Raw genomic sequence first — 53,744 nt, forward strand, 5'->3', positions numbered from 1 at the left:
TGTAATCGCGTTCTTGATAGAGGCTGTCCCAATCAATATTGACACCGTCCAAATATGCTTGGGTCAGGTCGGTGAAATCCGGTGTTTGCAGTGGTCCTGTTTTCAGTTTGACCTTAACAGGCGTATCTTTTGCAGATTTTAGCGTTTCAATAGCTTCTTTTAAGGTCGAAACAGGGCAAGCAAAACGATATTCAAAATGATCACGCGCGATATTGCTGCTGTAACAAATGTTTTTTAGGGCCGTTTCAGGTTGGTTTTGCAAAAAAACGATGTAATGTTCAATCTGTTGAGCAAATGCCGCTTTTGTTTTGGCGGATATCGCCAGCGTATGCGGTGCGTCAAACGGTGCTTTTTTCGCTATATGTTCAGTTTTTTGGGCTTCACCCAAAATAATATGGGCGTTTGTGCCACTAAATCCGAAGGAACTGATTGCACCAATGCGTTTGTTTTCGTTTGCGGGCCAGTTTTGTGATTGTGTCGGTACGTTTAAGGCCAGCTTGTCCCAGTCAATATGCGGGTTTGGGGTGGTGAAAGAGGTATGGCCGGGGATTATACCGTGATGCAGGGACAGGGCGGTTTTGATCAATCCGGCAATGCCAGCGGCCCCTTCCAGATGGCCGATATTGGCTTTGACGGAGGCAACGATCAACGGGTTGTCCTGATTGCGCGTGCGGGCATAAACACGATTTAACCCTTCGATCTCAATCGGATCACCAAGGGGTGTGCCTGTTCCGTGGGCTTCCACATAAGAAATATCTGTGGGGTCCAGTGTAGCATTGTTCAGGGCCGCTTCCATCACGGCGATTTGTGCGCTGCTGTTGGGTACGGTCAGGGCGCTGGATTGTCCGTCATGGTTTACGGCGCTACCTTGCACCACGGCGATGATCTTATCGTTATCGCGTTGGGCATCACTCAGACGTTTGAGCAGGATAAACCCGCAACCTTCGCCCCGGCCATAACCATCCGCATCGGCATCAAACGTTTTACAGGTACCGTCCGGGGACAACATATTGGCAGCACATTCTGCGACTGCCATATAAGGGGATGTCATAACATTGACGCCGCCCGCCAAGGCCAAATCACATTCCCCGCGTCGAATGGCATTACAGGCCAAATGGACAGCAACCAGTGAGGATGAACAGGCGGTGTCCAATGTCAGGCTGGGGCCATTTAGATCAAAGAAATGCGAAATACGCCCGGCAGCGGCACTTAAGGCAAGGCCGGTTGCGCTGTGAACATCAACATCGTCGGGGGTGTTTGTAGTTTGCAGGAAATCGTAACTCATCGTACCGACAAAAACGCCGGTACGGCTTTGTCTGATTTTGCGGGCGGGCAGGCCTGCATTTTCTAAAGTTTGCCAGGCGGTTTCCAGTAAAAGACGTTGTTGCGGGTCCATCAGTTGGGCTTCGCGGGGGCTGATGGCGAAAAAGGGCGCGTCAAACCCGAAGATGTCACCGTCTAGAAAACTGGCTCTTTTACAATATGTTTTGCCTTTTTGTGTCGAGTCTGGATCGAAAAAGACAGAATTGTCCCAGCGTTCTGCGGGAATGTCACGCGCTGTGTTTTTCCCGTTACAAAGGATTTCCCAAAATTTTTGCGGATTGTCCGCCCCGCCGGGGAAATGGCACCCCATCGCGACAATCGCGATCGGTTCGTTCTGGTCACGTTTGGCTTGTTCCAGCTCATGACGCAGTTCCCCGATGGTTTTCATGGCGTTTGCCATTAATTCTTTGTAACGATTTTCCATGGTTTATGCTTAATCCAGATAGTCGCTGAGATGGGAAACAAGGGCGGAAACGAAAGGCGGTTCCATCATGGTGTTATGATTGCCCGGTGTGATGTGCACTTTGATGTCGCCTGTGGCAAAACTCTGCCAGCCCAGTGTCGGGTCATCGGGGCAGTATTTTTCCTGCATGGATTGTTCGCCTTCTGCCCGGATCAGGTGAATGGAACCGTTGAAAGAGGGTGACAAGGTCGCGTGGGCAAGGGCGCAATTGGTTTTATAAACCTCAAAAAAACGCGCAACATCGTCATAGGTATAATCGGCGGGAATGATGTCGGCTTTGATCAGTGTGTCGCGCAGATAATCAATTAATTTATTTTCTGAGAATTGACGTAATTGGTCACTCGTGGTGTCGCGTAATTCATCGCTAAGCAAGGCTTTGACCAAGGCCGCGTTATCCATGTTTTTTAACTCATTGGGTAAGGCTGGCGGGGCGTAGGCATCGATCAGGAAAAGGTTGGAAACTTCGGCGCCTTCCTTTTGCAGAATGCAGGCCATTTCATAGGCAATGACCGCCCCGCCGGACCAGCCCAGTAATTGATAGGGGCCTTCGCCTTGATGCTGTTTCAATGCATCGACGTAGGTTTGTGTGCATTCTTTTAAGTCTTTAAAGGGGGACTGATGGGGCGATAAACCACGGGCCTGAAATCCATGAACAGGGATGTCTTGTGCCAATTCACGTGCAAAAGGCAGGTAACAGAGAACGCGCCCACCCGCCGGATGGACACAATAAATCGGATTTTTTTGGGAATTGGGGGCGGGGCGTACCGGGATCAGTGGGGACCATTTTTCTTTTAGGTCTTTATTTTGACGCAGCCGTTGCGCGAAATCGGCGACACTTGTGTGTTGGAAAATAAGATCCAAATCCAGTTTTTGATTGAACGCGCGTTCAATGCGGCTCAATAAACGTACGGCTAACAGCGAATGTCCGCCGCTCGCAAAAAAATCATCATGGATGCCGAGGTCTGAATTGTTGAGAACCTCTTGCCAGATTTGTAACAGCGCCAGTTCAATATTGTCGCGTGCCATATGACGTTCCGGTAAATGGCTGGGGGCACGTTGCAGGTCCACAAGGGCCTTGCGATTGATTTTACCGTTGGGCAGTTTGGGGAAATCGTCCAAAATGCTGATATGGGCCGGACACATATATTCCGGGAGCTTATTCAGAATAAAACGACGCAAATCATCCGTTTCAAGGGATGAGGCAAGGACAAAGGCGAGGATTTGTAATCCGGCCTTGTCATCGTCATGGGAGATAACGATGGCATTTTCGACCTGTTGATGACGGCAGAGAACATGGGCGATTTCATCCAGTTCAATACGAAATCCGCGCAGTTTTATCTGATGATCCATGCGACCGAGAAATTCAACTTCGCCATGAGTTTGCCAACGCGCCAGATCTCCGGTGCGATAAATCCGGTTTGAAAAAACAGGGGAGAAGGGATTGGTCAGAAATTTTTCCTGTGTCAGATCATCCCTGTTTAAATAGCCACGGGCCAGTCCGGCACTTTCGATATAAAGTTCACCTGCGACACCAACAGGGACAGGACGCATGTGTTCATCCAGAATGTGAACTTTTGTATTTTCGATGGGTTTACCGATTAAGGGCTTTCCTGTACCCGCGTAATGGGAAAAAGTGGCACAAACCGTACTTTCCGTTGGGCCATAGCCATTCAAAAACGTGCGCCCCACAGACCATTTTTGCGCAATGTCATCCGGGCAGCTTTCCCCGGCAACGATCAGGCAGCCGAGATCGGGCAGGTCTGTTTGCGGCAAAACCCCCAACAAGGACGGTGGGACGGTCAGGTGCGTTATTTTCTGTGTTTGCAACAGATTTAATAAAGGATCAACCGGCGACATATCGGCGCGTGTTGCCACATGAAGGGCGGCGCCGTGACATAGGGTGACGAAAATTTCAGAAATGGATGCATCGAAACTCAGCGATGCAAATTGCAACACCCGGCTGTTAGGTGTCATGTCAAACAGGCGGCCTTGGGCGTGGATGAAGTTACAGAGCCCGCGATGTTCCAGCAATGCCCCTTTGGGGTTTCCGGTTGAACCCGATGTGTAGATGACATAGGCAAGATTGTCAGCTGTGCTTGTATTGGGGGCAGCAGGTTTCGTCATCGGGCTGCACAAGGCATCCATAGATAAAATAGGTAGATCGGGATTGATCATTCGCTCCGAGATGACATTATCCCCGATGACAAGGGTGCAGGCGCTGTCTTTGATCATGTAGGACAGGCGATCATCGGGATAATTGGGATCAAGCGGCAGAAACGCGGCCCCGCTGCGTAAAATGCCCAAAAAGGCAAGGATGGACTGAAAAGGGTTTTCAAGACAGACACCGACCAGTTGTTCCGGTCCCACGGCGTTTTCTTGTAGATGGGCGGCAATAGTATCGACCTGTTGCATCATTTCTTCATAAGAAATTGAGGTCTTGCGATAGACCAAAGCAGGGTTTTGCGGGTAGGTCTGTGCCATGTTGGTCAAGAGTTCCATGACATTGATATCATCGGGGAAATCATGCGCGGTATTGTTCCAAACCTCGGTTTGTGCCCAGATGTTTTCTTGCGTGTCTAATGCAAGGGTATCGATTGATTGCATCGGGTCGGACAAGGCTTGTGTCAGGATATGTTGATAATATCGCGCTAACAGTTGCACAGTTTCAGGACGATAAAGGGTATTGTCGTAAAAAAACGTAGCGATTAATGTCGCATTTTCCCCTTCTTCGACCTTCAAGGACAAGGCGCTTTGGTCAGGGTGCGTGAAAGACGAATGGATTTCATCATAGGCAAAGGACACATCAAATAAACGGTCTGTTTCAAGACTTAAATCTTCGACCAGTTTGGACTGGGGGTAGTTTTGATGCGCATAGCAATTGAGAAGTTTTTCGCGTAACTTCAAAAGGAAATCACGAAAGCTTTCTGTCTCGTCGATTTGGTGGCGAATGGCCAGCATGTTGTCATTCGTCGGTGTCGCTGGTTTGCGGGTCGGGGTACCAATGGTGATGGTTGGCAAATGATTATATTTATGCAGGCAGATCATCAGGGCGGAAAGTAAAACGGTGCCGCACAAAAAGGGTCCTTGTGCGATTTTTTTAATCTGTTGTGTCAGGCCTTGATCCAGTGTGAAGGTGATATGCGCTGGGCTGGAACCATTTTGGGCAAAGACAGGACTGTCCGCCTTTGGGGCGCAGAAAATGGGGCCTTCAGCCAACAAGTCCATCCAGAACTGTTTTTCGTCCAAGGTCTTTCGATCGAAAATCATGGTGTTCATGGTGTCTTTCCCCTCCTAAAAAGCAAAGGCTTCAAGTTGATCGTCATTGTGTAACGCGGTGTCGGTTTGCGGTGTGCGGGGATCATAAAGCGGGGGATGGTTGTTCATGCCCCTTAAATGATCAAAGCCATCGCGCCGCCCCCAATAGGACAGGTTTTTTAAAATCTGTTCGGATGGTTCTTGTTGATGCGGGATCAAGAGTTTTTCGCGAATACCATCGTTAAAGGCACGCAGGAAGCCTTTAATCTGTTCACGAGAAAACCCGTTTCGTTGCAGGTAGAACAGGCTCCACATTTCAAACCCCTGTTGCGGGAGCCAAATGGAATTTTGGACTTCCAGAAACATCTGTTCGACAAAGGCCGTGGCCTGCTGGCAATTCATGGTGTTGTGCGACCAATTGAACGCAAAGTTTTCGATACCCAGTTCCTCTTTTTGTTTCCAAACAGGGGTGATGGGGTCGCAGAACCACAATTGGGCGCGGTAAAAATCGCTTTTACTTTCTTCCAGAAACGACATGCTTTCAGCAACCGTGTCCGGGGTCTCGCCGGGGAAACCGATGATGAGGTTGCAATGGGTCAATATGTCACGTTCGCGAAACATTTTAATCGCGCTCAGGTAATCTTTGCGCCGCGATTTCTTGTTCATTTTTTCAAGAATGGTGTCACTGCCGGACTCAACGCCCAGAAAGACCCCTTCGCATCCGGCGCGCTGCATCAAGTCAATGGTGGCTTCGTCGCCATGATCGGATCGGTAAAAGGAATTCCATTTAAATCCGTACCCTTTGTCGATCATCAATTGCATGATGTCTCGAAATCGTTTTTTAGGCACGTTGAAGGTATCGTCCAAAAAGGTCAGGGTGTTGACGGTTCCTAAGTCCTTGATGCTGTCTAGCGTACGTTCCACATGGGCGAGATCAAGATAGGTATATTTGCCCGCCCGATCAGGAAAACCACAAAAGGCACAGGAAAACGGGCAGGATTTTGCGGTGCGAAGGGAAAGGAATTGACCGAATTTTTCTTTCGCAAACAGGCTGTAATCCACCGGGTTTTCTTCCAGTGAATTACGCTCAACCGATATTGTGTTGTGAACAAATGTGTCTTTCTGGCGGTAGGCGATATTATCAATGTCAGCCAAATCTTTTTGGGTCTTTAACGCATCCAACAAATCACAGAGGGCTTTTTCCCCTTCGGAAGAAATGACGTAATAATCACCACCTAAATAGGAAAACAACTCGCTTAAACCATCCGTGTCCAACATGGCGGCCTGACTAGAAATAAACGGTCCGCCGATGACGATTTCTACATCTGTGTTATGGGCGCGGATAAACTGGACAATTTCAATAATCGGCTGGGGGACGACATAAAGCGTTGTGGTAATGGCGACCGTGCGAATACCGCCTTTTTCCAGTTTATCGCGTAAAGCGTCTTTTTCTTGCTGGAACAGGTTGATGTAATCAAAAGTAAACCCGTTCTTTGCCAGATAACTGCCCAGACACAAGACAACAGGCCAGACGAAATCACTGTTGTGATAGGTTCTGGGTTCCCATCCATTCACATGGTTCAAGATATCCATTGCATGATGGGGGTGTCCTTGCATATTCAGGAAGGCAAGATTGATATCGCGATAACCGCCCGATGTCGGGTCGTTGCCACGGATCATATCCACCGTTTTTTCAAAATCGAAATCGTTGAAGCCGATGATTAAGCAATCTGTATGCATCATAAATCCAAACCGTTTTGTCCTATTGGGCCGCGTGGCGGCGTTTTGATCGGGTGATGGTTGGGCGGATGGGGGCAGATGTTTCTTGTTGTTGAAGGTCATCAATCACATGCGCAAGGCGGGCAATGGTCGGGTTGTCGAACAGGCTGTGAAAGGGCAGCTCAAGGGCCATTTTATTGCGAATGCGCGACATAATGCGTGTTGCGCTTAGGGAATGTCCGCCAATATTGAAGAAATTGTCATCCATTCCGATCTGTTGGCTTTCCAGAACATCCTGCCAAATTTCCTGAAGGGTGCATTCTGTCTCGGTCGCCGGGGCGCGGTAAGCTTGCGTGATTATGTGCGCCTGATTTTGTTGCGCCAATGCTTTGCGGTCGACTTTTCCGCGCTCACTCAGCGGCAGCTTGTCCAACGGGGTAAGGCGTTGCGGCACCATGTAGGATGGAACCAGACGGGCAAGGGCGGATTTGAGATCGGTTTCACTTGTTTTGGCTGCGGATAGGTAAAAACCGACAAGCTGGTCGTGATCATCAAGAATGACGATTGCCCGGTCAATGTCGGGATGGTTTTCCAGTTTGTTTTCAATTTCGCCCAGTTCCACACGGTAGCCGCGCACCTGAACCTGATCATCATTGCGCCCGATAAAATGCAAGTCGCCTTGTTCATCCCAATAGGCAAGATCCCCGGTTTTATAAAGGCGTGCACCGGGCTGAAACGGATGGGGGATGAATTTTTCACGGGTTAAGTCGTCTTGTTTCCAATATCCCCGGGCAAGGCCAATGCCGCCCAGATAAATTTCGCCTTCAATGCCGATGGGCACCGGGCGTAAGTCTTGATCCAGCAGATAGACCTGAACATTATCAATGGGCTGTCCGATGGTGATTTGGGTATCAGGGTGGACCCGTGTTGAGGTCGCCACCACACTGCATTCTGTGGGGCCGTAATTGTTATAGATTTCCAGATCGCCAGCCCTGATATCCTTTAAGACATCCCCACCGGTCAAAATTTTGATTTTAGGGGATAGCTTGCCGTCATGCGTTTTGCTGACGTCTTCGCATATGGCAGGCGGCAGGAAGGTATGGCTGATGTCATTTTCCTGTAAAAAGGTAATTAATTTTTCCACATCCAGTCGCACAGGGTCGGGGACCGGGTATAGACAGAGACCATTGAGCAAATTGGGCACCATTTCCCAAAGTGATGCATCAAAGGCAGGGGAGGCATAAAGCGTTGCCCGACTGCCGGTTGCCAATTGAAAGGCCTGTTCATGCCAGTTGACGAGATTAAGCAATCCGGCTTCTTCGACCATGGCGCCTTTGGGTTGCCCGGTGGAACCGGACGTGTAGGTCATATAGGCAAGGCCGTTGGTTTGCACAGGCGTAAAGTGCGTGATATCGCCCTCCCATTTTTGATCCAGATTGCAAACAGGTGTTGCGGTTGTGATCTTTTCAAGGTTTTGGGTGTTGGATAAAACGCATAGGGCCTCGCTGTCTTTCAGGATATAGTCCATGCGCGCCTGCGGTGTCTCGGGATCCAAGGGGACATAGACACCGCCTGCCTTGAGAATACTTAAGAAGCTGCAAACCAGTGAAGCGGAACGTTCTAAAAGAACGCCCACATGCGGATTACCCGTTACGGCGAAATTTTTTTGCAAATGATGGGCCAGTGCATCGCTGCGTTGATCCAGTTCACGGTAGGTCAAACGGGTTGGACCATCAACGATGGCCGGGGCGTTGGGTGCGCGTTCCACCTGTTGTTTAAAACGTTCAATAACAGATAGGCGAGATGGGGCCGTTTGGGGGTGATGATTAAAACCTTTTAAAATCAATTCGCGTTCTTGTGGTCCTAAAATATCAATGTCGCGGATTGTTTTTTCAGGTGTGGCTAGAATTTGATGTAAAACCTGTTCAAAATGCCCGGCCATGCGTTGCATTTGTGCAGGGCTAAATCGGTTTGTGTTATAGGAAAATTCAGCACTCAGGCAGGTTCCGGGATTGAAGGCGAGGGTGAAATCATAATGGGTATGTTCGTGACGGATGAGACGCTCAACCGTCAGGCCATAGGCATCCTTTTCCATGTTTTCCTGAAAACCTTCATCGATATGAAAGTTTTCAAAAGCAAAAAGATGATCCGGTTTTTGCGTATCATTCAGGATATCATTGAGGGCGAGATATTGATGTGGGTCAACACAAAGGGCCTCGTCCTGCAATTGGGACAGCAGGTCACAAAAACGCATATCCTCGGCTATCTGGACCCGTACCGGAATGGTGTTGATAAACAGTCCCACCATATCTTTAATGTTGGGCACGTCATGGGGGCGCACGGTGACGACACTGGCAAACAGGATGTCGTTCCTCCCCTTGTAACGGGCCAGCATTACCCCCCAAATGGCCCGGCATAAAATCGCAGGTGTGACACGTAATTTTTGTGTGAGGGTCTGTAGGGCACCCGTGGTTTCTTCACTTAATTGCAACAGATGTTTTGCAGGGCAGTAGCCAGCTTTATTACGTTGAAAAGGCAGATGTGTTGCAGAGGTCCCTTTTAGATATTTCGCCCAGAAATCGAGTGAAGATTGCGTGTCACGGTGATGCAGCCAATTAAAATAGGGTTTGGAAGAAACCGGTGGTGTCAGGTCCGGGCGTTCACCACGCACGTTGGCGCTGTATATTTCCATTAGTTCCTGCAATAAAATTGCGCTGCTCCATCCGTCCAGCAGGATATGATGATGGGTCCTTATGATCTCGTGACGCTGTGTGTCCAGTTTTACGATACACAGACGGGCGAGTTGTCCGGCATGGGGTGTAAAGGGCTTTTCACGGTTTTCTTGACGCAGTTGATCTAGGGTTGCGTCTTGTTCCGGTCTATTCAGGTTGCTGAGATCAATAAAACGGGTGTCAGCGCGAACCTTCTTGAGAACAATTTGGCAGGGTTGTTTGGTTTTTTCATATTCAAAGGCAGTGCGCAAAATATCGTGACGGTCCACAAGGTCCTGCCAGCTTTTTAAAAACAGATCAGGGGCAAACGAACCTGTGACAAGATAGGAAAACTGTTCAACATAGGTGCTTTGGTCATCCCCGAATAAGGCATGAAACAGCATGCCTTCCTGCAATGGGGTTAGGGGATAGATATCTTGGAGATCTTCTTTCTTCATGCTCAAAACAGGCTTTCAAATTCATCAAGGCTGAGGGTGGACAGGGTTAAATCGGCTGGCGTCAGTTCGGATGTGTCGCGTGCGCTGCAAAACGCGATGAGTTTGTTCATTTCTTCATGCAGGGTGTGCAGTAGGTCTTCCATCGTGCTTTTCAAATAGCGATGGCGGCTGTAGGACAGGGTAATTTCCAGCCTGTCATCCATGACGATGGCCGCAATGTCCAAATTGCTGGTGCGTTTGGCGCTGGGGGCAATGGCGGTGCCTGTATTGTCCGTTGAAATATCGAACAAAGGCGTGTTCTGTGCGTTTTTAAAATGGCCGAGGTAATTAAACGTGATGTGGCAACGTTGATCAAAGGCGGGGTCAAGACCTAAGCCGTCTTTGGACAGGTAACTCAACACGCCATATCCAAACCCTTTGTTGGGGATTTGTCGCAGGTTTTCCTTGATGGTTTTGATCTGTTGGTCGGTTTTCGTTATGTGTGACAGATCCAGTAAAACCGGATAAAGCGAAGTAAACCAACCCAGCGTTCGACTGACATCACTGTTTTTAAGGGCAGGGGAACGACCATGCCCTTCCAGCATGACAATGGTTTTTTCCAGTCCTTTCCAGTTTTTTAAGGCACGCGCCAAGGCAACCAGCAGAATTTCTTCTGCGCTGGTGTGAAAGGCGTTATTGACCTCCCCCATCAAGGTGTGCGTGTCTTTGGGGGTTAAGCTGACGGTGCAACTTTCCAAATCGCACAGGCGATTATGCGGTGAGGGGATTTCAACGGGGAAGGGACAAACATCGGCCTGCCGGATGCGTTTCCAATAGGGAATTTCCTTTTTTAAATCGTCACTTTGCGCATATTGGACAAGGGCATTTCCCCAATGTTTCAGGGAATGGGTTTTGCGTGGCAAGTTAATAGCTTGTTTGGCGGTTATGTTACGGTAGGCCTGCGTTAAATCTTCCAACAAAATACGCCAGGACACACCGTCAATAATCAGGTGATGGACAACCAGCAATATATGGTCCTGTTTTGCGCCTTGCAGGAGAATGGCTTTGGCCAAGGGACCGTTGGTTAAATCAAGTCCGGTATGGGCCTGATTGGCCTGACGCAGAATTTGGCGATTTTCATCGCGTTTCCTGTCTAATTGTATCGCCTGAAATTTAAAACCGTTTGTTGTCTCACAAAATTCCTGATGCCAAACACCATCCGGGGTTTGATGGAATTTCAGGCGAAAAGCATCATGTTGCTGAACAAGAACATGAATGGCCTGTTCCATTGCAGACACATCCAGTCGTTCATGGGCGTGAAGTAACAGGGCATGGTTAAACCAGTTGGGATTGGTTGAAAATTTGTCAAAGAAACGGTGCTGAACCGGGCCAAGCACGGCTTCCCCCGTGATATCGTCTTCTTCCACGAAATGATCCTGCGTGATAAAGGGAGCAAGCTTGGCAACGCTTGGATTATCAAACAGGTCTTTGATCTGAAGGCTTAATCCTGATTTATAAAGCTGGGACAATAACTGAATAGCGCGGATGGAATCACCACCCAGTTCAAAATAATCATGATGAATGCCGATATCGCTGCGCCCGAAAACATGTTGCCATGCCTCAAGGAGGATTTTCTCGGTTGGTGTCGTTGGGGGTGTTGCTGCAATTTTGTTTGATTGTTCGTCAACTTCAACAATTTCAAGCAAGGCTTTACGATCAATTTTGCCGGAAACCAACCGGGGCATGTTTTGCAATAAAGCATAACGGCTGGGTACCATATGGGCAGGCAAGCTTGCCGATAAATCTTGGCGTAAATCGTCAAGGTTAATCTGGTCGTGGGTAACGAGGCAGGCCTTTAAATAGGTATGCCCGGTGTGGTCCTGTGCCGCAATGACACAGGCTTCTTTGATCTGCGCATACCGATTGAGCCTGTCTTCAATTTCGCTTGGCTCAATACGGTAGCCCATAATCTTGACCTGTTGGTCATTGCGGCCCAGAAACTCGACATGTCCATCGGATCTAAAACGGGCCAGATCCCCTGTTTTGTAGATACGTTTGTCAGGGGTTGTCGGATGTGGAATGAATTTTTCATCATTCAGGGCATCATTGTTTAAATAACCACGGGCGACACCCGGTCCACCGATACACAATTCCCCAATGCCACCAAGGGGAACGGGATGTCCTTGCGGGCTTAAAATAAAGATTTCCGCATTCCCTAACGGTTTACCGATGGGGACATGGGCCGTATCGGTTGTCAGGGGGGCAGAGGTGGTAAAGCTGAGGGCGTTAACGCAACATTCCGTTGGACCATAAAGGTTGGAAACCGTGCAGTTTTGCACCACTTTATTGGCAAGGGAAACGGGCAAGGCTTCCCCGCCGAAAATCATGTGGCTGAGTTGTTTTGTCAGGGTGTCCAGTTCGCCCGCTTCGTCCAGCAAGGCCAGAAAGTTGGGAATGCAGCCCCCGATATCAATCTTGTATGTTTGGCAGAATTGACGGAACTTGCGGGTATCGCGCTTGCTGTCATCATCCATAATGAACAGGCTATGTCCGTAGAGAAGGGCGGAGAAAATCTGTTGCACCGACCCGTCAAACACATAGGTGGTTAAAAGCACCATATTGAGGGGGCGTTGATGACGTTGATAGACATCGTGGTTCATGGCATGGGCCAGATGAACAACGCTGCCCTGTTCAATCATCACCCCTTTGGGTGTGCCGGTGGTGCCGGATGTGTAAATCACATAGGCGAGATCGTCAGCTTTGCTTTCAATCTGTTGGAAGGCCAAATCGGGAAGGGTTGTGATTTCAAGACAAGGCTTTGTTGTAAGTTCGCATGCCTTCGATTGTGTCTGTGGATCAACAAGGATGGCTTGTGCCTGACTGTCTTTTAAAATGAAATCAATGCGTTCTGTTGGAAAGTCCGGTTCAATGGGAACGTAAGCGGCCCGGGCCTTAAGCACGCCTAAAATCGCAAGGACACACCAATGGCTGCGTGTCAGCATCAAGGCGACCCGATCATCGGGCGACAGGTTGACGCTTTGTCGTAAATGGGCGGCAATTCGATCAGATTGCAAATCGACCTCTGCATAGGTCAGGCTGATGTGTTCAAACGACAGGCAGGTCCTCGTCGGGTGGGCATTGACCTGTTTCTTGAACAACTCAATGAGGGTTTCATCCTGTTCGTAATGTAAGGGGGTGCCTCGCGAGAAGCTTTTTAGCTGCGCTTTTTCTGTATCCGATAACAGATCAATATCGCATATTCGAACCTCCTCCCCTTGTCTTATGAATTCTGATAGGGCGCGTTGAAAATGTTTAGCGAGACGATGCAAGTCTGCGTCATCATAAAGGGCTGAATTGTAGCCGATTTTAACTTTCAAACGATCTTGATCGGGCAGAAGGCGCACGCCCAGATCAAAATGAGTTTTCTCCCACGTTTGCAGTTGGGTGACGGCAAAGTCGGTGCCGGGGAGTAGGGTGTTGAGTTCAAACACACGATCCAGAGGATAATTTTCCATGACGAACAAGGATCCGATCAAGCGATCCTTTAAGGGGGTGGTTGATTGAATATCAGCCAAGGCAATATGTTGGTGAGGCTCCGATGCCAACGCATTGTGCTGAACTTGCGAAAACAGATCGCAAAGACGCATATCGGGGGTGAACTGAATACGCACCGGGATTGTATTAATGAAAATGCCCGCCATTTTTTCAATGCCGTCGATTTCATGCGGGCGACCGGAGACCACGCAGCCGAAAACAATATCGTCAGATTGGGTTTGCTGAGCCAGTAAAAGCCCCCAAAGGCTTTGAAAAAGGCTGTTCAGGGTGATGTTTTGATCGTTTGCCAGTTTATTCAGGCTATCCAATTGATCTGGTCCGACATCAAAATAAACGGCCTTGGGTTCGCTTGCGGTTTTAGGGGTCGCACGCTGGGGTGGGGTTGATTGGGTCTCAAAACCAGCCAGATAGGTTTGCCAGTATTGCATGGAGGCCGTTTGATTTTGGGCGTCACGCCACTTTATATATTTTGAAAAACCAACCGGTTGTTCATAGGGCAGAGGCTTCTTGTTAATTTGTGCAATATATATATCCAGTGCTTCTTTAACCAGATTCCCCAATGACCAGCCATCCATAATGATATGGTGGTGGGTGAGGATAACTTCGAAGCTGTCATTGCTCAATTGCAGGACACGCAAACGCAGCAGCATGTCATCTTCAAGATGAAAAGGGGTATGCTTTTCCTGTTCCTGAAATGTGTGAACGGCTTGTTCTTTGTCTTCGCTGTTAAGGTGGCGGTAATCGATAACTTGGAAATCAAGAGGGCGCTTGTCTGCGACAACCTGCAAGGGGGTTGGTGTATTTTGAAAGACAAAATTCGTGCGCAAGATGTCATGGCGATTTACCAGCCTTTGCCATGCTTCTTTGAAAGCCGATACATCAAAATATCCCTGAAGGCGCCATGATATTTGCTGAAGGTAAGATTGTTTGTCGTCACCTTTCAGGTAGTGGAAAAACAGCCCTGCCTGCATGGGGGACAGTTTGTAGATATTGGCGATGTTGTTCTTGGCTGGCTTCATCTTAGTAAGAAATACACTAATTAATATATATTGGTGTATTTCCCCTCCCTCAATATATCTATCTATTCGTGCGTAACATTATGTTTACTTGTTTAGATTGTATAGTATTTTTTTTATAATCTTTAGAAAGAGAATAAAATTTAAGATGAAATTAGATGATAATTAATTGAAATATAATGTAAAAATATTAATTGTAATTTTTTAATAAAAACAACTATTGATATTTTAAGGGTTGTGTGGATAGAATTGCCTGTGCGGAAGCGTTGAGGAAACTATACACTTTAAAGATGTTTTCTTGAAGCGGCCTGATTATGTATCTGTTGAAAACGCAGACTATTTCAAACTGGTTTGCGACATGGGGAGAAAACTCTTGGGTTCAATGCTAGGAATTTGGATTCTTGCCAGCCTGTTGATTGGAATGCTCGGCATTCATAAGCGGTTTGGGTTTTGGGGATTCTTTTTTGGATCACTCGTTTTATCCCCCATCATTGGCATAATCATGCTGTTTTCTATGGAAGATAACTACATCCATACCAAGGCTTCTGAGTAATCGTCTTTTACATTTACCAAAGGTGACCAAAGTGACTGATACCGATAAGAAGACCCCTGCGCGCAAAACCGCAACGACGAAAGAACCTGAAAAAGCAGAAAGCGCAACTGAAACTGTGACGAGTGATGCACCAGAAGCACAAGCTGCTGAAATGGCGCATGGCGCGGACCATGAAGAAAGTCTTGAACAGCATGACCATGAGATAGATTTGCATGCAGCGGCTGACAAAATCGTTCGCCGCAATATCTACTGGGCGCTTGGGTTTGGCGTTGTACCGCTTCCGATTGCCGATATGTTTACAATCGGTGCTGTTCAGTTAAAAATGATGAAAGAACTGGCTGATTTATACGATGTGCCGTTTAGTAAAAATCTGGCAACGGCCGCTGCTGTCAGCATTATTGGTGGCGTTGGCCCGGTTGAGTTGGCAAAAGGTCTGGGGGCCAGTGTTGTCAAACTGATCCCCGGTGCGGGCAGTGTGGCCGGTATTGCCGCTTTGCCGATCACGGCGGGTGCCCTGACCTATGTCATCGGGCATATTCTGGTAAAGCATTTTGAATCTGGGGGGACGTTCTGTTCCTTTGATGCGTCAAAAGTTAAAGGCTACTCCAAAGACCTGTACGCCAAGGGCAAAGGGATGGTCAGCCGCATGAAAAAAGATAAAGAGGCCGATGCATCTTCTGCTGCTGCAGAAGAAACGGCTTCTGCGGCGGCCACGGCGTAAAATCTCCCGAATGCACAAACCGAAGTTTCTTTTCTTTGAAAAGGGAAAGGAAGCTTCGGGTTGTATCCCTTTTTTATCTAATCATAAAACGCAAACGGTCAACTGTTTGCGATTGCATAGGTGTGTCCAATGGGTGAAACATTTGAAACCGTCCAATTTCCCATGTCCTTTGCACAAAAACGATTGTGGTTTTTGACTCAGCTTGACCCGGACGCCCCTTATTATAACATTCCGGCAAACATTCAGTTGTGCGGCACATTGAATATTCCGGCTTTGTACAAAAGCCTTGCGGCGATTATTGAACGCCATGAAATATTGCGAACGACTTTTCATAGTGATGAAGGGCAACATATCCAGCGTGTCCATGCACCGTTTGAACCTGTTGTGGATCATGTGCTTGCCCCGGCCTTAGGCAAGGACGAGTTATCACACTGGATGGAACAACAGGTTCAAGAACATCTTCGCACGCCGTTTGATTTGACTGTCGGTCCGTTGGTTCGATTTCGCCTTATCGAAATAGGGGGGGATGATCACATTTTGTTATGTACCATGCATCATATCGTTTCTGATGGCTGGTCAATGGGCATTTTGATCCGGGAACTCTCCGCATTCTATAAAGCCTTTACGCAAGGACACACTCCAAATCTATCTGAACTCCCGATTCAGTACGGTGATTTTGCAGATTGGCAGCATGAGCATTTAAATGATGAAGTGATGGGCAAGCAGTTGTCCTATTGGGTGGATCAACTGGCGGGGCTGCCCCCCGTTCTGGACCTCCCCCTTGATCGCGAAAGAACCAAGGTTCGCGGATGGCAGGCCGAGGGGCTGTCTTTTCGCATGACGGGGCCACAGTATGACCGATTACACGCATTGTGTCGTGAAACGGGTACAACCCCTTATATGTTTTGTTTGGCGGTTTTGGCGGTTTTGTTGGGGAAATATAGCCAAAGTGATGATATTGCTGTGGGCTCCCCCCTTGCCAATCGTCAACAGAGTGAAGTGGAACAACTCATCGGATTTTTTGTCAACACCTTGGTCATGCGTGTTGATCTATCCAAAAATGAACTGAATTTTTATGACTTGTTGAAGCAGGTCCAAAAGACAGTTTTAGACGGTTTTACCCATCAGGATGTCGCCTTCGAACAACTGGTGGAAGTTTTGGAACCCGAACGCCATCTTGATCTTAACCCGTTGTTTCAGGTTTCCTACAGTTTTCAAAATGCCCCGATGGGGGATATGGAACTAGACGGTCTGAAGGTACGGCCGCTTGTGGAATATCAAACCGGAATGGGGCGTTTTGATCTTGAATTTTCGTTTTGGGAAGAGGACGGCCTTGTTGGGGCGGTCCTGTTTAAAAAGGATATTTTTGATCGTGCCACCATCGAACGTATGATCGGACATTTCCAGACCTTGCTGGATCATGTACTTGCCCATCCAGAAAAATGTCTGAGCGAGGTGGACATGATGCAAGAGGCTGAACGTCTGGATATGATTGCCTTGGGGGCGGGAAAAACAAGATGCAGTGAAGAGGCCCCCCTTCTTCAACATCAGTTTGAAACACAAGTCCGTTTGCGCCCCAACGCGATTGCCCTGAGTTATGAAAATCAGAATTTGAGCTACCGCGAATTAAACGAACGGGCAAACCGGCTGGCTCATGAATTGATTGCTTTGGGAGTTGTGCCGGAAACTTTGGTGGGGATTTATCTGGAACGATCTCTCGAAACCGTGGTGGCTGTTTTAGGCATTTTGAAAGCGGGGGGCAGTTATCTGCCGCTGGAACCAGCTTATCAGAACGATCGTCTTGGTTATATGGTGGATGATTCCGGGATTGAAATCGTTGTCAGCACCGCTGCGTTGCAAGCGCAATTGTGCGATATTGTGGCAAATCAGACATTACATTTTATATGTCTTGATGAACAAAAGGCGGATATGTGCCACGACAATCCGGTGGTGGCGCAGGATTTAGACCAGCGTGCCTATGTGATTTACACGTCGGGTTCTACTGGCAAACCCAAAGGGGTGGAAATCACGCAACGCAATGTGGTACGTCTGTTCAGCACCACACGTGGTTTGTTTGATTTTGATCATCAAGATGTCTGGACGATGTTTCATTCCCATGCGTTTGATTTTTCCGTATGGGAAATATGGGGGGCATTATTGAACGGGGGGCGTCTGGTTGTGGTCCCTTACTGGACAACGCGCAACCCGGATGCTTTTTATGATCTGTTACGAACGCAAAAAGTAACGGTTCTAAACCAGACCCCTTCTGCCTTTTATGCGCTGATTAATGTGGATCAAGGGGGGGATGGGGCAGATAATCTGGCTTTGCGTTATGTGATTTTTGGCGGCGAAGCACTGGATTTTCGCAAATTAAAACCGTGGTATGAACGCCACGCAGACGATCAACCTGTTTTGGTGAATATGTATGGCATTACCGAAACCACGGTTCATGCCAGTTTTCGTGCCCTCAGGGCCGACGATGCCCACAAACCGCAAAGTCTGATTGGTGATCCCTTGCCCGATTTGCGGTTTTATTTGCTGGACCCGGTCGGGCAACCGGTGCCCATCGGTGTGAAAGGCGAAATCCATGTGGGGGGCGCCGGGGTTGCGCGCGGATATCTGAACCGTAAGGAACTCAGCCTAGAACGTTTTATCCGTGATCCGTTTTTAAATAATGGGGAACGTCTTTATCGCAGTGGGGATTTGGGACGGTGGCTGGCGGATGGATCACTGGAATATTGCGGGCGCATGGATGATCAAATCCAAATCCGTGGTTTTCGCGTGGAATTGGGCGAAATTCAAAGCTTGCTGGGCGAACATGATGCCATTCGCGATTGTGTTGTCTTATGTCGCAAATTTTGCGGTGTGGACGAGATTGTCGCCTATATTGTTGCGGCTGAGGAAAATGTAACGTTTCCGGCAACGAATGTGCGACATTTTTTGAAAGAAAAATTGCCGGATTATATGATCCCGTCTCATATCTTTGCCGTGGACGAAATCCCATTAACAGCACATGGCAAGATTGATCGGCGTAAATTGCAAGCCAAGGAAGGGGCCGCGTTAATAGGGGAGGTACGCAAACCTGTACAAAATTCGTTGCAGCAAACTGTTTTTGATATCTGGGCGACTGTTCTGGGGCATACGGATTTTGGTATTCAGGATAGCTTTTTCGAAGTGGGCGGCCATTCTTTACTGGCGACCCAAGTTGTCACCCGCCTGCAAAAACAGTTTGGACCAAACGTTACGCTCCGCACGTTTTTTGAACAGCCGCGCATTGAAGAAATCGTGTTTCATTTAAACGGAACGGGTGAGGATGAGGTCATCCCCCGCCGCAGTCCCGGTTGTGCAATCCCGCTGTCGTATGCGCAGGAACGGTTATGGTTTATTCAAATGCTGGAAGGGCCGAGTGCGGCTTATAACATCCCCAGTCTTTATCGGTTACGTGGGAATTTGGATGTAAATGCCCTTGAACGCGCGCTTAATCATGTCATTGCGCGGCATGAAAATCTGCGCACCAATTTTGTGGAAGAAAACGGACAGGCGTTTCAAAAAATACACGATGACCTGTCTATTGCCTTGCAAGTGGTGGATTGGGATAAAGACCAACTGCATGCCTTTTTACATGAACCGTTTGATCTGGAAAAAGATGCGTTGCTGCGCTGGAAACTGGTGCGTGAAGGGGAAGACGATTATCTGTTGGCTGTTTCCATTCATCATATCATTTTTGATGGTTGGTCGTCTGCCTTGCTGGCACAGGAAGTCATGCAGGCTTATAAAACGGACGGGGTGCAAAGCGACCCTGATGCGCTGGATATTCAATATGGCGATTTTGCCCTGTGGCAACGTACCTGTTTTGAAGAAACAGGTATGCTGGACGCGCAATTGTCTTATTGGCGGGAACGGTTGCAGGGATTGCCGTCTGTACTGGATATGCCCTGTCAAAAGGCGCGGCCCGCAATTCAAAGTTATCGCGGAAAAATTGCCCATTTTGATATTGCATCCTCTGTATGCCAAGGGGTTAAACAACAGGCCCGCTTGAGTGAGGGCACGGATTTTATGGTCCTGCTCAGTGTCTTTTATATGGTTCTGGCTCGTTTCAGTGGGCAAACTGATTTGGTGGTCGGCACCCCGATTGCCAATCGCACGCGCGCAGAACTGGAAAAGCTGATCGGTTTTTTTGTTAATACGTTGGCTTTGCGGGTGGATGTGTCAGGTAATCCCACCTTTGAAAATTTACTTGCGCGGGTCAAAGACTGTGCGTTAGGGGCTTATGCCCATCAGGATGTCCCGTTTGAAAAACTGGTGACGCATTTGGCCGTGGATCGCAGCCTGAGCCACGCACCGATTTTTCAGGTGATGTTTGTGATGCAAAACACCCCCCTTGCAGTACAGAGTGATGCACAAGGGCTGGAAATATCATTGGAACCTGTGGAATTTGACGCCGCGCGTTTTGATCTGGTTTTTTATATTACCGAAGATGAAACGGGGTACCGTGGCCTTGTGGAATACGCCAGTGATTTGTTTGCGGCAGAAATCATTGATCAAATGACACAAAATTATTGTCACTTGTTGCAACAGGTTGTTGAAAAAACAGATCAACCGATCAAGGCCTATCCCATGATTGCGGCTGATGTGATTTATCCACCTGTTCCCTGGGATTGCAGCCTGCGCGTTGATCAAATTTTTGAACAGGTGGTGCAAAAACAGCCGCAAAATCGGGCCTTATGTTTTGCAGATCAGGCATTGAGCTATGCCCAACTCAACGCCCAAGCCAATCAGGTGGCGCATTATCTGCAAAAGGCTGGGGTAAAATCGGGCGATATTGTCGGCCTGATGATGAAACGTACAGATCGTTTACCGGTTTGCTTGCTGGGTATTTTAAAAGCAGGCGCCGCCTATTTGCCGATTGACCCGGACTACCCCAAAGATCGGGTGCAAACCATGATCAAGGATAGCGCGGCAAGGTTGGTGATTTGTGATGAAGGTGGTATCCAGCCGGATGATGTCGATCTTGTGATTATGGATCGTAATGGACAGGTCTGTGCGCAAGAAAGCATCGAAAATCCAAGGTGTGAGGCGACAGGGCACAGTCTTGTCTATGTGCTTTATACATCCGGTTCAACCGGGGTGCCCAAGGGGGTCGGGATGGGGCATCGGGCCATGTCCAACCTGATCCAGTGGCATATGAACGATCCGATTTTATCCCAAAATGCCCAGACCCTGCATTTTGCACCTTTCACATTTGATGTCTCGTTTCAGGAAGTCTTCAGTACATGGGCGAGCGGTGGTTGTTTATATCTGGTGGATGAAGATATGCGCCGTGATTTTCACGCGCTTGTCCCTTATGTGAAAAGGCAAAAAATTGAACGCCTGTTCATGCCCTATGTCGCCTTGCAGCAGTTCAGTGTCGTGGCGCAGGAAGAAGGCCTTTATCCCGATTGTCTACGTGATGTAATTACAGCAGGTGAACAATTACGTGTCACACCTGCGATTATTGACTTGTTCAGTCATTTGTCGGATGCACGTCTGCATAATCATTACGGCCCATCTGAAACCCACGTAGTGACGAGTGAGGTTTTAAAGGATGATCCTTCTTTTTGGCCCTTGTTGCCGTCCATCGGTCATCCCATTAGCGGGGCCAATATCTATATTTTGGATGAGGCTGGAAACCCTGTGTCCTGTGGCGCTGTCGGGGAAATTCATGTGGGCGGAGAAGCCATCGCACTTGGGTACTTGGGACGTGCTGATTTAACGGCAGAACGTTTTGTCGAAACCTCCTTGGGGCGACTTTATAAAACGGGCGATTTGGCAATTTGGCACACTGATGGGCGCATCAAATATCTGGGACGGGCTGATAAACAAGTCAAAATCCGTGGGTTCCGTATTGAACCGGGGGAGGTAGAAACCATTCTGAACGGGTTTGCCCCGGTGCGCGAATGTTGCGTTGTCGCCCATGATTTTAAGGCGCAAGGCAAAACACTGGTGGCCTATGTCTGTTTTGAAAAGAATATCTCCCCCGATATCGCCGGGGTACGATTTTATCTGCGGGACAAATTACCGGATTATATGGTGCCGTCCCTGTTTGTGTTATTGGATGAAATGCCTGTGACAGGCAGTGGTAAAATTGATCGTGCGCAGTTGCTGACCCCTGAGGAAAGCTCCCTTGATCAAAAAGCCGATGTTATGGAATGTCGTACACCTGTCGAAGACATTCTGGCGACGATTTGGACGGATGTCTTAGGGGGCGCTGTGGCCCATCGTCAGGATAACTTTTTCGAAGCCGGCGGGCATTCCTTACTGGCCACGCAACTGGTGTCACGTTTACGTGCGGCGTTTTCTTGCGAGATTACAGTGCGCCAGATATTTGAAACCCCGATATTTTCTGAAATTGCCCGTTTGATGGAAACGGGACGAGGAAGGTCTGAGAACCGGATACCGCCAATCCTCCCTCTTTCACCTGAAAAGCGGACAGTTGCCTCGTTTGCGCAGGAACGCCTCTGGTTTCTCGATCGTTTGCAAGGCGGGAGTTCCAATTACAATATGTCTGTGACAGTGGGCATTCGCGGTGCGTTGGATATTGAAGCCTTGCGCCAAAGTTTCTTGGAAATTGTTCGCCGTCACGAAGTCTTGCGGACAAATTTTGTGTATGAAGACGACCGTGTTGTTTGCGTGTTGCAGCCTGTGAAAGATGATATTTTCACCGTGTGTGATTTATCGGACCTAAGCCCTGAAATGTACGCAACCGAACTGGATCGTTTAAGTCATGATAATGCGGTGGCTTGTTTTGATCTGGAACGTGATGCCCTACTGGCGGGCTGTTTGATCGAAACGGCAACGCCTGATGACTTTATTTTTCTGTTACGCATGCATCATATCGTGGCGGACAATTGGTCCACCGGGGTGTTTTTAAATGAACTGGCCACCCTTTATCAGGCTTATCAGGCGGGAAAACCGTCTCCCTTGGTTGATTTATCGGTGCAATATGGTGATTTTGCTCATTGGCAGCGCGAATGGTTGAACAGCAGCAATTATCAAGCGCAACTTGATTACTGGATCGAAAAACTCGAAGGGGTCCGCCCTGATTTTTGTCTGTCCACACAAAAAGATGAAAACCGAGGGGCAGGCCCCTGCCTGAAATATGGTTTTATCTTTGAAGATGATTTAAAGATCGCGGTGAATGACTTGTGCCGTCAACAAGGTGTCAGTTTATATATGGGGCTTTTGGCGGCCTATGGGGTTTTGCTTTATCGTTATAGTGGGCAAAACGATTTTGTTATCGGATCCCCCATTGCCAACCGAAACCATCGCGAGATTGAACCCTTGATCGGTTTTTTCGTCAATATGATGCCCATGCGTTTACAATTTGAACCGGAGATGACGTTCACCGACCTGTTGCAATGCGTTCGTGAAATCACGTTGTCCGGTTTTTCGCGGCAGGATGTGCCGTTTGAACATATCGTGCGCGAAGTTTGCCCGCAACGTAGCGAGGAACGCACCCCTTTGGTTCAAAATGTCTTTGTGTTGCAAAACGCCAGCGTAGAGACACAGGATTTGAACGGGGTAACAATGACGCTTTTACCCACACCCGGCGGGGCAGCAAAATTCGATCTGGTCTTTTCTGTATCCGAAGAAGGGGAGCAGCTGTTTGGTGTTCTGGAATATGACAGTCATTTATTCAACCCAACACAGATCGAAGAGATGATGAGCCGTTTCCAATTCCTTTTACAGCAGCTTTGTCAGCAGGAAGGAACAGCCCTTATTGACTTTGATTTAGGGAAAAGTGGGGTTGAAGACAGCACCGACCCGATAGAGGAATTCAGTTTTTAAGGTTTTGCGCCCGGTTTATCCAGAGTGGCAGGTTTTTCGTCTGTTTTTTCATCTTCGTTTAACAGGTCTTTAATGGAAAGTTTTTCCAAAGCTTTTTGGGCGAATGTTTTGTCAGACTGCGTGGTTCGTGTGGTGCCGGGTTCATCAAGCTGCCCGATGGAATCCGGTTTTTCAGAAGTCAGCTTGCGCTGCCATTCTTCTTCTTTTTTGGTGTCGGGATCAATGGCGGCACTATTACTGTCCATATTACCAAGGATCAAGGGCATACCTTCGTCCCCGGCCCCGATAATAACAATTTTGGCATTATTGGAACGGGCCAGTTCCAAGGTCGCATCAATACCTTTCCATTTTAGATAACGCGGTGAAATACCGTCTTTAATGATATCCTGAAATTTGCGAATACCACTGGCTTCAATGGCCTTGCGTTTGCTTTCCTGTTGTTCGCGTTGCAGGATATATTCATATTGCAGCATGCGGTGTTTGTGTTCGACCTTGGCTTCAATAGCCAGACGGACGGTTTGTGGCAGATGAATGCTTTTAATCAGGACATCTTCCAGAAAAATCAGATCCTTATTTCCATTGTCTTTGGTCAGAATGATTTTCAGTTCTTCCTTGACTTCTTTTTTTACAAGTTCCTGAATTTCAAATCGCTTGGTGCTGTAAATTTCTTCAGGGGAATACCTTGCCATGACGGTGCGCCCCTTGGCACTGACTTCCGGCAGGATCAAGATATCAAGGTATTTTTCCCCCATATGTTTGTGCAGAAAGCCAAGCAGGCTTTCTTTTGGGCGATAGCGAACCAGAAATTCCACATCGATTTTTAATCCATCCTTCGCCAGCACGTTAAAGGTGCTGGTTGCTTCATTGAGGCGGACACTATAGATCGTCATCTCGTTCCAAGGGAGAATAACGTGAAACCCTTCGGGATAGGTGGTTTTGACATCTGTCCCGCCGTTAAAACGTTCCCATAAAACACCGGCATGCCCGGCGGGAATACTGATGAAAATCTTATCGGACAGCAGAACAATCGTAAAAAGACTGAGGAGCGCGCAAAGGGAAAGCCACATGAAATGACGGCGGATGAACTTTCTCACGGATGCCATGTTGCAATTTACTCCCGCGTGCGGTGACGCTTGTCTTCTAGGGGTATAAAAAATATTATTGCAACTTAAAGCTAGACGAAAACGACTGCAACAACTCTTTTAATGTATTGTAAAATTAAATTATCTAAATAGTTGTACTAATGTTCTGTCAACGGAGTGCAAACTGGATGGGGAGGGTCAAGTGGAGCTTGTCTTCTTTCATTTCTGTCGGGAATTTGGGCAGAGGTTGGGCACGTTCCAGACGATGTTCGAAAAAGCTGTTGATGGCAACTGTGCGCGTGGCAACGGCCAGACCAACGCCAGTGGTCAAAAGGGCCAGCCAAATCCCGCCGGATAGAATGCTCGGATCCACCTGATTACCGGAATTTTCCAATTGTTGAAAGGCATCAAACAGGTTTTTCACCTCCAGTCGCAGGGTCAAATCATCGGCGTCGACCCGTACGCCACTGGTTATGATATTGGCTTTGACGTCAATGGAAATGGGCGTAAGGAGGCGAGTCAGGATATGTTTGCAAAAAATACAAATTATTATTATTTGCACAAAAAATGGGCCATTATGCGAAAAATAACGGTCACTGCATGACTCTGAAAGGGAAAAATTTTATTTCCCTTTTTTTGTTTTTTCAAAATGTCCCTATATGGGGATATTTTTCTTTTTCTTTTTCGGTCATGCTCTTTCTTACATTGGACTGGATGTAAGAAAATGAAGATGAAGAAATATTGTCAAATAACCGTTCTGGGTGTGGTTGCTTTCGCTACGGTGCCGATGGAAAATGCGCGTGCCGAAACATTGTATTTCGGGATTGTGCCGCAACAGGCTGCCACCCGGTTGGCAAATATGTGGTTGCCGTTCATGCAGGAACTTTCTGCACAGACAGGATTGGACATTCGGTTTGCAACAATGAAGGATATCCCGACATTTGAACAATGTCTGGCACAGGGGGCCTATGATATTGCCTATATGAACCCCTATCACTACACGGTCTTTAGCAAAAAGTCCGGTTATCGTGCATTTGCTCATCAATCAGAGAAAAAGCTGAAAGGCTTGATTGTTGTAAAAAAGGGCAGCGAGGTTACTTCGCTTGCCGGGCTGGACAAGAAAAAAGTTGCCTTTCCCTCGCCTGCGGCTTTTGGTGCCAGTGTTTTACCGCGTACGGAAATGAAGGCGGAGGGCTTGAAGATCGAACCCGTCTATGTCAAATCCCATGACAGCGTGTATAAATCAGTCATCGCTGGTTACTTTGTCGCCGGGGGCGGTGTGCTACGAACCTTTAACAGTATTCCCCAAGGAATGCGCGACCAGTTACAGGTGATTTATAGGACAGGTGCATACACACCGCATGCATTTGCCGTTAATGGTGCAATGCCTGAGGAGCATCTTGCCACAATTCAGAACGCGATGCTGGATATTGCCCGACATAAGCCCGGTTTGATGAAATCAATTGGCATGACAGGGCTTGTGACAGCGCAGGACAGCGATTGGAATGATGTGCGCAAACTCGACTTAAGTCAGTATGAAACAAAAATCGTGCAGCTGGGGACGGTGAAATGTCGTTTCGATTAAAAACCATTCTGGGCCTTGCCTTTATTGAAATGGTCCTGCTGTCCATCTTGGTTCTAAGCGGATTGAATTATCTGCGGGAATCCAATGAAAACCAATTGGTGGAACATGCGCGAACGTTAGCACGTTTTTTTGCGACCATGTCGACGGATGCGATTGTTTCGATGGATCTGGCGACGCTGGATGTAATGGTTGAAAAGGCCATGCAAAATCCGGGAGTAATCTATATCCGGGTGCGTCAGACAGCGGAGGCAGGCGGAAATGTTATTTCGCAAAGTGGCGATGCGTCTGCCTTAAACAGAACCTTTATCCCGGATATGTCTGTCGATACGACACGGGATGATCAAATCTATGATATTGCACAGGATATTGTGGTCAGAGGTCAGGTTTTTGGCCGGATCGAACTCGGACTGGAGATCGCACCTTTGGAACGCACAATAGCGGATGCGCAACATCGTATGTTCAGTGTGGCATTTATTGAAATTATTCTGGTATGTTTCTTTGGTTTTATATTGGGTGGTATTTTAACGCGTCAACTTGCGTTGTTGCAAAATGGTGCCCGACGTGTCGCGCAAGGTGATTTTGGTCATGTCATAAAAGTGAAAGGAAGGGATGAACTGGCAGATACAGCCTCCAGCTTTAATGAAATGTCAAAGGCACTGGCAAGATATGCATCTGAACTGGAACAGGCGCGTCAACATGCGGAAAATAAACGTGCGCATGCTGAATCTGTGTTGGAAGATGCGATGGAAAGCGTGTCCCAAGGGGTCTGGATTGATGATACGCAGGGAAAAGTCGTTTTGATGAACCGTGCCTTTATTGAAATGTATCATCTGACGCCTGCTGTGATCCCGAATATTCATATCGGTAAGGATTTATGTGACGCGATCAAAATTTTCCCTCAAGGTTTTCCGGCTTGTTCGTCAAATGCGGGAGGAGGGGAGACCCCGGTCAGCAAACTGGATGATGGGCGCTATATTATGCATAGTCGTTTCCCGCTTTCTGCAGGTGGTAATGTGTGGGTTGATACGGATATTACACAGGTTATGCAGATCGAAGAAAAGAACCGTCAGTTAGAGCGTGAGTTGTTGCAAAGTCAGAAAATGGAATCAATCGGCACACTGGCAGGCGGCATTGCGCACGAAATCAATACACCGATCCAATATATCGGCGATAATATTCGATTTATCGGGGAAGCCGTTCAGGATTTGATGGAAACGTTGGATTGTTATCAGAAACTGGAAAAAGAGGCCGCAACACAGCCTGTATTGAACGCGCTGGTGGAAAAATGTGCGCAGGCTTATGAGAATGCCGATATTGAATTTATCCGCGATGAACTGCCCTTGGCGATTGAACAGTCGTTGGCAGGTGTGCAACAGGTGTCACATATCGTTAAAGCGATGAAGGAATTTGCCCATCCATCGTCTAAAGAAAAATCCACTGTGGACTTAAACCGCGTGATTGAACGATCCTGCGCCGTTGGCAAGAATGAATGGAAAACAGTTGCTCAAGTGGAATTGGATCTGGCCCCGGATTTACCGAGCGTAATGGGGCTGGAAGGGGACTTGAATCAGGTTGTTTTAAATATGATCGTGAATGCCGCGCATGCTATCGCGGCAGCAGGGCGGGATGACGGGATCATTGCCTTGCGTACCTTTGAACGTGATGGACAGGTTGTTATGGTTGTGGAGGACAACGGGACGGGCGTGCCTGACGCAATTAAGCAGCGGGTGTTTGATCCCTTCTTTACGACCAAGGAAGTCGGCAAGGGAACCGGCCAGGGGCTGGCCATTAGCCACGATATTATCGTCAGTAAACATGGCGGTGAATTAAAAGTCGGTGATAGCGATATGGGCGGAGCCTCTTTTGAAATTGTTTTGCCGAAAAATACATGATGACAGGGCGGGTACCTCCACATGAGGATAGCATATTCTACTGAAAAGTTCATAATCAGGTTGTGACAGAACAGAAAACAGGGGACACAGATGAAAGGTATTATATTTATCCAATTCACAAAGAAGGTGAATGAGGTGTGGGGCGAAGATATGGTGGAAGACCTTATCGAGCAAGCCGACCTTGACTCTGAGGGTGTCTATACCTCGGTTGGAACCTATTGTTTCCGTGAAATGGTCAGTTTGATAAATGTGCTGAGCAAGATAAGCGGAACGTCACCGGCGGACTTACAAAAGACATTCGGTGAATATTTATTCAAACAGCTTAGTATGAAATATCCCCTTTTCCTTGAGGGGAAAAAAGATTTGTTTTCCTTTCTGGCATCTCTTGAGAACACGATCCACGTTGAAGTAAAAAAACTTTACCCGGAAGCAGAGTTACCCTCGTTTGAATATGTGTTTCCTGCTGAAAATATCATGGAAATGACGTATCGTTCCCAACGTCCCTTTGCCGATCTTGCCGAAGGTTTGTTACGGGGGGCAGTTGCCCATTTTGGGGAAAAAATTGAGCTGTCGCGTCAAGACTTTCCGGTGGAAAAAGGGAGCAAAGCTCTGTTCAGGTTAACGAAATAGGGGGGGGAGATGTGCGTGTGTGACGATGACAAAGACAGAAAAATAGCAACATTACGAAAACGTTTGTCCCGTGAGGTGCGTGCGCGTGAACAAGCGGAACAACTATTGGAAAGCAAGGCGCTGGAGTTGTTTCAGGTTAATCAGAACCTGTTAGGTTCCATTCAAAAGGCGAAAAACAGGTCTGCGCGCGTCAATGCGATTATGAATTCCATCAAAGACAGCGTTGTTGCGACAAATCAAAAAATGGAAATTCTGGATGTTAATAAATCTTGTGTTGGAATGTGGGGGATTCCGTATGCAGGTCTGATGGGACGTTCTGTATTGGAATTTGTCGAGAACCGCCAAATTGCGGATTATGAAGCCTTATGTTTATCTGCATCTGCTGATGAACAGGATGAAATCAAGGAGTTTAATTTTAGGACACTTGATGGTGGTTTCGTACCTGCGGAAGTCAAAATCAGTACTTTCCAGCATGATGATGAGCGTTTTCTCCTGCATCTCATACGTAATGTTTCAAATAAAAAACGTCTTCAAAAAGAACGTGAAGCCATGCAGGAAGAATTGGCAAATGCCGCAAAATGGGAAGCCGTGGGACAATTAGCCGGTGGGATTGCACATGAAATCAATACGCCTGCCCAATATATTGGCGACAATCTGCATTTTCTCAGTGAATGTAATGAGGAAATTTTAGAGATCTTGAACAAGGCATTGGAGTTAAAAAAAGCCTGCGAGCAAAATGGTCAGTATCTGGATTATGTACAAGAAATTGATCGTTTGATAGAGGCATATGATCTTGAATATTTGTGCGAAGAAGTTCCTCAGGCATTAAAACAATCGGCACAAGGGATTGCGCAGGTTTCACATATTGTACGCGCCATGAAAAATTTTTCACATCCGGGGACAGAGGAAAAGAAACCCTTTGATATTAATGCCGCAATTGATACAACCTTGACTGTATCACGAAATGAGTGGAAGAATATTGCAACTGTTGTGACTGATTTTGATGAACACGTTGGTTTAGTCCCCTGTATTCCGGGCGGGATGAATCAGGTGTTCTTGAACATCATCGTCAATGCCGCCCATGCCATTGATGTCAAAGGGCATGAAACAATGGGCGAAATTCGTATCGTGACGCGAAAACTGGCGGATCAAGTCGAAATTGTGATCTCCGATACGGGCTGTGGCATGCCGCCAGAGGTTGTGAAAAATATCTTCAACCCTTTTTTCACGACGAAAGAAGTCGGCCGAGGAACCGGACAGGGGCTTGCGATCGTCAATGACATTATTGTTCAAAAGCATAAGGGAACAATTAAAGTAGCCACAAAAGAGGGCAAGGGAACGTCATTTATCATAAGAATACCTTGCAAGTAATATACAGTTTTGATTGGGAGAGCGACGTGATCAAAGTCTTATTTGTCGATGATGAGGAAAATGTCCTGCGCGCCATTAAACGTTGTTTGCGCAATATGAAGTCGCAATGGCAGATGTATTTTGCCGGCAGTGGGCGTGAAGCGTTGGATATTATGTCGAAACAACAAATCGATGTTGTGGTGTCGGATATGCAAATGCCCCAGATGAGTGGCGAACAGCTATTGGCAGAAGTGCAGGAAAAATATCCTGATGTTTCCCGCATCGTATTGTCCGGGCATTGCAATCAGGCAACGGCCTTTCGTTTGGTTGGGTCAGATCATTTTTATCTGGCAAAGCCCTGTCCAACCAAGCTGTTAGTCGATACGATTGAAAATGCTTATTTTGTCGGGCGCAAAGCAGATAGTCAGGAAGTGACAACCGAGGAATTGCAAAAGGCGCTGATCGATTTGTGCAAGGTGTTGTTAATGCGTGGAGAGCTTAGTTTCAGCGACTTACCGGCGCAGGTTAAAATGTGGTTGCCCGAAAAAGTTGCACAGGCGTTTGCACCTGTCATTGATAATCATGCAACCTTTGTGTCGTCCACAGAATTTAGTCGCAACGTGGGATGGACGGATGAAAATGATGTGGATGAATATCAGAAATACAAGGAATATGACTGGGATGATTATTTCCGAGGTTAATTAAAAAAATGGGGTGCTTGCTGATGAAGAGTGGGGGTGAGTAAAACAGACCGGATCAGTTCCGGTTGCCCTCTGGTATTGGTTTTTGAAAAAATACGTTTCAGATATGTTCTTGCCGAACTTTCGGTAATCCCCATTTTATCGGCAGCTTCCAGTAGGCTGTATCCTTGAACAATGTGCTGTAAAAGCCGGGCTTCTGACGGGGGAAGATCGTAGATAGACTGTAGAATATCTACACTCGGGGCCATATGACGATCCGGGTCGGAAATTAATAACATCACCCGGTCATTCTGACCTTCTTTCAGATTAGAAATGATGACGCAAACAGGCGTGTCGGAATCTTTGCGGCTGAGCGACATAGCGCGGTCTTGCGTGTTTACGGTCTGGATACAGGCGTTGAACTCATCCCTGTAAGCCGCAAGGCTTGCACGCAATCTGTTCGTGGTGGGGTCAATGCTGAAAACCTGACGGGTTGCACATATTTCAGCGGCAAATTGGTTCATATGAATGACGTGCGCGTTTTTATCGCAGACGATCACGCCGATTGGCAGACGGTTGAGAATTTCATAACCTGCATGTGCTGGTGGATTTAGGCTTTGTTTCTTTTGTGAATGGCGCAGCAGACAGTCTTCGATCCCTTGTTCGAGGACTTCGGGTTCGCAGGGTTTGGTGTAGAACCTGTAAATCCGTGTGGAATTGATTGCATTGACGGCTGTATCAAGATCAGCGGCCCCGGTCAGCATGACAATTTGTGTACTGTCATCACTCGCTTGAACGTTTTTGGCCAATTCCAGACCGTTGATATCCGGCATGTGAAAATCGGTGACGACAACATGAAAAGGTTGTGCTCTTTGAAGCTCAATTGCTTTTTGCGGGTTGCTTTCAAAAAACATATCCCATTCGCTACGCTTGTGTCGGAAATAAGCGCGTTGTAAGGCTTCCAGCAAAAGTGGTTCATCGTCCACAAACAGAATACGTGGCTTTTCGCTCATCAGTGGCATTTTCCCTCAAAAGGTATAGTAAGCTTAACCTTATATACGAAGTCTACCCCACTTTTACAGGTTTGTCCCCATATGGGGATAGGGCTGGTTGAAAAAAAGACGCAATATTTACGATATTGGTTCTTATGTGAGGGACGTAGCATGCACGAAAAAACGAAAATTTTGTTTGTTGATAATGATCTTGCTTTTCTTGCGGCATTGAAACGACGTCTGTCTCCGTTTCAGCCGGCATGGGATATGCGGTTTGAAAGTTCTGCTGAAGCGGCGTTGAAATATTTTGAATATGTACCATTTGATGTATTGGTGACAGATCTGGAAATGCCAAGGATTGGAGGCAGCTTAATTGCCAATCTTTTGGGGTCTATGCCCAATGCCCCTGCGATCATTATTTTAACGGGGGAGGCATCACGCGAAGGTGCGGACCGTCAACTCTGTGTTCCGTTTCAGTATTTAGCCAAACCTTGTGATCCTGTCAGTTTGGTTAAGGCCGTTACCCACGCCCGTCAGAAATCGTTATCACAGATCTCGACTTTATATGATCAGGTGCTTGAAATTGTTGTCCATAAGATGCGTCAACACGGTTTGCTGCATACGGATGAATTGCCATTAGAATATGCGACCTTACTAGGGATTCGTCATATCGCAGACCTGTTGGGTGATAATTGTCTCGATGATCATCCTAAGTGAGACGAGTAGCGCACCGGAAGAAAATAAGAGAGAGGCAATCACTTCGGGTTGATTCATTCGATATTTTATACACTTAAATATTTTTATGTCTTTATGGCCCGGGTTCTGAAAAGAGAATGTATTTTAAAATAAACTATTAAAAGGTGTCCGTTTTGTCTTATTATACATTTCTAGGTTATCGTATGAAGTCTAAAACAATCTTCACATATTTAGCCGAAAATCGCTTGCGCAGTTTTTATGCTGAAAATGAAAAATTCAGAAAGGGGTGTTGATTGAAATACCCAGTGGATTTAAATATTTTCTGATTGATTTTTAATTTGTACGTATTAATCATAAGTTGCGTTATCACAGACTCCAAACGGGGATAACGGACGGAAGATCAATCCTGAAATATTAATAAGAAATAAGGATAATAATCGAGAATAAGATGACACATAAACCACATATACTGTTTGTTGATGACGAAAAAAATATTCTACTCGGCTTGAAACGCGGAATGCGTAGTAACCGACACGCATGGAATATGAGTTTCGCGTCCAGCGGTGGCGAAGCATTGGAAATTTTTAAAGAACATCATGTCGATATTATTGTCAGCGATATGCGTATGCCCATTATGGATGGGGCACAATTGCTGGAACGTGTGCGCAAGATATCGCCTGATACGGCCCGTGTTGTCTTATCCGGTTATGCAAAAGACGAAGTTATTCTCAAGGTCATTGGTCCGGCCCACCAATATCTCGCCAAACCCTGTGATTTTGATGATCTGGAAGAAACGATAAAACGTATATTACGGTTGCGTAATTGCATAGGGGAAACTCTTGTCCGTAAACTGATTACGGGTAAGAAAAACCTGCCGTCCTTACCGGAAATATATCAAGACCTGTTGGCCGAGTTGGAAAACCCGATGTCGACCAATCGTTCGATTGCACATATTCTGGAAAAAGATATCGGTTTAAAGGCGCAGGTTTTTAAAGTTTGTAATTCCGCTTTCTTCGGCTTACCTCAGAAGGTGAACAATCTGGAGACAGCGGTCAGCATGATTGGCCTGGGCACGTTACGCAGTATGACACTGCTCAATGGCTTTTTTACGACTTTAAAAAATCAGGTTTCGGACTGTCTGGTGTTGGAGCGTTTGAGTAACAATAGTCTGGAAATGGCTTTGATGGCGGCGCGTCTTGCAAAAAAACTCGGTTTAAGCAAACCGGAAATCGATTTGGCAATTTCAGCAGGAAGTTTGTGCCATATCGGGACGCTGATTGTCTCTGCCACCTGGCCCCATGAATTTGAAGAAGCCGTAAAACAATGTGAGCAAAACCCGGATCAAACAATTGATTGTTTTGAGAGAGAACAGATCGGGGCTGATCACGGGGTCATCGGTGCTTATCTTCTCGGGCTATGGGGTTTTCCGTTGAATTTATGTGAGGCTGTTGCATATCACCATCGTCCCCATTTGGCTGACGGGGGGAAACATCGCGTTTTATGTACGCTTCATATGGCCCAACATTTTAGTAAAATGGTTGGACGCGCGATCTTTGATGAGGTGTCTTTGATGCGTGGGATTGATGTGAATTTTTTAAAAGAACAGGACATTCAAATCACAACGGAATTTTTGGAAAGTTTGAATTTAAAAGAGAACGCGTAAGTGTACCGAAAAAATGAAATTATAAAAATATCGGGATAGGAGATGGTGTGATGGTAAAAGTTGATCTTTTAGAGACATTTGATGAGTTTCCGAGTGAAATTCGTCATGGTATCAATGCCTTGTCACAAGGGATCAGTATTTTCGACAAGGATCTCTTTTTGGTATTTTATAATTCTGCCTTTTTAAAGATTTTAGATTTACCTGCCACTCTTTTGGCCGGGCGTATCCATTTTAAAGATTTAATTCGATTTAATGCAAAACGCGGCGAATACGGTGATGTTGATACGGAGCAGAAAGTCGAGGAGATTTATCAACTTGCCTTGCAGTTTCAGCCACATAAATTTATTCGAACCACATCGCGCGGCATCACAATTGAAGTCAAAGGCGTGCCTATTCCCTCCGGTGGTTTTGTGACGACCTATACGGACGTCAGCGAACTGGTTGATGCGCGTGAAAAGTATGAGAAAGCGAGTGAAAAATTTCGTGATTTCACAGAAGCTGCATCGGACTGGTATTGGGAAACCGATGAAAATCATTGTTTTACCTTTTTTTCAGAACGTTTAGAACAAGTTCTGAACGTCCCTGCATCTTCTCTTTTAGGGAAGCGGCGCGGCAAACTGGCTGCGGATGAAGGGGATCAAAAATGGATAGATCATCAAAATACCATCAACGCACATATTCCGTTTACTGATTTTCATTATGAAATTATTTCCAGTGATGGGACGACAAAGTTTTGTTCGGTCAGTGGCAAACCTGCCTTTGGGCCCGATGGGCGTTTCATGGGATATCGCGGTGTGGGGAAAGAAATTACAGATCAGGTACGTAGTGAACAGGAACGTGAGAAAGCGCATGCGGATCGAATTATCTTGTCGCACATTCTGGATCTTTCACTTCAGGATTTACCGTTGAACGAGATTTTACAGCGGGTTCTTGATGGTATTCTACAACATAGCCGCCGTGGGTTTAAGCAAACGGGATCGATCTTTCTCGCCGAAGATAAGCAAAAGCAGTTCCAGCTTGTGGCCTGTACGGGGCTGCCTGCAAAAATGGCCGAGAAATATGAAACGATTAAATTTTCAGATTTTTTAGGAAGTGACAATGTTGGTGAAAAGATAAAGGCTTTAGGGGGAAGTGCCCGTAATTATATGCTTTCACAGGGACATTATTGTGTGCCGATTACCCGGGCAACGGGATTGTTGGGGATCCTTAATCTGTATGTGGAGCAAGGACACGAACAAACCGATGATGAAGTTGAATTTCTGAACTCTGTCGCGTCTACCCTTTCGGGTATTATATCCAGATGGCGTACACAGGATGAATTGCGCATTCTCAGTCAGGCCATAGAACAGAACCCGGCAGCTATTCTGGTAACGGATGTGGAAGGTACGATCTATTACGCCAACGAAGCCTTGTTGAAATCCAGTGGCTATTCTCGTGAAGAAGTCATTGGGGCGAACCCTAGAATTTTCCAGTCAGGTGAAACAAAGCCGGAAGAATATGCAAAATTGTGGAACACGATTTCTGCCGGACGTGTCTGGCATGGCGTGTTGCGCAACAAGACCAAGTCGGGCGAAGAAATTTGGGAACGGGTGATTATTGTCCCTATTAAAAATCGTTCTGACCAAATCTTGAACTATGTTGCGATTAAGGAAAATATTACGGAAGCTCGTACGCAGGAAAAAGAGCGCGAACGTCTGGAAAATGAATTGCGTCAGGCTCAAAAGATGGAAGCGGTTGGGCAGTTGGCAGGCGGGATTGCACATGAAATCAATACGCCAACCCAATATGTCAGCGACAATCTCAAGTTCCTGAAAGATATCTGGGAAAATTTGAGTGAATTACACGGTCTGTTCGATCAGGTCCTCCCGTTGGTGCAGGATAATGAAAAAGCACAAAAATTGCTGGAAGATATTCAGGAACTAAAAGATGACCTTGATTTTGAGGTGTTGTCAGATGATGTCGAGGATGCGATTTCCGATGCGGTGGACGGGACGCAGCAAATCTCGCGGATTGTGCGTGCCATGAAAGATTTTTCACATCCCGGACAAAAGGAAATGGTGATGAATGATATTAACCGTGCACTGACCAGTACGGCAACGGTGTGTAAAAATGAATGGAAATATGTCGCACATTTGGACTTTGAACTGGATGAGGGATTGCCACAGGTCCAATGTTTGCCGGGGGAACTGAACCAGGTTTTCCTCAATATGATCGTCAATGCGGCGCATGCGATTGAGGAACGCAACAAGATTGATAAAACAAGCGATTTACGTGGCATTACTATTCGAACACGAAACCTTGGTGAAACAATTGAAATTGAAGTCGAAGATGAAGGAAGCGGAATACCCGCCAAAATTCAAGATAAGGTTTTTAACCCGTTTTTTACTACTAAAATTGTCGGTAAGGGCACAGGACAGGGCTTGTCCATTTCCCATGATGTGATTGTCAATAAACATGGCGGGCGGATTTGGTTTGAAACCGAAGAAGGTAAGGGAACAACCTTCAAAATTTCTTTGCCGGTAGAGGGGAAGGATACAGCAACGCAGGAGTCCGAACATGAGGAGTGATGAGCGTAAACACAGAATCCTCTTTGTCGATGATGAGACAGGTGTCTTACGTGGCCTGAAACGGAGTTTGCGTAAAATGCGCAACGAATGGGATATGCGTTTTGCCTGTGGGGCGCAGGAAGCCCTCAGTATGATGGAAGAAGAACGCGCTGATATTATTGTCAGCGATATGCAGATGCCTGAAATGGATGGCGCGGACTTATTGGAAACGGTGCGCAAATCCTACCCCCACACCAATCGCATTATCCTGTCGGGCTATACCAAAGAGGAAAGCGTGCTGAAAACGGTTGGTCCGGCGCATTTCTATTTGGCGAAACCCTGTAGTACCGAAGATATTACCAATGCGATTACCCGCTTAGTCGATATGCGTGCCTATGTCAGTAACGAACATTTGCGTGATTTTTCCAACAGCATCCGTAAATTGCCGAGTATTCCCTCGATTGTGCGTGAACTGATTGTGGAACTGGAAAAAGACGAACCGAGTATCGAATGTGTCGCCGAGGTGATTAGCCGGGATATCGCCTTGACGGCGCAGACGTTACGTTTGACCAATTCGGCTTTCTTTTCCTTGCCGTTTAAAGCGACGACACCTTTGCAGGCCGTGAAACTTTTGGGTATCGAGACGATCCGTGATGTTATTTTGACAGCGGGTGTTGTTGGTGTTTTTCAAGGCAGCAAAGAGGAAGCCATGAGCCTTGAACGCCTGAGCAACAATTGCCTTGTCATTGGCCAATTGGCCCGTGACATCTGTGAATATTGGGATTTAAGCAAACAGGAATGTGGTCAGGCATCCTGTGCGGGTGTGGTGTCGCATTTAGGAACCCTTCTTTTGCAAACGGCAAACCATGACCAATATCAAGAAGCAATGAAAAGCCTGAATGACGGGGACGGGGAACTGATCGAGGCAGAAGAAAACACGTTCAACACAAATCATCAAAAGATCGGTGCCTATATGCTGGGATTATGGGGGTTTGCCTTGCCGATTATTGAAGCGGTCGGTTATCATCATTCTTTACCGCCAGAACAACTGACGAAAAGATCACCGATGCTGGCCCTTTATATTTCTCAGGTTCTATGCAAGGGTGAAAACTGGGATATGGAACAGCAAAAAGAATTGAAAAATATGCTGGATTGGGATGCAATTTCACATCTTGTCAGTGAAAACGAATTCGAAATCTGGCTGGAATTGCTGAACAAACGGGCACATACAAAATTGCGGGAGGATGAGGGTGTATGACAAAAAAAGTCTTATTGGTAGATGATGAACCAAAGCTGTTACGGGCAATCTCACGTCATTTAAAGCGCAAATTCGATTTAGTGATGGCAGAAAGCGGGGCCGAAGCACTGGAGGTTTTGAAAACAGAAGGACCATTTGCCGTTATTGTTTCTGATATGAATATGCCGCAAATGTCCGGTGTTGAATTACTGGAGAGGTTTTTTGAACTTTCCCCCGATACCGTCCGTTTAATGTTGACGGGGAATGCAGATCAAACCACGGCGATTGAGGCCATTAATCAGGGGCGCATTTTTCGTTTTTTTAATAAACCGGTCGCACCGGAAGTCTTGGAACAGGGGATCACCGAGGCTTTACGTCAGTATGAACTGATTACAGCGGAAAAAACGCTTTTGGAAACCACATTGGCCGGTAGTGTGAAAGTTCTGGTCGACGTGCTGTCTATTGCAGACCCCATCGCATTTGGCAAAGCGGCCAAAGTCCAAGGCTGGGCGGAAGATATTGCAAAAGGGTTGAGATTACCCAATCCGTGGGAAATTAAAATATCGGCGATGTTGGCAGGGTTGGGACGTGTTGCGGTACCGGAAAGTGTCATCAAAAAATTAAATGCCTCGCATCCTTTGACGGACGGTGAAAAGGAAATGGTGCAGAAAATTCCTGCGGTTGGCAAAGACCTGATTGTGAATATTCCGCGCTTAAATAACGTGGCGCAAAATGTGTACTATCAAGACAAAGGGTTTGACGGTTCTGGCTTTCCTGAAGATGGTCGCGCCGGGATGGATATTCCGGTCGGCGCAAGGTTGCTACGTATTTTGAAGGATTTGGCCGCGATCACGGATGACAATTTGCCCACACGTGACAATATCGCCCAACTGGACAGATGGGCCGAACGTTATGACCCCGAACTGAAGAAAAAAGTACAAAGCTATTTCGAATTTCGCATTCGGAAACTGGATGATGCACCGCGTGTTGAACTGACAAAAATGAAAGTGGCTCACTTGTTGTCCGGCTATACAGTTCATAGCAATATTGAAACGGTGGATGGACTTCTGGTTTTGGCCAGTGGTGCAAAACTAACCGCACCTCAGGTACAACGTTTACATAACCTGACGAAAGTTTATGAATTTCAGGAACCGGTTTTGGTCGATATTACGACCAGAGAAAGCGAGATTTGATGAAGTGTGAAGAAAAAATACTCCTGCTGGATGATGATAAGCGTCTTCTGGAATCTATGGTACGGGTGTTTCGAAAACGGTTTGTTGTCGATACGGCCTTGCGGGGTGATATTGCGCTCAAAAAAATGAATGACGATGGGCCTTATGCCGTTGTTATTTGTGATATGAAAATGCCGCGTATGGACGGACTGGAATTTATCAAGTTGGCCAAGGCGCAGGCCCCTGATTGCATCTTTATGATGCTTTCCGGGCATGCATCGTTGCAAACCGCCGTGGAGGCGTTGAATGACGGGTTAATCTATAAATTCTTCAATAAACCGACCAGTCAGGACGACTTGGTGCAAGCTATTGAGGAGGCCTTGCAAGAATACCGACTGAATATTGCAAAAGAAGATTTGATGTCTTTGTCCAAAATTCAGGATCAGACATTGGATGTCGCGGAAGCTGTTAGTCATTCAATTGAAGCAGCAACGCATGCTGCACAAAGTAATGCAGCCCATACCTTGTTGGAAATACAGGAGAAAAGTGATTTAACGATGACACCTGTCTGGTTGAAATCAGGCAAGGCCAGTCTTTATTTTCTCACGTCTTTTGATGGATCGACACAGGAACGCATTCAAGGGGTCAAGCATGTGTTGGGGGAAACGCCTGAGGTTATGGCAAAACTTGATATTCTTATGCTCGGCAAGATTGCGTCTTATATTTTTCAAAATATGGAAAAAGTCGTGAATAACAAGTTTGTGATCGATGTCCACTTCGCCACACTTTACAATCGGGGAAGCTTGGAAATGTATTTGCGAATTTGTCGTTCCCTCATTGAAACAGTCCGCAATGCGATATGTTTTAAAATTATCGGCTTGCCGGACGATATCCTGCCGAGCCGGGCCAGTGACTTAATCGGGCGTATCCGTCCTTTTTCCAGTGCAATTTTGATTGAGGTTCCTCTGTTGAGCAATAGTGAACGGTTGGTTCAGGGCTTGTCAAAAGTTGTTCTTGTTTTTGACCTTCAGGCTTTGCGCGAGGGAGGCGAACGAACAGGTGAGATCCGGCGTTTGTTTATTGCTTTGGCACATTCTCCTAACCGGGTTTTATTTACCTCATGTGAAGAAAAGCAATGTCTGGAACTGGCGCAAAAGACCCGTATTGATTTTTACGTCTCTTAAGGGGAGTGTTTATACGTGTCTTTCTCTATTCTAAATGCCACTTAAGATTCTTGTGTGTCTGTCGCCTATAAGGTGCATTGCGAAGCTTTTTCATGTCTTTTGAGCTTTTGAACAGGTTATTTTTATCTATTAATTATAATGCGTTAAATGAAATCGTAAAAAAAAAGCAATACCTAAGGATATTTTTGTTTACCTATACGTTATCTTGATCTATTAATGGTCAAAATAAAATAATATGGGAGGCTTTGATGTCTTTAGAGAATGTCAAAGAACAAATGACGCAAATGCTAGGTGAGCTTGAGGCGCTGAACGCGACCGTAAAGTTCGACTGCAAAGAAGACGGAATCATATTTCTGGATGCAACTCAGGAGCCTGCGCAACTGAGTGAGGAAGACGATTTTGCGGATTGTACAATTCGTATTTCGACGAAAAATCTTGAAAAATTGATTGCAGGTAAACTGGACCCGATGCTGGCCTATACGATGGGCAAGTTGAAAATCAAGGGGTCTATGGGAACTGCGTTGAAGTTGACCAATCTTCTAAATTAGGCAGTTGTAGACGTGAAAAAAATTAAGGTTTCATTATGGGCGCTCTGTGCGCTTGTTGTGTCGCACGCGGCAATGGCTGCGACGACACTTGAGTATGCCATCTTGAAAGAAGGCGAGCCCATCGGTAAAGAAGTTGTTGTCATTAATGACAGCGACAAGGGTGTCAATGTCGATGTGGTGACGAAAACCAATGTTAAAATGCTTTTTCTGGAATTCAATTACGAACATCAACGCCGTGAGGTCTGGGAAAATGGTGAATTGGTTTCGATGCATTCACGCACCAACGATGATGGAACGCATCACGAATATAGTGTGACCCGTCAAACGGATGGTTTGCAGGTGTTGTATGATGGTAAAAATAAAAATTTTGATGCCAAGGCGCTGCCGCTGTCTTTGTGGAGCAAGGCGGCCTTGTATCGAAATGTGTTGTTCAGTGTGATTGATGCAGAACCGTTTAAAACGCAAACGGTGGCGCTGGATGATAATCATTTTAAAATTGACGGTGATATCACGCGGGAATTGTGGTTTGCCGATGATGGCTACCTGCAAAAGGCAGCTTTCAAACGTAAAGGCTTTTTAATCGAGTTGTTACGTAAGTAGGTGCAAACAAGGGAAGCGGGAACTTCCTTGTTTGTTGATTATGTTGAGGCTTCGGATTGTTTGAGCGGAATAAAGCGGTCGGCAAAAGATCGACGACAATCTGAAAGAGAAGTTCTATTGGGAGGCAAGATGCCAAAATTATCTAAATGCCATTTCATGGCAACGTTTGCAGCCACGGCTGCGCTGATGGCTGGGGCGCAGCAAGTTCAGGCTGCGGGTTTTCAGTTGAAGGAACAAAGTGCAGAAGGCCAGGGGAACTCCTTTGCGGGTTCAACAGCCAAAGCACATGATGCAAGTACGATTTTCTTTAACCCGGCGGGTATGTCCCGACTGGAAGGTAATCAGTTTCAGGCCAATGCATCCTTGATTATGCCGTCAGCGGAATATAAACACGGATCTTCTTCTCGTGTCGGTGGTACGTTGTTTAATGATACCAATGACAATGGTGGCGTAACCGCTTTGGTTCCGTCTTTGTATGGTGTGTATGAAGTCAACGACAAAATGAAAGTCGGCGTGAGTGTAAACACACCTTTCGGCCTGTCGACAGATTACAAAGATGATTGGGTTGGTGCGCAGTACAATTTGCTCAGCAAAATTGAAACAATTACAACAACGCCTTCTGTTTCATACCAGATTAATCCGCAACTTTCATTTGGTGTTGGTTTGCAAATCCAGTATCTGGGGGGCGAGTTGACACGTAAGGCCAGCCCTGTTGTTGGTGGAGATGTTGAATTAAAAGCTGATGATATGGGTGTTGGCGCAACGTTTGGTGTTTTGTACCAATATAGCGAAGGTGGCCGTATCGGTGTGAATTACCGTTCTCAGGTTAATCATACACTGGACGGTCATGTTAAAATTTCCAATTCAACAGGCGGTGCGGCTGACGCATATTACCGGGCTGAGGCAGAATTGACGACACCGGATATCATTTCCTTTGGCTGGTACCATGAATTAGATGATAAGTGGGCGGTTATGTCCGATATCGCGTGGACGAACTGGTCTGTTTTCAAAGAATTGCGTGTTCAGGATAAGGTTGGTACGCGTGCGGATGCCGTAACGACCTATCAATGGGACGACACGATGTTTTATTCCTTGGGCGTAAATTACCAATATGACGATCAGTGGAAGTTCCAGACCGGTGTGGCTTACGATGAGGGGGCCGCGAATGACGAACATCGCACAGCCGGTATCCCGGATTCTGATCGTTACTGGTTGTCTGTCGGGACAGAATATAAAATGAACGACAGCGTAACGTGGAACATTGGTTATTCCCACTTGTGGGGAGATGACGCCAAAGTAACGGAAGATTCACGCGCAGCCACAGGCAGTGGTTTTGCCGGTACATTTGAAAACCATGTTGACATTGTAACTGCAGGTGTGAACATTACCTTCTAGGTGAGACTGTCTCCATTGACTGTTGAGTTGGTGGAGACTTTTTTTACTCCTCAAGTGACGTAATGGTAACTATAATAACTAAAAAGTAATTCGGAGGCCGATCTGATGGATAAAACCGTCATTGATTATTTCGACAAAGCCGTCGAACGTTTTGCGGAACGCCCTTGTGTGGATTTCCTCGATAAAAAATATACATATGGCGAAATCGGCGCACTTGTTGATCGTGCCGCAAAAGGGTTTCAGCAACTTGGTGTAAAAAAAGGCACGAAGGTTGGCTTGTGTTTGCCAAACTCGCCTTATTTTATCGTTTGCTACTACGCTATATTGAAGGTTGGCGGCACGGTGGTCAACTTCAATCCGCTTTATGCCGAGCGGGAATTGGAATATCAAATTGAAGATTCCAGCACCGAGATTATGGTGACGCTGGATTTGAAGCAGATTTATCCTAAAATCGAAAAATGCCTCGAAAAAACCGGCTTGCAACGTATTGTGGTTTGTTCAATGGCAGATATTTTACCATCGGTGAAAAGTGTTCTGTTTAACGTTTTGAAACGATCAGAAGTTGTCGATTTTAAACGAGATCCGGCACATCTGTCCTTTACGCGTTTGACGAATACGGATGGTAAGTATAAGCCTGTCAAAATCCTGATGGAAGAACTCGCTGTTCTGCAATATACCGGTGGGACAACGGGGCAGCCTAAAGGGGCGATGCTGACACACCGAAATATCGGTGCAAATACCTATCAACTGCGTCATTCCATGCCGGCAATGAATGAAGGGCATGAAAAGATGTTGGGCGTTTTGCCTTTCTTCCATGTCTTCGCGATGACCGTGGTAATGAATGTCGGGATTTCGATTGGTGCAGAACTTATTTTATTGCCGCGTTTTGATTTGCAACTGCTTTTGAAAACGGTTCATAAAAAACGCTGCACGTTATTTCCCGGTGTTCCGACGATTTATACGGCAATTAACGGGGCACCCAATCTGTCCAAAATCGACTTATCCTGCATGAAGTTTTGTATTTCCGGGGGCGCACCTTTACCCGTGGAAGTGAAAGCGGAATTTGAACGGCTGTCCGGCTGTGTGCTTGTGGAAGGTTATGGCCTGACGGAAAGCTCCCCTGTTGCGACTGTGAACCCGCATGATGGTGAAATTAAAGCCGGCTCAATCGGCTTGCCGCTTCCGGAAACGAAAGTGACGATCCATGATCCGGATAATCATTTACATGAATTGCCACAGGGTGAAAAAGGTGAAATCGTCATCGAAGGCCCGCAGGTTATGGCAGGATATTGGCAACGCCCGGAAGCCACGCATGACACCATTCGAAACGGTCAGTTGTACACAGGTGACATCGGTTATATTGACGAACAAGGCTATATTTTCCTTGTGGATCGCATTAAGGATGTTCTCATGTGTTCCGGCTATAACGTCTATCCACGCATGATTGAAGAAGCCCTTTATCTGCATGAAGGGGTGGCCGAATGTATCGTTATCGGTGTGGATGACGAATATCGCGGGCAGGCACCGAAAGCCTTTGTCAAGCTGGCAGACGGGTATTCCAACCTGACGCCACAGGATTTGCGGCTGTTTCTGGATGATAAAATATCACGCATTGAAATGCCCAAAGAGATAGAAATTCGTGAAGAGCTTCCCAAAACAATGGTTGGAAAGCTGTCCAAGAAAGAGCTTGTGGAAGAAGAGGCGGCAAAGCGTCTATCTGCCTGATAATCAATGTTTTCCTGTCTGGGAAGTGGAGGTCGAAAAATAAAGGCGATATTAAAAAATTTAACTTGCAAGTGACGTATAGGTAATCTAAATTACGAGATAAGATTACCAAGGAGGGTTTGATGGTTGGAGATGAGTTTTATACGGTACCGGAACTGGCGAAAGAGCTGGGGATCACGCCGCGTGCAATTCGTTTTTACGAAACTAAGGAATTGCTTTCACCGCAGCGTGCCGGGACGACCCGTGTATATACTCGTAAAGATCGCGCCCGTCTGATTTTGATTTTACGCGGCAAGCGCTTGGGTTTTTCCTTGGCAGAAATTCGCGAGTTTCTCGACCTTTATGAGACAGATGTTGATCATGTTGAGCAAATTCTGATGTTGCGTAAAAAAGTACGCCACCGCATAGACGATCTGGAAGAACAACGCATTGAACTTGAATCTGTCCTTGTTGAATTAAAGGATATTGAAAGCCAGTGTGATGAAGCCCTTCAGGAAAAAGAGGGTATCTAAGACTTAAAACGCCAAAAAACAGGTGGCCACGGCATGTGGTCTGTAATGGCATAACCAACAAGTTACGTATAGGTAATTTAAGAGACGGAGACGTAAATTATGAAGAACGTAGTCATCGCGGGTTATTCTCGCTCCCCGTTCCACTTTGCAAACAAGGGAGCACTTGCAAAAGTCAGACCCGATGATTTGGCAGCTCAAGTCGTACGCGACCTGATCAAAAAGACAGGGGTTAAAGGGGAAGATATTGAAGACCTGATTTGTGGTTGTTCTTTCCCGGAAGGCGAGCAAGGTTTTAACTTGGCCCGTATTCTCGTGTTTTTAAGTGGTCTGCCGAATTCTGTCGGTGGTGTGACTGTCAACCGTTTCTGCGGGTCCAGTATGCAGTCTGTCCATCAGGCTGCGGGTGCCATTGCGATGGGCGCTGGCGAAGCCTTCATTTGCGCTGGTGTGGAAAGTATGACCCGTGTGCCGTTGATGGGTTTCAACCCGATGCCGAACCCGCAACTTTACAAAAGTAACCCGGGTGCTTTCATGGGTATGGGCGATACAGCCGAAGAAGTTGCCAAGCGTTATGAAATTTCGCGCGATGCCCAAGAAGAATTTGCGGTTGCGTCCCATGCGAAGATGGCAAAGGCACAAGCCGAAGGCCGTTTTGCGGATGAAATTGTTGCGATTAATGGTGTGGACACAGATGGTTGTGTGCGCCCTGGTACAACGAAAGAAGATCTGGCAGGATTAAAACCGGCCTTTGATGCCAACGGTACAGTAACAGCCGGAACAAGTTCACCGTTGACTGATGGGGCAGCGGCTGTTTTGGTTTGTTCTGAAGAATATGCCAATGCAAATGGGATTGAGCCGTTGGCCCGTATTAAATCTGTTGCGGTTTCCGGTTGTGACCCGGAAGTGATGGGCATGGGCCCGGTTGGTTCCAGTCGCAAGGCATTGGAACGCGCAGGTCTAAGTGTTGATGACATTGATGTGGTCGAATTGAACGAGGCGTTCTCGTCTCAATCATTGGCTTGTATCCGTGAATTGGGCCTTGATCCGGCAAAAATCAATCTGGATGGCGGCGCGATTGCCTTGGGTCACCCGTTGGGTGCAACAGGTGCGCGGATCGTTGGCAAGGTTGCTTCCGTTCTGAAACGTGAAGGCGGCAAATACGGTCTGGCCACACAATGCATTGGTGGCGGTCAAGGGATCGCAACAATCGTGGAGGCGATCTAATGAGCACCATCAACAAAGTCTGTGTGATCGGTGCCGGTGTAATGGGGGCAGGTATTGCCGCCCATTGCGCCAACGCCGGACACGACGTGCTGTTGCTGGATATTGTTCCCAACGGCGCGGAAAACCGTAACGCCATTGCCGAAGGTGCGATCAAAAAACTGATCAAGTCCAACCCGGCTGCCTTGACCCACAAACGCAATGCCAAACGCATTACGCCGGGCAATATCGAAGATCATATGGATATGATCGGTGATTGCGACTGGATTGTGGAAGCGGTTATTGAACGTCTTGATATCAAGCAAGATCTTTATAAAAAGATCGATGCGGTTCGAAAAAGCGGGTCAATTGTATCGTCCAACACCTCGACAATTCCGTTGGACAATCTGGTGGCGGGTATGTCCGATGCCTTTGCGGCAGATTTCTGCATTACCCACTTTTTCAACCCGCCGCGCTATATGCGCCTGCTTGAAGTGGTCAAGGGCGAGAAAACAAGCCAAAGCGTCATTGATACAGTCAGCGACTTTTCCGATCGCAAGCTGGGTAAATCCATCGTTCATTGTAAAGACCGTCCGGGTTTTATCGCCAACCGTCTGGGTGTGTTCTGGATTTATTGCGCGGTCGTCGAAGCCTTGGATCAAGGTTTGAGTATTGAAGAAGCCGATGCCATTATCGGCCGCCCTTGTGGTATTCCGAAAACTGGCGTATTTGGCCTGATGGACCTTGTCGGTCTGGATTTGATGCCGCATGTCATCGATTCAATGGTGGGGCTGCTGCCCGCAGATGATCCGTTTGTAAAAATCAAACGTGACTTACCGTTGATCGAAAACATGATTGCCGATGGCTATACGGGTCGCAAAGGAAAAGGTGGTTTTTATCGCCTGAACCGTGAAGGCGGCAAGAAGGTCAAAGAAGGTATTGACCTGCAAACAGGTGAATATCGCCCAACAGTCAAAGCCCGCCTGTCCAGTGCCCGTACCAGCGTGCGCGATCTGCGTAAATTGGTGACACACAAGGATAAGGGCGGTAACTACGCATGGCGTGTTTTGGCGCAAACATTGGCTTATGCTGCTATGTTGGTCCCGGAAGCCGCCGATGATGTGGCGGCAATTGATGAAGCCATGCGTCTAGGGTACAACTGGAAATTCGGTCCGTTTGAACTGATGGACAAGCTGGGTACAGACTGGTTTGCCGAAAAGCTGGCAGAAGACGGTTTTGACGTTCCGGCTATCCTGAAAATGGCGGATGGTCGCCCATTCTACCGTGTGGAAAATGCCAAGGTTCAATACCTGACAACAGACGGTGACTATACCGATCTGGTTCGCCCGGAAGGTGTGATCATGTTGTCCGATATCAAGCTGGCTTCAGAGCCGGTTTTGAAAAACGGTTCAGCGGCCTTGTGGGATATTGGCGATGGTGTAGCTTGTTTTGAATTTACATCCAAGATGAATTCAATTGACCCTGATCTGATGGCCTTGCTTGGTAAATCCATCCGTGAAGTAAAAAAGAACTTCAAGGCGATGGTTGTTTATAACGAAGGGACGAACTTCTCCGTTGGGGCCAACCTTGGTCTGGCAATCTTTGCTGCCAATATCGCAGCCTGGAGCGAGATTGAAAATATGGTCGAAAACGGTCAGGACACCTATATGGCGCTGAAATATGCACCGTTCCCGGTTGTATCTGCACCGTCCGGTATGGCACTTGGTGGCGGGTGTGAAATTCTGCTGCATAGTGATGCGGTTCAGGCTCATGTGGAAACCTATACCGGTCTGGTTGAAGTCGGTGTTGGTCTGGTTCCGGCATGGGGTGGCACCAAAGAGATGCTGCACCGTTGGTCCAATAACCCGAAACATCCGCGTGGTGTTATGCCCGGACCGGGCAAGGCGTTTGAGCTGATTTCAACCGCAGCCGTTGCGAAATCTGCCGAAGAAGCCAAGGCCAATATGGTCTTGCGCGATACCGATGGCATTACCATGAACCGTTATCGTTTGTTGGCAGATGCCAAAGCCAAGGCATTGGAATTGGCGGTTGATTATCAGGCACCTGAAAAACCGACCTTCCGCCTGCCGGGCGAAAGTGCGCGTGTTGCCTTTGAAATGGCGGTGGACGGGTTCGTTCGCCAAGGCAAGGCAACCAAGCATGACCGCGTGGTTTCTTTGGCGGTGGCCGATATCCTGACAGGCGGTGCAGAGGGGGATCCCACTGTGGAAATGTCGGAAGCTGACGTTCTGGAACTGGAACGCGAAAGCTTTATGAAAATGGTTCGCCATCCAGATACGCTGGCACGTGTCGAACATATGCTGTTAACCGGTAAACCGTTGAGGAACTAAGAATATGGCAACGTATAAAGCACCAATCCGCGACATGAAGTTCGTGCTCTATGAATTGCTGGAAGGCGATAAACTGTGCGAACTGCCGGGCTATGAAGAAGCCACCCGCGATCTGGTTGAACCGATCTTGGAAGAAGCGGCAAAGATTACCGAAGAAGTTCTCTTTCCGCTGAACCGATCAGGGGACGAGGAAGAATGTCAATGGAACGAAGGCAAGGTGAGCACACCGGCCGGTTTCAAAGACGCCTATACCTTGTTCCGCGAAGGCGGCTGGACGGCCATTGCGTGTGACCCCAATTATGGCGGCATGGGTATGCCTAAGATGGTCAACACGATGGTGGAAGAAATGATTTGTTCTGCCAACCTGTCTTTTGGGATGTATCCCGGTCTTTCTTTCGGCGCTTACACAGCGATGCACGGTTTTGCAACGGATGAACTGAAAGATACCTATCTGCCCAAGTTGGTTGATGGGACGTGGTCGGGCACTATGTGTCTGACAGAACCGCATTGCGGGACCGATCTGGGTCTTTGCCGTACCAAGGCGGACCCGCAAGATGATGGGTCTTATCTGGTCACAGGGACGAAGATTTTTATCTCTGCCGGTGAACATGATATGACTGATAATATCATTCACCTTGTTCTGGCGCGCACACCGGATGCCCCCAAGGGGATCAAAGGGATCAGCCTGTTTGTCGTGCCGAAATATCTGCCGGATGCTGATGGTGAAGCCGGTGAATTTAACAATGTTTCCTGTGGTTCCATTGAACATAAAATGGGGATCAAGGCATCAGCAACTTGCGTGATGAATTTCGACAATGCCAAAGGTTGGCTGGTCGGCACCTTGAACAAAGGTATGCAGGGCATGTTCGCCATGATGAACCAGGAACGCCTTGCCGTTGGTATTCAAGGCCTTGGTTTGGGCGAAGCCTCTTATCAAGGTGCTGTGGAATATGCCAAAGAACGTTTGCAAGGACGCTCTATTTCAGGCGTAAAACACCCTGATAAACCGGCAGACCCGATCATCGTTCACCCGGATGTGCGCCGTATGTTGATGACACAACGTGCCTATATGGAAGGTTGCCGCGCGTTTGGCGGCTGGGTGTCGCAACAACTGGATATTTCACGTAAACATCCCGATGCGCAACGTCGTGAAGAAGCCGATGAATTCGTTCAATTGATGACACCGATCGTCAAGGCCTTGTTCACCGATTTGGGTTATGAGGCCACAAACCACGGTATGCAGGTGTTCGGTGGTCATGGCTTTATTCGTGAACATGGTATGGAACAATACGTGCGTGATTGCCGGATTGCCCAGATTTACGAAGGCACCAACGGTATTCAGGCCCTTGATCTGATCGGTCGTAAGATGCCGGACAAAGCGGGTCGTCTGCTGCGTCGTTTCTTCCATCCGGTTCAGGACTATATCGAACAAAACGTGATGGATGACGAATTGGGTGAATTTGTTCAGCCGTTAGCCAAAGCATTCGGTCGTTTGCAACAGGCAACAGGTCAATTGGCCCGTGTCGGCATGGGCAAGCCAGAAGAAGCCGCAGCCGGGGCGACAGAATACCTGCGTCTGTTCGGTCTTGTCGGTCTGGCGTACATGTGGTGTCGCATGGTTGAAGTCGCCAAAGACAAGCAAGACGGTGATGAAGGCGATTTCTATCGTGCGAAAATCACAACCGCGCGTTTCTTTATGCAGAAACTCCTGCCGCAATGCAGTTCTTTGTTCTCCTCTATCATGGCAGGCGGTTCCTCCATGATGGAACTGGATGAAGACTTGTTTTAAGGTAGGAAGGCGACGAGGCTGCCATGAATATTCATTTACGAATGACCAAGGTATTTATGGCGGCCTTTTTGCGCCGCACACCTTCGGTAAACGCGCTGGAACCTTTTACGGTAAACATGCGTGTCTGGCCGATGGATCTAGACTTCAATCTGCATAAAAACAACGGGCGTTATCTGTCCTGCATGGATATCGGGCGCATGGATCTGGCCTTTCGGGCTGGTCTGCACCGTCCCATGTTCAAGTATAAATGGATGCCGTTGCTGGGCAGTTCGACCATCCGGTATTTCAAATCCTTAAGACCGTTTCAAAAATTTGATCTGGTGACACGCATTGCCGGATGGGACGAAAAATGGGTCTTTATAGAACAGAAATTTATCTCAAAAGGACATGTCTATGCCGTGGGCACCGTCAAGGTTTTGTTTCGCGGGGCAGATGGAAATGTACCAACCAAAACCCTGCTGCATTACGCAGGGATCAATGATGAAAGCCCGGTTCTGCCGCAATGGATTGCCGACTGGCATTCGGCGGATCAGGCCTTGGGCAAATATATTCCAAAACAGTGAGGAAACGTGGGAACTTTAAAAGATAAAACCCTCTTTATCTCCGGCGCCAGCCGTGGGATCGGGTTAGCCATTGCGAAGAAAGCGGCTCAGGATGGGGCTAATATTGTAATTGCAGCCAAAACGGCTGAAGAAAATCCCAAACTGCCGGGAACGATCTATTCCGCAGCCAAAGAAATTGAACAGGCGGGTGGCAAAGCCTTGCCGCTGGTGGTTGATATTCGTGACGAAGATCAGATCAAGGCAGCAGTTGATCAGACGGTAGAAACCTTTGGCGGGCTTGATATTTGTATCAATAATGCGTCTGCTATTAGTCTGACGGGCACGTTGCAAACCCCGATGAAGCGCTATGATTTGATGAACCAGGTCAATGCACGCGGGACTTTTGCGGTTTCCCAAGCTTGTTTGCCGCACCTGTTGAAGGCTGAAAACCCACATATCCTGAACCTGTCCCCACCGTTGAGCATGGATCCGAAGTGGTTTGGTGGACATACGGCCTATACCATTGCGAAATACGGTATGAGCATGTGCGTTCTTGGAATGGCTGCGGAATTTGCCGATCAAGGTGTGGCGGTGAATGCCCTGTGGCCGAAAACGGTGATTTATACGGCAGCCCTTGCCATGCTGGGCGATCAGGTCAAACCTGACTATTGCCGCACCCCCGATATTGTGGCCGATTGCGCCCATATCATCCTGACGCGTGATTCCAAAACCTGCACCGGCAATTTCTTCATTGATGAAGAGGTGCTGGCAGAAGAAGGCATTACGGATCTGGATCACTATGCGGTTAAACCGGGCAATCCGTTGTTGCCGGATTTGTTCCTCTAGGCAGGGAAGGCATGGGTATGTCCTATCAAACACTACAGTTTGGCGTGGAAAAGGGTGTGGCGAACATTATGTTTGCCCGCCCCGAACAGGCCAATACATTAACACCGGAACTGATTGACGAATTAAAAGACGTTGTTGCGCGATGTGATCAGGATGATGATATCCGCGCCGTTGTTCTATCCGCTGCACCGGGGCCGTTTTTCTGTGCAGGGGGCGATCTGGGCAAATTTTTGGAAGCTGGCGATAAGCTCTCTCATTTCATGGAAGAGATGCTGGAAGATTTCCATCCGACGATGGCATTGCTGGCCCGCATGGATGCCCCGGTTGTCGCCGCTGTTGATGGGGTGACCGCCGGGATCGGATTTTCATTTGTCCTGTGTTCCAATTTTTGTATCGTCAGTCCGAATGCGAACTTCACAATGGCTTATACAGGGGCGGGGCTAACACCGGATGGTGGGGCGAGTTTCTTTTTGCCCAAAATTGTTGGGTTGCGCCGTGCCGAAGAATTGATGATTACAAATCGTACCCTCAGTGCAGAGGAAGCCGTCGAATGGGGCATTGCCAATCAGGTGGTGCCACAAGATCAGTTGATGGCAAATGCCCAAGGTCTTGCCTATAAACTGGCAAACGGCCCGACAAAAGCGTTTGGAAACGTACGGCGCTTGTTGATTGACAGCTTTAGTAATGATCTGAGCACACAGCTTCATCTGGAAGGCAAATCAATTGCCCGGATGGGGGGATCACCGGATGGTCAGGAAGGCATTCGTGCCTTTTTGGAAAAACGCACACCGCGTTTCACCGGGCGATTTTAAATTTAGGTTAGGGAAGGAGTAATCAAAGTGAAAGTCCTCGTCGCAGTAAAGCGCGTAATTGATTACAACGTGAAAATCCGTGTCAAATCGGACAACACAGGTGTAGAAACAGCGAACGTCAAAATGTCGATGAATCCGTTTGACGAAATCGCGGTTGAAGAAGCAATCCGTCTGAAAGAAGCAGGCAAGGCTGATGAAGTCGTTGTTGTTTCCATGGGCGAAAAGAAATGTCAGGAAACCATCCGGACCGCCTTGGCGATGGGTGGCGATCGTGGCATTCTGGTCGAAACAGACGAAGATTTGCAGCCCCTCGCGGTTGCCAAAATCCTCAAAGGCATTGTTGAAAAAGAAAACCCGGATATGATTATTCTGGGCAAACAGGCCATTGATGATGATAACGGTCAAACCGGTCAAATGCTGGCGGCGCTGTTGGGCTGGCCGCAAGGCACCTTTGCTTCCAAGGTTGAATTGGGCGATGGCTCTGTCAACGTGACCCGCGAAGTGGACGGTGGTTTGCAAACGGTGAAGCTGTCTTTGCCGGCCATCGTAACATCGGATCTGCGTTTGAACGAACCGCGTTATGCCGCGCTGCCGAACATTATGAAAGCCAAGAAAAAGCCGCTGGATACGGTCAGCCCGGCTGACTTCGGTGTAGATGTGACGCCTCGCCTCAAAGTTCTCAAGGTTGAAGAACCTGCTGCACGCTCTGCCGGGGTTAAGGTCGACAGCGTTGCGCAACTGGTGGATAAACTGAAAAACGAAGCGAAGGTGATCTAAGATGAGCGTTCTTGTTATTGCTGAACATGATAATGCGTCCATCAAAGACGCAACATTGAGCACCGTCACAGCGGCTAAGGCCTTGGGTGACATTACCGTTTTGGTTGCCGGGAACGGCTGTCAGGCCGCAGGCGATGCCGCTGCGAAAATCGATGGTGTGTCCAAAGTTCTGCTGGCCGATGATGCGGCTTATGATCATGAACTCGCTGAAAATATGGGCACATTGGTTGTGTCTTTAGCTGGTGATTACAGCCACATTCTGGCCCCGGCGACCACCAACGGCAAAAACTTTATGCCGCGCGTGGCCGCTCTGCTGGATGTTGCGCAAATCTCCGACATCGTCAAAGTGGAAAGCGCC

General features: G+C 47.4%; 34 protein-coding genes and 1 pseudogene (1 of these 35 running past the window's edge). 27 read left to right on the top strand and 8 right to left on the bottom strand.

All coding sequences use genetic code 11. The features are described from left to right. The 5 genes in view from IEW74_RS02985 to IEW74_RS03005 are tightly spaced (at most 19 nt apart) and all read right to left on the bottom strand, a layout consistent with a single transcriptional unit that may run on beyond the window. A protein-coding gene (locus tag IEW74_RS02985; RefSeq protein WP_188661382.1) for a non-ribosomal peptide synthetase/type I polyketide synthase crosses the window boundary here: on the bottom strand, nucleotides 1-1,747 show its 5' portion. Its footprint begins 10,010 nt before the window's first position; the window shows 1,747 of its 11,757 coding nt (coding positions 1-1,747); it begins with the start codon at nucleotides 1,745-1,747; its stop codon lies beyond the left edge, outside the window. 9 nt (nucleotides 1,748-1,756) lie between these two features. Then, nucleotides 1,757-5,062 carry a non-ribosomal peptide synthetase gene (locus IEW74_RS02990; protein WP_188661385.1) on the bottom strand — a complete coding sequence of 1,102 codons (3,306 nt, stop codon included), beginning with the start codon at nucleotides 5,060-5,062 and terminating at the stop codon, nucleotides 1,757-1,759. A 15-nt stretch (nucleotides 5,063-5,077) separates the two neighbouring features. Next, nucleotides 5,078-6,784, bottom strand: coding sequence for a PhpK family radical SAM P-methyltransferase (locus tag IEW74_RS02995; RefSeq protein ID WP_188661388.1), 1,707 nt, complete (start codon nucleotides 6,782-6,784; stop codon nucleotides 5,078-5,080). A gap of 19 nt (nucleotides 6,785-6,803) precedes the next feature. Next, nucleotides 6,804-9,929: a non-ribosomal peptide synthetase gene (locus tag IEW74_RS03000; RefSeq protein ID WP_188661390.1), complete on the bottom strand. Its 3,126-nt coding sequence runs from the start codon at nucleotides 9,927-9,929 to the stop codon at nucleotides 6,804-6,806. A gap of 2 nt (nucleotides 9,930-9,931) precedes the next feature. Then, on the bottom strand, nucleotides 9,932-14,482 hold the full coding sequence (locus IEW74_RS03005; RefSeq protein WP_188661393.1) for a non-ribosomal peptide synthetase: 4,551 nt from the start codon (nucleotides 14,480-14,482) through the stop codon (nucleotides 9,932-9,934). Between the two features lie 295 nt (nucleotides 14,483-14,777). Here IEW74_RS03005 and IEW74_RS03010 point away from each other — a divergent pair, with 295 nt between their 5' ends. The 3 genes from IEW74_RS03010 to IEW74_RS03020 all read left to right on the top strand — a co-directional run bounded on the left by IEW74_RS03010 (nucleotide 14,778) and on the right by IEW74_RS03020 (nucleotide 23,580). Next, nucleotides 14,778-15,032, top strand: coding sequence for a hypothetical protein (locus IEW74_RS03010; RefSeq protein ID WP_188661396.1), 255 nt, complete (start codon nucleotides 14,778-14,780; stop codon nucleotides 15,030-15,032). 31 nt (nucleotides 15,033-15,063) lie between these two features. Continuing rightward, nucleotides 15,064-15,753, top strand: coding sequence for a YcjF family protein (locus IEW74_RS03015; protein ID WP_188661398.1), 690 nt, complete (start codon nucleotides 15,064-15,066; stop codon nucleotides 15,751-15,753). Nucleotides 15,754-15,882: 129 nt separating this feature from the next. After that, nucleotides 15,883-23,580, top strand: coding sequence for a non-ribosomal peptide synthetase (locus IEW74_RS03020; RefSeq protein ID WP_188661401.1), 7,698 nt, complete (start codon nucleotides 15,883-15,885; stop codon nucleotides 23,578-23,580). Here the strand turns inward: IEW74_RS03020 and IEW74_RS03025 are convergent. Both IEW74_RS03025 and IEW74_RS03030 read right to left on the bottom strand, forming a co-directional pair. Further along, nucleotides 23,577-24,683, bottom strand: coding sequence for a prohibitin family protein (locus IEW74_RS03025; RefSeq protein ID WP_188661404.1), 1,107 nt, complete (start codon nucleotides 24,681-24,683; stop codon nucleotides 23,577-23,579). The two genes, IEW74_RS03020 and IEW74_RS03025, sit on opposite strands and share 4 nt — an antisense overlap. Nucleotides 24,684-24,831: 148 nt before the next feature. Continuing rightward, complete coding sequence (locus tag IEW74_RS03030; protein WP_188661407.1) at nucleotides 24,832-25,224, bottom strand: MotA/TolQ/ExbB proton channel family protein; 393 nt, start codon at nucleotides 25,222-25,224, stop codon at nucleotides 24,832-24,834. A gap of 162 nt (nucleotides 25,225-25,386) precedes the next feature. Between IEW74_RS03030 and IEW74_RS03035 the strand changes: the two genes are divergently transcribed. From IEW74_RS03035 to IEW74_RS03055, 5 genes are all read left to right on the top strand, one after another. Further along, the gene (locus IEW74_RS03035) at nucleotides 25,387-26,247 is read left to right on the top strand and encodes a phosphate/phosphite/phosphonate ABC transporter substrate-binding protein (RefSeq protein ID WP_229734216.1); all 861 of its coding nucleotides are present in this window, start codon (nucleotides 25,387-25,389) and stop codon (nucleotides 26,245-26,247) included. Beyond that, nucleotides 26,232-28,139: a sensor histidine kinase gene (locus IEW74_RS03040; RefSeq protein ID WP_188661410.1), complete on the top strand. Its 1,908-nt coding sequence runs from the start codon at nucleotides 26,232-26,234 to the stop codon at nucleotides 28,137-28,139. Before IEW74_RS03035 ends, IEW74_RS03040 begins: the two co-directional genes overlap by 16 nt. A 90-nt stretch (nucleotides 28,140-28,229) precedes the next feature. After that, entirely contained in the window at nucleotides 28,230-28,769 is a 540-nt protein-coding gene (locus tag IEW74_RS03045) for a heme NO-binding domain-containing protein (RefSeq protein WP_188661413.1), read from the top strand. A gap of 15 nt (nucleotides 28,770-28,784) precedes the next feature. Continuing rightward, nucleotides 28,785-30,140, top strand: coding sequence for a PAS domain-containing sensor histidine kinase (locus IEW74_RS03050; RefSeq protein WP_188661415.1), 1,356 nt, complete (start codon nucleotides 28,785-28,787; stop codon nucleotides 30,138-30,140). A 26-nt stretch (nucleotides 30,141-30,166) separates the two neighbouring features. Further along, a complete protein-coding gene (locus IEW74_RS03055) occupies nucleotides 30,167-30,820 on the top strand; it encodes a response regulator (protein ID WP_188661418.1) in 654 nt (217 codons plus the stop codon). On the opposite strand, the gene IEW74_RS03060 is transcribed toward IEW74_RS03055, so the two are convergent. Continuing rightward, a complete protein-coding gene (locus IEW74_RS03060; RefSeq protein WP_188661421.1) occupies nucleotides 30,817-31,812 on the bottom strand; it encodes a DNA-binding response regulator in 996 nt (331 codons plus the stop codon). The two genes, IEW74_RS03055 and IEW74_RS03060, sit on opposite strands and share 4 nt — an antisense overlap. A gap of 150 nt (nucleotides 31,813-31,962) precedes the next feature. On the opposite strand from IEW74_RS03060, the gene IEW74_RS03065 reads away from it, so the two are divergent. The 19 genes and pseudogenes from IEW74_RS03065 to IEW74_RS03155 form a co-directional block, all read left to right on the top strand. Next, a complete protein-coding gene (locus tag IEW74_RS03065) occupies nucleotides 31,963-32,508 on the top strand; it encodes a response regulator (protein ID WP_188661423.1) in 546 nt (181 codons plus the stop codon). 427 nt (nucleotides 32,509-32,935) lie between these two features. Beyond that, complete coding sequence (locus tag IEW74_RS03070) at nucleotides 32,936-34,150, top strand: response regulator (protein ID WP_188661426.1); 1,215 nt, start codon at nucleotides 32,936-32,938, stop codon at nucleotides 34,148-34,150. Between the two features lie 50 nt (nucleotides 34,151-34,200). Further along, the gene (locus IEW74_RS03075; RefSeq protein WP_188661429.1) at nucleotides 34,201-36,717 is read left to right on the top strand and encodes a PAS domain S-box protein; all 2,517 of its coding nucleotides are present in this window, start codon (nucleotides 34,201-34,203) and stop codon (nucleotides 36,715-36,717) included. Next, complete coding sequence (locus tag IEW74_RS03080) at nucleotides 36,707-37,954, top strand: response regulator (protein ID WP_188661431.1); 1,248 nt, start codon at nucleotides 36,707-36,709, stop codon at nucleotides 37,952-37,954. The genes IEW74_RS03075 and IEW74_RS03080 overlap by 11 nt, the downstream gene beginning before the upstream one ends. Then, nucleotides 37,951-39,126, top strand: coding sequence for an HD domain-containing phosphohydrolase (locus IEW74_RS03085; protein ID WP_188661433.1), 1,176 nt, complete (start codon nucleotides 37,951-37,953; stop codon nucleotides 39,124-39,126). Before IEW74_RS03080 ends, IEW74_RS03085 begins: the two co-directional genes overlap by 4 nt. Further along, complete coding sequence (locus tag IEW74_RS03090; RefSeq protein WP_188661435.1) at nucleotides 39,126-40,289, top strand: response regulator; 1,164 nt, start codon at nucleotides 39,126-39,128, stop codon at nucleotides 40,287-40,289. The genes IEW74_RS03085 and IEW74_RS03090 overlap by 1 nt, the downstream gene beginning before the upstream one ends. 248 nt (nucleotides 40,290-40,537) lie before the next feature. Next, entirely contained in the window at nucleotides 40,538-40,837 is a 300-nt protein-coding gene (locus IEW74_RS03095; protein ID WP_188661437.1) for an SCP2 sterol-binding domain-containing protein, read from the top strand. A 12-nt stretch (nucleotides 40,838-40,849) separates the two neighbouring features. Further along, entirely contained in the window at nucleotides 40,850-41,437 is a 588-nt protein-coding gene (locus tag IEW74_RS03100) for a DUF6134 family protein (protein ID WP_188661439.1), read from the top strand. 129 nt (nucleotides 41,438-41,566) lie between these two features. Beyond that, nucleotides 41,567-42,832 carry an OmpP1/FadL family transporter gene (locus tag IEW74_RS03105; RefSeq protein ID WP_188661441.1) on the top strand — a complete coding sequence of 422 codons (1,266 nt, stop codon included), beginning with the start codon at nucleotides 41,567-41,569 and terminating at the stop codon, nucleotides 42,830-42,832. Between the two features lie 105 nt (nucleotides 42,833-42,937). Further along, nucleotides 42,938-44,557 (top strand): long-chain-fatty-acid--CoA ligase, encoded by a 1,620-nt coding sequence (locus IEW74_RS03110; protein WP_188661443.1) that lies wholly within the window; start codon nucleotides 42,938-42,940, stop codon nucleotides 44,555-44,557. Nucleotides 44,558-44,679: 122 nt separating this feature from the next. Next, entirely contained in the window at nucleotides 44,680-45,069 is a 390-nt protein-coding gene (locus IEW74_RS03115) for a MerR family transcriptional regulator (protein WP_188661445.1), read from the top strand. A 99-nt stretch (nucleotides 45,070-45,168) separates the two neighbouring features. Beyond that, nucleotides 45,169-46,293 (top strand): thiolase family protein, encoded by a 1,125-nt coding sequence (locus IEW74_RS03120; protein ID WP_188661447.1) that lies wholly within the window; start codon nucleotides 45,169-45,171, stop codon nucleotides 46,291-46,293. Then, on the top strand, nucleotides 46,293-48,620 hold the full coding sequence (locus IEW74_RS03125) for a 3-hydroxyacyl-CoA dehydrogenase/enoyl-CoA hydratase family protein (RefSeq protein ID WP_188661449.1): 2,328 nt from the start codon (nucleotides 46,293-46,295) through the stop codon (nucleotides 48,618-48,620). Before IEW74_RS03120 ends, IEW74_RS03125 begins: the two co-directional genes overlap by 1 nt. Nucleotides 48,621-48,624: 4 nt before the next feature. Continuing rightward, nucleotides 48,625-50,409 carry an acyl-CoA dehydrogenase C-terminal domain-containing protein gene (locus IEW74_RS03130; protein WP_188661451.1) on the top strand — a complete coding sequence of 595 codons (1,785 nt, stop codon included), beginning with the start codon at nucleotides 48,625-48,627 and terminating at the stop codon, nucleotides 50,407-50,409. Nucleotides 50,410-50,432: 23 nt separating this feature from the next. Beyond that, nucleotides 50,433-50,972: a thioesterase family protein gene (locus tag IEW74_RS03135; RefSeq protein WP_188661453.1), complete on the top strand. Its 540-nt coding sequence runs from the start codon at nucleotides 50,433-50,435 to the stop codon at nucleotides 50,970-50,972. Between the two features lie 6 nt (nucleotides 50,973-50,978). Further along, nucleotides 50,979-51,797 (top strand): SDR family oxidoreductase, encoded by an 819-nt coding sequence (locus IEW74_RS03140; protein WP_188661455.1) that lies wholly within the window; start codon nucleotides 50,979-50,981, stop codon nucleotides 51,795-51,797. 17 nt (nucleotides 51,798-51,814) lie between these two features. After that, entirely contained in the window at nucleotides 51,815-52,609 is a 795-nt protein-coding gene (locus IEW74_RS03145) for an enoyl-CoA hydratase/isomerase family protein (protein WP_188661457.1), read from the top strand. Between the two features lie 27 nt (nucleotides 52,610-52,636). After that, nucleotides 52,637-53,386, top strand: a complete 750-nt coding sequence (locus IEW74_RS03150) for an electron transfer flavoprotein subunit beta/FixA family protein (protein ID WP_188661459.1) — start codon at nucleotides 52,637-52,639, stop codon at nucleotides 53,384-53,386. 1 nt (nucleotide 53,387) lies between these two features. Then, nucleotides 53,388-53,744 (top strand): annotated as a pseudogene (locus tag IEW74_RS03155) (electron transfer flavoprotein subunit alpha/FixB family protein); the annotation flags it as partial.

It is taken from the genome of Terasakiella brassicae (assembly GCF_014641495.1).
Taxonomy (GTDB): domain Bacteria; phylum Pseudomonadota; class Alphaproteobacteria; order Rhodospirillales; family Terasakiellaceae; genus Terasakiella; species Terasakiella brassicae.

What these genes read in the sequence shown, in the direction of transcription:
- IEW74_RS03060 (WP_188661421.1), bottom strand. Translation starts at nt 31,812, where the DNA reads ATGAGCGAAAAGCCACGTATTCTGTTTGTGGACGATGAACCACTTTTG.
- IEW74_RS03090 (WP_188661435.1), top strand. Translation starts at nt 39,126, where the DNA reads ATGAAGTGTGAAGAAAAAATACTCCTGCTGGATGATGATAAGCGTCTT.
- IEW74_RS03075 (WP_188661429.1), top strand. Translation starts at nt 34,201, where the DNA reads ATGGTAAAAGTTGATCTTTTAGAGACATTTGATGAGTTTCCGAGTGAA.
- IEW74_RS03065 (WP_188661423.1), top strand. Translation starts at nt 31,963, where the DNA reads ATGCACGAAAAAACGAAAATTTTGTTTGTTGATAATGATCTTGCTTTT.
- IEW74_RS02995 (WP_188661388.1), bottom strand. Translation starts at nt 6,784, where the DNA reads ATGATGCATACAGATTGCTTAATCATCGGCTTCAACGATTTCGATTTT.
- IEW74_RS03105 (WP_188661441.1), top strand. Translation starts at nt 41,567, where the DNA reads ATGCCAAAATTATCTAAATGCCATTTCATGGCAACGTTTGCAGCCACG.
- IEW74_RS03070 (WP_188661426.1), top strand. Translation starts at nt 32,936, where the DNA reads ATGACACATAAACCACATATACTGTTTGTTGATGACGAAAAAAATATT.
- IEW74_RS03125 (WP_188661449.1), top strand. Translation starts at nt 46,293, where the DNA reads ATGAGCACCATCAACAAAGTCTGTGTGATCGGTGCCGGTGTAATGGGG.
- IEW74_RS03145 (WP_188661457.1), top strand. Translation starts at nt 51,815, where the DNA reads ATGTCCTATCAAACACTACAGTTTGGCGTGGAAAAGGGTGTGGCGAAC.
- IEW74_RS03120 (WP_188661447.1), top strand. Translation starts at nt 45,169, where the DNA reads ATGAAGAACGTAGTCATCGCGGGTTATTCTCGCTCCCCGTTCCACTTT.
- IEW74_RS03110 (WP_188661443.1), top strand. Translation starts at nt 42,938, where the DNA reads ATGGATAAAACCGTCATTGATTATTTCGACAAAGCCGTCGAACGTTTT.
- IEW74_RS03095 (WP_188661437.1), top strand. Translation starts at nt 40,538, where the DNA reads ATGTCTTTAGAGAATGTCAAAGAACAAATGACGCAAATGCTAGGTGAG.
- IEW74_RS03040 (WP_188661410.1), top strand. Translation starts at nt 26,232, where the DNA reads ATGTCGTTTCGATTAAAAACCATTCTGGGCCTTGCCTTTATTGAAATG.
- IEW74_RS03045 (WP_188661413.1), top strand. Translation starts at nt 28,230, where the DNA reads ATGAAAGGTATTATATTTATCCAATTCACAAAGAAGGTGAATGAGGTG.
- IEW74_RS03005 (WP_188661393.1), bottom strand. Translation starts at nt 14,482, where the DNA reads ATGAAGCCAGCCAAGAACAACATCGCCAATATCTACAAACTGTCCCCC.
- IEW74_RS03085 (WP_188661433.1), top strand. Translation starts at nt 37,951, where the DNA reads ATGACAAAAAAAGTCTTATTGGTAGATGATGAACCAAAGCTGTTACGG.
- IEW74_RS03020 (WP_188661401.1), top strand. Translation starts at nt 15,883, where the DNA reads ATGGGTGAAACATTTGAAACCGTCCAATTTCCCATGTCCTTTGCACAA.
- IEW74_RS03135 (WP_188661453.1), top strand. Translation starts at nt 50,433, where the DNA reads ATGAATATTCATTTACGAATGACCAAGGTATTTATGGCGGCCTTTTTG.
- IEW74_RS03000 (WP_188661390.1), bottom strand. Translation starts at nt 9,929, where the DNA reads ATGAAGAAAGAAGATCTCCAAGATATCTATCCCCTAACCCCATTGCAG.
- IEW74_RS03025 (WP_188661404.1), bottom strand. Translation starts at nt 24,683, where the DNA reads ATGGCATCCGTGAGAAAGTTCATCCGCCGTCATTTCATGTGGCTTTCC.
- IEW74_RS03035 (WP_229734216.1), top strand. Translation starts at nt 25,387, where the DNA reads ATGAAGATGAAGAAATATTGTCAAATAACCGTTCTGGGTGTGGTTGCT.
- IEW74_RS02990 (WP_188661385.1), bottom strand. Translation starts at nt 5,062, where the DNA reads ATGAACACCATGATTTTCGATCGAAAGACCTTGGACGAAAAACAGTTC.
- IEW74_RS03115 (WP_188661445.1), top strand. Translation starts at nt 44,680, where the DNA reads ATGGTTGGAGATGAGTTTTATACGGTACCGGAACTGGCGAAAGAGCTG.
- IEW74_RS03080 (WP_188661431.1), top strand. Translation starts at nt 36,707, where the DNA reads ATGAGGAGTGATGAGCGTAAACACAGAATCCTCTTTGTCGATGATGAG.
- IEW74_RS03130 (WP_188661451.1), top strand. Translation starts at nt 48,625, where the DNA reads ATGGCAACGTATAAAGCACCAATCCGCGACATGAAGTTCGTGCTCTAT.